This window comes from Kitasatospora sp. P5_F3 (assembly GCF_054049135.1).
The window spans coordinates 169739-223669 of record NZ_JBFUMY010000011.1; the positions used below are offsets into that span (position 1 = coordinate 169739).

Annotated in this window: 45 protein-coding genes and 1 pseudogene (1 of these 46 running past the window's edge); 21 read left to right on the forward strand and 25 right to left on the reverse strand. The window is 71.4% G+C overall.

The features are described from left to right. From ACXJMZ_RS10130 to ACXJMZ_RS10145, 4 genes are all read left to right on the forward strand, one after another. Window positions 1–477 carry the 3' portion of a hypothetical protein gene (locus ACXJMZ_RS10130; RefSeq protein WP_457029656.1) on the forward strand. 6 nt of this gene lie to the left of the window's left edge, so only the last 477 of its 483 coding nucleotides appear in the window; its start codon lies off the left edge, out of view; it ends in the stop codon at window positions 475–477. Then, window positions 474–2021 (forward strand): protein kinase domain-containing protein, encoded by a 1548-nt coding sequence (locus ACXJMZ_RS10135; protein WP_457029657.1) that lies wholly within the window; start codon window positions 474–476, stop codon window positions 2019–2021. The genes ACXJMZ_RS10130 and ACXJMZ_RS10135 overlap by 4 nt, the downstream gene beginning before the upstream one ends. A gap of 124 nt (window positions 2022–2145) precedes the next feature. Next, window positions 2146–2637: an ATP-binding protein gene (locus tag ACXJMZ_RS10140; RefSeq protein ID WP_457029658.1), complete on the forward strand. Its 492-nt coding sequence runs from the start codon at window positions 2146–2148 to the stop codon at window positions 2635–2637. A gap of 95 nt (window positions 2638–2732) precedes the next feature. Then, window positions 2733–5633 (forward strand): helix-turn-helix transcriptional regulator, encoded by a 2901-nt coding sequence (locus tag ACXJMZ_RS10145; protein WP_457029659.1) that lies wholly within the window; start codon window positions 2733–2735, stop codon window positions 5631–5633. Here ACXJMZ_RS10145 and ACXJMZ_RS10150 read toward each other — a convergent pair. The 4 genes from ACXJMZ_RS10150 to ACXJMZ_RS10165 form a co-directional block, all read right to left on the reverse strand. After that, a complete protein-coding gene (locus ACXJMZ_RS10150; protein WP_457029660.1) occupies window positions 5590–6192 on the reverse strand; it encodes a 2'-5' RNA ligase family protein in 603 nt (200 codons plus the stop codon). The genes ACXJMZ_RS10145 and ACXJMZ_RS10150 overlap by 44 nt on opposite strands. 43 nt (window positions 6193–6235) lie before the next feature. Next, complete coding sequence (locus tag ACXJMZ_RS10155; RefSeq protein ID WP_457029661.1) at window positions 6236–7060, reverse strand: hypothetical protein; 825 nt, start codon at window positions 7058–7060, stop codon at window positions 6236–6238. 82 nt (window positions 7061–7142) lie between these two features. Next, on the reverse strand, window positions 7143–7805 hold the full coding sequence (locus ACXJMZ_RS10160) for a hypothetical protein (protein WP_457029662.1): 663 nt from the start codon (window positions 7803–7805) through the stop codon (window positions 7143–7145). 122 nt (window positions 7806–7927) lie between these two features. Further along, window positions 7928–9517 carry an amidohydrolase family protein gene (locus tag ACXJMZ_RS10165; RefSeq protein WP_457029663.1) on the reverse strand — a complete coding sequence of 530 codons (1590 nt, stop codon included), beginning with the start codon at window positions 9515–9517 and terminating at the stop codon, window positions 7928–7930. Window positions 9518–9578: 61 nt separating this feature from the next. Here ACXJMZ_RS10165 and ACXJMZ_RS10170 point away from each other — a divergent pair, with 61 nt between their 5' ends. After that, a complete protein-coding gene (locus ACXJMZ_RS10170) occupies window positions 9579–10385 on the forward strand; it encodes a uracil-DNA glycosylase family protein (protein ID WP_457029664.1) in 807 nt (268 codons plus the stop codon). A 16-nt stretch (window positions 10386–10401) separates the two neighbouring features. Here the strand turns inward: ACXJMZ_RS10170 and ACXJMZ_RS10175 are convergent, their stop codons facing one another. Both ACXJMZ_RS10175 and ACXJMZ_RS10180 read right to left on the reverse strand, forming a co-directional pair. Then, window positions 10402–11460, reverse strand: a complete 1059-nt coding sequence (locus ACXJMZ_RS10175) for a M12 family metallopeptidase (protein WP_457029665.1) — start codon at window positions 11458–11460, stop codon at window positions 10402–10404. A 390-nt stretch (window positions 11461–11850) separates the two neighbouring features. Next, window positions 11851–13995 (reverse strand): SpoIIE family protein phosphatase, encoded by a 2145-nt coding sequence (locus ACXJMZ_RS10180; protein WP_457029666.1) that lies wholly within the window; start codon window positions 13993–13995, stop codon window positions 11851–11853. Between the two features lie 404 nt (window positions 13996–14399). Here ACXJMZ_RS10180 and ACXJMZ_RS10185 point away from each other — a divergent pair, with 404 nt between their 5' ends. The 5 genes from ACXJMZ_RS10185 to ACXJMZ_RS10205 all read left to right on the forward strand — a co-directional run bounded on the left by ACXJMZ_RS10185 (window position 14400) and on the right by ACXJMZ_RS10205 (window position 22136). After that, window positions 14400–15389, forward strand: a complete 990-nt coding sequence (locus ACXJMZ_RS10185) for a hypothetical protein (protein WP_457029667.1) — start codon at window positions 14400–14402, stop codon at window positions 15387–15389. Beyond that, the gene (locus ACXJMZ_RS10190; RefSeq protein WP_457029668.1) at window positions 15386–17476 is read left to right on the forward strand and encodes a vWA-MoxR associated conflict system protein; all 2091 of its coding nucleotides are present in this window, start codon (window positions 15386–15388) and stop codon (window positions 17474–17476) included. Before ACXJMZ_RS10185 ends, ACXJMZ_RS10190 begins: the two co-directional genes overlap by 4 nt. Beyond that, window positions 17476–18420 carry an AAA family ATPase gene (locus ACXJMZ_RS10195; RefSeq protein ID WP_457029669.1) on the forward strand — a complete coding sequence of 315 codons (945 nt, stop codon included), beginning with the start codon at window positions 17476–17478 and terminating at the stop codon, window positions 18418–18420. The genes ACXJMZ_RS10190 and ACXJMZ_RS10195 overlap by 1 nt, the downstream gene beginning before the upstream one ends. Then, window positions 18413–21472 (forward strand): SAV_2336 N-terminal domain-related protein, encoded by a 3060-nt coding sequence (locus tag ACXJMZ_RS10200; RefSeq protein ID WP_457029670.1) that lies wholly within the window; start codon window positions 18413–18415, stop codon window positions 21470–21472. Before ACXJMZ_RS10195 ends, ACXJMZ_RS10200 begins: the two co-directional genes overlap by 8 nt. 121 nt (window positions 21473–21593) lie before the next feature. Continuing rightward, window positions 21594–22136, forward strand: coding sequence for a thioredoxin family protein (locus ACXJMZ_RS10205; protein ID WP_457029671.1), 543 nt, complete (start codon window positions 21594–21596; stop codon window positions 22134–22136). A gap of 606 nt (window positions 22137–22742) precedes the next feature. Here ACXJMZ_RS10205 and ACXJMZ_RS10210 read toward each other — a convergent pair. The 3 genes and pseudogenes from ACXJMZ_RS10210 to ACXJMZ_RS10220 all read right to left on the reverse strand — a co-directional run bounded on the left by ACXJMZ_RS10210 (window position 22743) and on the right by ACXJMZ_RS10220 (window position 25492). Then, the gene (locus tag ACXJMZ_RS10210) at window positions 22743–24107 is read right to left on the reverse strand and encodes a glutamate decarboxylase (RefSeq protein ID WP_457029672.1); all 1365 of its coding nucleotides are present in this window, start codon (window positions 24105–24107) and stop codon (window positions 22743–22745) included. Window positions 24108–24387: 280 nt separating this feature from the next. After that, window positions 24388–24516 (reverse strand): annotated as a pseudogene (locus tag ACXJMZ_RS10215) (family 1 glycosylhydrolase); the annotation flags it as partial. Between the two features lie 205 nt (window positions 24517–24721). Next, a complete protein-coding gene (locus ACXJMZ_RS10220; RefSeq protein ID WP_457029673.1) occupies window positions 24722–25492 on the reverse strand; it encodes an ABC transporter substrate-binding protein in 771 nt (256 codons plus the stop codon). Between the two features lie 507 nt (window positions 25493–25999). On the opposite strand from ACXJMZ_RS10220, the gene ACXJMZ_RS10225 reads away from it, so the two are divergent. The 3 genes from ACXJMZ_RS10225 (at window position 26000) to ACXJMZ_RS10235 (ending at window position 27897) form a co-directional block, all read left to right on the forward strand. After that, a complete protein-coding gene (locus tag ACXJMZ_RS10225) occupies window positions 26000–26494 on the forward strand; it encodes a MarR family winged helix-turn-helix transcriptional regulator (RefSeq protein ID WP_457029674.1) in 495 nt (164 codons plus the stop codon). Window positions 26495–26668: 174 nt separating this feature from the next. After that, complete coding sequence (locus ACXJMZ_RS10230; protein ID WP_457029675.1) at window positions 26669–27475, forward strand: MBL fold metallo-hydrolase; 807 nt, start codon at window positions 26669–26671, stop codon at window positions 27473–27475. Further along, the gene (locus tag ACXJMZ_RS10235) at window positions 27466–27897 is read left to right on the forward strand and encodes a nuclear transport factor 2 family protein (protein WP_457029676.1); all 432 of its coding nucleotides are present in this window, start codon (window positions 27466–27468) and stop codon (window positions 27895–27897) included. Before ACXJMZ_RS10230 ends, ACXJMZ_RS10235 begins: the two co-directional genes overlap by 10 nt. A gap of 117 nt (window positions 27898–28014) precedes the next feature. On the opposite strand, the gene ACXJMZ_RS10240 is transcribed toward ACXJMZ_RS10235, so the two are convergent. From ACXJMZ_RS10240 to ACXJMZ_RS10250, 3 genes are all read right to left on the reverse strand, one after another. Then, window positions 28015–28626 (reverse strand): oxygenase MpaB family protein, encoded by a 612-nt coding sequence (locus ACXJMZ_RS10240; protein ID WP_457029677.1) that lies wholly within the window; start codon window positions 28624–28626, stop codon window positions 28015–28017. A 252-nt stretch (window positions 28627–28878) separates the two neighbouring features. Further along, complete coding sequence (locus ACXJMZ_RS10245; protein ID WP_457029678.1) at window positions 28879–30216, reverse strand: GH1 family beta-glucosidase; 1338 nt, start codon at window positions 30214–30216, stop codon at window positions 28879–28881. 216 nt (window positions 30217–30432) lie between these two features. Then, on the reverse strand, window positions 30433–31680 hold the full coding sequence (locus ACXJMZ_RS10250) for an IS256 family transposase (RefSeq protein ID WP_457029704.1): 1248 nt from the start codon (window positions 31678–31680) through the stop codon (window positions 30433–30435). A 153-nt stretch (window positions 31681–31833) separates the two neighbouring features. Between ACXJMZ_RS10250 and ACXJMZ_RS10255 the strand changes: the two genes are divergently transcribed. Continuing rightward, entirely contained in the window at window positions 31834–32397 is a 564-nt protein-coding gene (locus ACXJMZ_RS10255) for a hypothetical protein (protein WP_457029679.1), read from the forward strand. Between the two features lie 256 nt (window positions 32398–32653). Here ACXJMZ_RS10255 and hypE read toward each other — a convergent pair whose 3' ends face one another. From hypE to ACXJMZ_RS10300, 9 genes are all read right to left on the reverse strand, one after another. After that, complete coding sequence (gene hypE / locus ACXJMZ_RS10260; protein ID WP_457029705.1) at window positions 32654–33691, reverse strand: hydrogenase expression/formation protein HypE; 1038 nt, start codon at window positions 33689–33691, stop codon at window positions 32654–32656. Between the two features lie 37 nt (window positions 33692–33728). Next, window positions 33729–34853: a hydrogenase formation protein HypD gene (gene hypD, locus ACXJMZ_RS10265; RefSeq protein ID WP_457029680.1), complete on the reverse strand. Its 1125-nt coding sequence runs from the start codon at window positions 34851–34853 to the stop codon at window positions 33729–33731. Continuing rightward, window positions 34850–35161 carry a HypC/HybG/HupF family hydrogenase formation chaperone gene (locus ACXJMZ_RS10270; RefSeq protein ID WP_457029681.1) on the reverse strand — a complete coding sequence of 104 codons (312 nt, stop codon included), beginning with the start codon at window positions 35159–35161 and terminating at the stop codon, window positions 34850–34852. Before ACXJMZ_RS10270 ends, hypD begins: the two co-directional genes overlap by 4 nt. An 11-nt stretch (window positions 35162–35172) precedes the next feature. Next, window positions 35173–37518, reverse strand: a complete 2346-nt coding sequence (gene hypF / locus ACXJMZ_RS10275) for a carbamoyltransferase HypF (protein ID WP_457029706.1) — start codon at window positions 37516–37518, stop codon at window positions 35173–35175. 171 nt (window positions 37519–37689) lie between these two features. Next, complete coding sequence (locus ACXJMZ_RS10280) at window positions 37690–39069, reverse strand: Ni/Fe hydrogenase subunit alpha (RefSeq protein ID WP_457029682.1); 1380 nt, start codon at window positions 39067–39069, stop codon at window positions 37690–37692. Continuing rightward, window positions 39066–39854, reverse strand: a complete 789-nt coding sequence (locus tag ACXJMZ_RS10285; RefSeq protein ID WP_457029683.1) for an NADH-quinone oxidoreductase subunit B family protein — start codon at window positions 39852–39854, stop codon at window positions 39066–39068. Before ACXJMZ_RS10285 ends, ACXJMZ_RS10280 begins: the two co-directional genes overlap by 4 nt. A 1-nt stretch (window position 39855) precedes the next feature. Next, a complete protein-coding gene (locus tag ACXJMZ_RS10290; RefSeq protein WP_457029684.1) occupies window positions 39856–40677 on the reverse strand; it encodes an FAD/NAD(P)-binding protein in 822 nt (273 codons plus the stop codon). Further along, entirely contained in the window at window positions 40674–41135 is a 462-nt protein-coding gene (locus ACXJMZ_RS10295; RefSeq protein ID WP_457029685.1) for a cyclic nucleotide-binding domain-containing protein, read from the reverse strand. The genes ACXJMZ_RS10290 and ACXJMZ_RS10295 overlap by 4 nt, the downstream gene beginning before the upstream one ends. Further along, window positions 41132–42286 carry a 4Fe-4S dicluster domain-containing protein gene (locus ACXJMZ_RS10300; RefSeq protein WP_457029686.1) on the reverse strand — a complete coding sequence of 385 codons (1155 nt, stop codon included), beginning with the start codon at window positions 42284–42286 and terminating at the stop codon, window positions 41132–41134. Before ACXJMZ_RS10300 ends, ACXJMZ_RS10295 begins: the two co-directional genes overlap by 4 nt. A 173-nt stretch (window positions 42287–42459) precedes the next feature. On the opposite strand from ACXJMZ_RS10300, the gene ACXJMZ_RS10305 reads away from it, so the two are divergent. From ACXJMZ_RS10305 to ACXJMZ_RS10315, 3 genes are all read left to right on the forward strand, one after another. Further along, window positions 42460–42966, forward strand: a complete 507-nt coding sequence (locus ACXJMZ_RS10305) for a hydrogenase maturation protease (protein WP_457029687.1) — start codon at window positions 42460–42462, stop codon at window positions 42964–42966. Between the two features lie 104 nt (window positions 42967–43070). After that, window positions 43071–43346 (forward strand): dsRBD fold-containing protein, encoded by a 276-nt coding sequence (locus tag ACXJMZ_RS10310; protein WP_457029688.1) that lies wholly within the window; start codon window positions 43071–43073, stop codon window positions 43344–43346. 219 nt (window positions 43347–43565) lie between these two features. After that, window positions 43566–44423 carry a universal stress protein gene (locus ACXJMZ_RS10315; protein ID WP_457029689.1) on the forward strand — a complete coding sequence of 286 codons (858 nt, stop codon included), beginning with the start codon at window positions 43566–43568 and terminating at the stop codon, window positions 44421–44423. A 68-nt stretch (window positions 44424–44491) separates the two neighbouring features. Here ACXJMZ_RS10315 and ACXJMZ_RS10320 read toward each other — a convergent pair whose 3' ends face one another. Further along, window positions 44492–48115 carry a hydantoinase B/oxoprolinase family protein gene (locus ACXJMZ_RS10320; RefSeq protein ID WP_457029690.1) on the reverse strand — a complete coding sequence of 1208 codons (3624 nt, stop codon included), beginning with the start codon at window positions 48113–48115 and terminating at the stop codon, window positions 44492–44494. A gap of 136 nt (window positions 48116–48251) precedes the next feature. Here ACXJMZ_RS10320 and ACXJMZ_RS10325 point away from each other — a divergent pair, with 136 nt between their 5' ends. Beyond that, entirely contained in the window at window positions 48252–49412 is a 1161-nt protein-coding gene (locus tag ACXJMZ_RS10325) for an NAD(P) transhydrogenase subunit alpha (protein WP_457029691.1), read from the forward strand. Window positions 49413–49463: 51 nt separating this feature from the next. Here ACXJMZ_RS10325 and ACXJMZ_RS10330 read toward each other — a convergent pair whose 3' ends face one another. Next, window positions 49464–50105, reverse strand: coding sequence for a PhoU domain-containing protein (locus ACXJMZ_RS10330; protein WP_457029692.1), 642 nt, complete (start codon window positions 50103–50105; stop codon window positions 49464–49466). A gap of 547 nt (window positions 50106–50652) precedes the next feature. Beyond that, window positions 50653–51381: a helix-turn-helix domain-containing protein gene (locus tag ACXJMZ_RS10335; RefSeq protein ID WP_457029693.1), complete on the reverse strand. Its 729-nt coding sequence runs from the start codon at window positions 51379–51381 to the stop codon at window positions 50653–50655. Window positions 51382–51580: 199 nt separating this feature from the next. Between ACXJMZ_RS10335 and ACXJMZ_RS10340 the strand changes: the two genes are divergently transcribed. The 3 genes from ACXJMZ_RS10340 to ACXJMZ_RS10350 all read left to right on the forward strand — a co-directional run bounded on the left by ACXJMZ_RS10340 (window position 51581) and on the right by ACXJMZ_RS10350 (window position 53240). After that, on the forward strand, window positions 51581–52036 hold the full coding sequence (locus ACXJMZ_RS10340) for a histidine kinase (RefSeq protein WP_457029694.1): 456 nt from the start codon (window positions 51581–51583) through the stop codon (window positions 52034–52036). Window positions 52037–52038: 2 nt separating this feature from the next. Further along, window positions 52039–52323, forward strand: a complete 285-nt coding sequence (locus ACXJMZ_RS10345) for a sensor histidine kinase (protein ID WP_457029695.1) — start codon at window positions 52039–52041, stop codon at window positions 52321–52323. A gap of 176 nt (window positions 52324–52499) precedes the next feature. Beyond that, a complete protein-coding gene (locus ACXJMZ_RS10350; RefSeq protein ID WP_457029696.1) occupies window positions 52500–53240 on the forward strand; it encodes an MIP/aquaporin family protein in 741 nt (246 codons plus the stop codon). A 16-nt stretch (window positions 53241–53256) separates the two neighbouring features. Here the strand turns inward: ACXJMZ_RS10350 and ACXJMZ_RS10355 are convergent. Then, a partial coding sequence (locus ACXJMZ_RS10355) for a CBS domain-containing protein (protein WP_457029697.1) occupies window positions 53257–53931 on the reverse strand: 675 nt, incomplete at its 5' end.

Below are 53931 nucleotides of genomic sequence, written 5' to 3' on the forward strand. Positions count from 1 at the left end.
GGCCCCGTCCCGACACCGCCGGCGCGTCGACGTGCCGTCCGGGCGGGGATCATGCTGCTGCGGATCCTCCTCGCGGCCGTTCCGGTGCTGAGCCTGGGCTTCCTGTCCTGGATACCCATGCTGCTGCTGGCGCTCGTGCACCGCCGCCGCCGCGACTGGCTGCTGTTCACCGGGTCGGTGGCGGCATCCCTCGGCGGCATGGTGCTGGTCGGGCCCGAGGGCGGGGACGAGCTGCGGACCGCCGTCGGGATGGCGCTCCTGCTCGGGGGCGCTGTCGCCGTCTCGGCGTACTTCCTCGCCGTCGACCTGAGCCCGCGACAGGCACCCGGCGCGGCCCGACCGGCGGGCCTACCGCCCGTCCCGCCGGCACCGCCCGGCTACCCGCCCCTCGGTGTGCCGCGCCAGGACCGGATCGGGGAAGTCCGGGCCGGTCTCGACGAGTTGAGCGCCTACCTCCGGCAGCAGGACGGGTCGTGAGGGGCCGGCTCGTCGCCGGGCGCTACGAGCTGGCGACGCTCGTCGGGCAGGGCGGCATGGGCCAGGTGTGGGCGGCGCACGACCGCACCCTGGACCGGCAGGTGGCCGTCAAGCTGCTTCGGCCGGACCGGATTCCGGGTTCCGAGCAGTCCGCCGAGCTGCGGCGGCGATTCGCCCGGGAGTGCCGGATCACCGCCCAGGTCGACCACCCGGGGCTGGTCACCGTGCACGACGCCGCGAGCGACGGTGACGATCTCTGCCTGGTGATGCAGTACGTCCACGGTGCGGACCTGGCCGATCACCTGGCCGAGCAGGACCCCTACCCGTGGCAGTGGGCGGTCGCCGTGGTGGCGCAGCTCTGTCCGGTGCTGGCCGCCGTGCACGCGGTGCCGGCCGTGCACCGAGACCTCAAGCCGCGCAATGTCATGATCCGCCCAGACGGCACCCTGGTCGTGCTCGACCTCGGCCTCGCCGCCCTGCTGGACACCGACACCACCCGGCTCACCCTCACCGGCGCACCCATCGGCAGCCCCGCGTACATGGCACCCGAGCAGGCGATGGGCGATCAGGTCGGCCCGCGCACCGACCTCTACTCGCTCGGCGTGATCCTGCACGAACTGCTCAGCGGCACCGTCCCGTTCACCCGCTCCTCGCCCCTCGGGGTGCTGCACCAGCACCTCCACGAGCCGCCCCCGCCACTGCGCCGGACCCGGCCCGAACTGCCGGAGCCGCTGGAGACGCTGGTCCTGCGGCTGCTCGCCAAGGACCCGAAGGACCGGCCGGCCGACGCGGCAGAGGTCTACCGGGCACTGGAGCCCCTGCTGCCCGGGCCGGCCTCGTACCCCGTCGACGGCCCCGGTGCGCCGATGGATCCGACCCGGCCGTTCCGGCAGCCGTACGCGCCCTGGCACCACGCGCCGCCGCGCCCGCCGCTGCCACCCGCCCCGGTCCCGCATCCCGCACCGTCCGCGCCGAACCCGGGGACGGCCGCCATCGCCGCCGCCGTCGAGGAGGCCGGCCGACTGCTGGACACCGGCCGGATCACGCAGGCCGTCGAGGTGCTCGGCGCCGCACTGCCCACCGCCGTGGAGACCCACGGCCGGCACTCGCCGGTCGTCCTCATGCTGCGCAAGCAGTACGCGGCCACCCTGCTGGAGGCCGGCCGGTTCCAGGCCGCGCTCGCGGAGCTGCGGCTGCTGGCCGAGCAGTCCGCCACCGAGGCCGGTCCGGCCGCCCCGCAGACCCTGCGCTTCCGCGTCGAGGCCGCGCAGTGCCTGGAACACCTCGGCGACCACGCCACCGCGCTCGCCGAGTACCGCTCCCTGCTCCCCCACCTGGACCGGCTCGCCACCGCCGACCCGGCACTCGCCCTGGAGACCCGCCACCGGACGGCACACCTGCTCCTGCGGACCGGCGACCGCCCCGAGGCCCGCATGCTGCTGAGCCGGCTCCTCCCCGACGCCGAACACCGTCTCGGCCCCCACCATCCAATCGCCTCCGAAGCGCGCCGCGCTCTGGAGTGGCTGGACCGACCGACCGGCTGACCGGGGTACCTGGCGGGTCTTAGTTTGCGTACCCGTATCTATAGGGGCTCCGCATTGTTCCGGCCGGTCCCGGCGGTGAGTCTTACAGGAAGAAAGGCTCACCCCCACACCCCTGGAGCCTGAGATGCTCGCCACCGTCACCCCCACCGCCACCATCGCCCCCACCGCCGTCCTCGGCCACAGCAGAACATCCGCCTGCACGATGCCCACCGTCCCCACCTCGGTGCCCGCCCTGCGGCATTTCGCCCGGGCATCGGCGCGGCGCTGGGACGTCCCCGTGGACATCGTCGAGGCACTGGAGCTCGTCGTCACCGAACTGGTCACCAACGCGGTCCGGCACAGCGGCGGCCCGGACGTGACCCTGCTGCTCACCGTGGACACCGGCACACTCACCGTGCACGTCATGGACAACGGCCGCTGGCGGGCCCGAACGGCCACCCGCGGCGGCGACCCGTACGTCGTCGACGACCCGGCCTGCGGCGGCCGGGGCCTGCAACTGGTCGAAGAGTACGCCGACAGCTGCGCCCTGTGGCGTACGGTCGGCGGCACCCGGGTGGAGGTGGGGTTGTCCCTCGCCCGGGTACCGGCCGCGCGGGCGCCGGAACACCTGTACTGAGCCTCCTCGGGGCCGTCGGTTCCCGCCCGCTCCCACCGATCGCTTGCCGCAGCTCGGCGCCGGATCTAGCGTGGCCACGCAGGGAAGGTGATTGCGTGGCACGGCCGAGCAGCCAGGATCCGGTACCCGCAGGCGGGCGATTCACGTTCGTCGGCCGTCGGCGGGAGCTCGGCGTGCTGCTGGCCGCCGTCCGGAACCCGCCTGCCGTCGTGCTGATCGAGGGCGAGGCCGGAATCGGCAAGTCCCGTCTGGTGCGTGAAGCCACCGCCGCCCTGACCCCCGAGCGCCTCTGCGTGCTGACCGGCTACTGCCAGCCGCTGCGCGAACCGTTCCCCTACGCTCCGGTCTTCGACGCCCTCGCCAAGGCCGGCCCGTGGCTGCCCGCCACCGGTGTCCCACCGACGGCAGGCGCCCTCGCACCCCTGCTGCCCGACCTGGCCGACCGGCTGCCCCCTCCTCCGGCGCCGACCGACGATCCGCGGGCCGAACGCCACCAACTCGTCCGGGCCGTGCACTCGCTGCTGGGCGCGCTCGGCCCTGCGGTACTCGTCATCGAGGACATGCACTGGGTCGACGACGCCACCCGCGAACTCCTCCTGCTGATCGCCCGCGACCTGCCGGACCAGCTCAGCCTGGTGCTCACCTACCGCCCCGAGGATCTTCCGCCCCGCACCCCCGTCCTCGGCTCCGCGTACCGCCACCCGCCCGGTAGCAGCGGAACGGTGATCACCCTCGCTCCGCTCACCGAGGCCGACGTCGCGGAACTCGCCACGGCCGCCCTCGGCGCCCAGGCCACCCCCGTCCTCGCCCGAGCCGTGTACGGCCGCTGCGAGGGCCTGCCCCTGGTCGCCGAGGAGGACCTGATCAGTCTCGGCGACCAGGTCCGGCGCGGCAGCAGCGCGGACGCCGTCGCGGCCCTCGAACAGGCTCAGGTCCCCCGCGGGCTGCGCGAGGCGGTGACCGAGCGCCTGGCCGGACTGTCCCCATCCGGTGCGGCGGTCGTCGACGCCGCCGCCGTCCTCGCCGTCCCCGCCGACGAGCCGCTGCTCACCGCCGTCGCCGGACTGGATCCCGAGCAGGGCGCACTGGGCCTCACCGAGGCTCTGCAGCTCTCCGTGCTCCGCGAGGACGAAGACGGCCGGTACTGCTTCCGGCACGTCCTCGCCCAGCAGGTCGCCTACCGGAACGTGCCCGGGCCCCACCGCACCCGCCTGCACCGGCGGGCCGTCGAGGAACTGGAGCGGCACTCCCCGCGCCCGCTGGTCCAGATCGCCCACCACACGCTCGCCCTCGGCGACCGGGAGGCCTGGTTCGGCCGCGCCGAAGCCGCCGCCGACCAGGCCATCGCCCTCGGCGACACCGGCACCGCCGCCGCGTTGCTGCGCCAGATCCTCGAACAGCCGCAGCTCGGGGACGACCTCCGCTCCCGCGCCGCCCTGGCACTCGCCCGGATCGCGGTCGACAGCGTCGACCACGTGGCCACCATCGCGCTGCTGCGGCGGCTCATCGCCGATCCGCAGCAGTCGGAGTCGACCCGTGGCGACATACGGCTGGCCCTCGGCCTGCTCATGATCAACCACGGCGGCAACCGCCTCGGCTACCAGGAGGTCCGCCGCTCCGTCGAGGAGCTGGCCACCCGCCCGGACCGGGCCGCCCGGGCGATGATCGCCCTGGCGATGAACGAACGTGACGGCGCCTCCGACCAGGCCCGGGACTGGATGGACCGGGCCGAGCAGACCGTACGCGGCACCGCCGACGACGCCATCCACGCCGCCGTGGACGCCACCCGCCTCAGCCTGCTGGCCCGGCAGGGGGACCCTGCCGTCTGGCCACGGCTCGATCTGCTGCCCCGCTCCGCCGCCGACCCCGAGGTGCTGCGGCAGACCGCCCGCGCCCTCTACAACGTCGGCGAGATCGCCATCGAACTCGGCCACGACCGCCGCGCCCACGCCCTGCTCACCGAGAGCCGCGACCTGGCCCGCCGGTCGGGCACCTCCCATCTGGAGTGCTACAGCCGGATCGCCCTCCTGCGCCTCGACGGCCTGGCCGGCCACTGGGACGACCTGGAGGAGGACTTCGCCGCCCTGGACATCGCCCACCCCGACATCGCCATGTCCGCCACCGAACAGGCGCTGATGCTCGGTCAGTTGGCCACTGCGAAGGGCCAACGGGCCCGCGCCGTCGAACAGTTCACCCTGGCCACCGAGTACGGGAAGCGCGAGACGCAGGTCACCGCCGCGCTCCGGGCCGCGGCCGGACTCGCCGCCCTCCGGCTCGCCCAGGGAACTCCCGAGGACGCCCGCGCCGTCACCGGCCCCGCCGCGGCCATGGTGCGACGTGCCTCCGCCTGGGCGCGGGCGACCGGGGTGGTCCCGGTCGCGATCGAAGCGGCACTCGCCTGCGGCGATCACCGGTTCGCCGAACAGCTCGCCGACGATGCCGAACAGGGCCTGCGCACCWTCGACGCACCCGCCGCCGACGCCGAAGTCAGCTTCGGCCGGGGCCTGCTCAACTCCGCCGCCGAACCCGCCACGGCCGCCGAGCACTTCGCGCAGGCCCGGCACCGGTGGCAGGAGATCGGCCGCCCGTACGAGGCCGCCCGCGCCGCCGAACACTCCGGCCGGGTACTCGCCGCCTCCCGGCCCGACGCCTCGACCGCACACCTGACCGAGGCCCTCGACACCTTCACCCGGCTCGGCGCCACGGCCGACGCCGCCCGCTGCCGGCACACCCTCAGCCAGCTCGGCCTGGTCCAACTGCCCACCCGGGGCCGCCGCGGCTACGGCGACCGGCTCTCGCCCCGCGAACGCCAGGTCGCCGAACTCCTGGCCCARGGCGCCACCAACCAGGACATCGCCGAGACGCTGTTCCTCTCTCCTCGCACCGTCGAACAGCACGTCGCCCACGTCCTCAAGAAACTGGACACCACCCGCAAGACCGTCCGCGAGGCCCTCAGCAGTCGGGCGGCCACCGCACCTCGCCCGACCCGAGAGTGATGACGGCTCGTAACCGCATCGGCCCGTCTCCCCGGCGCGACAGGACGACGGCCTCCGCGACCCGGGCCGGCATGCTGCCCAGTCCGGCGGCCAACTCGGGAGCGAGCCTGCGCGGATGCCTGGTCCGGCCCAGCGAGAGGTGTGGGGTGAAGCCGCCGGCCCGGCCCTGGCAGCGGGGGAAACGCTCCTGCAGTGCGTCGTGAAGTCTCAGCCAGGGCGCAAGGTCGGCCGCTGCCGGGTCGAGCCACAGCGTGGCGTCCTGGCGGTGCCGGAAACTGCGGACCCCGCTGAGCCGGGCGGTGAACGGCTCGACCTCGGCCACCGCCTCGGCCAGCAGCGGAACCGCTCGGCCGAAGTCCGTCTCCGCTACGAAGCCGAAGAGCAGGTTCACATGCGGTGGCCAGCGGCGGATCTGCCGGTCGTGCACCGCGCGGATGCGCTGGATCGCGGGCCACAGCTCCGCCGGCGGGATCCACGCCACCGCCGTACGGGGTGTCGGCGGGCTGCCTGGAACGCCCGGCAGTTCGATACCGCCGCCGGGTGCGATGTCCGTGTCCACCTCACCATCGTGACACCGGGGGTGACGGCGGGCGGAGGGAGCCTCAGCCGCAGTGGGTCCAGCCACTGGTCCAGGTGGAGCTCTGGTAGGAACCGCCCCACTGCACACAGGTGTTGGCGGCGCGCTTCGTGATCGGGCCCGCGTAGTAGGTGTAGCTGCCCGGGTTGCTCCCCGAGCCGCCGTCCTTGACCGCGAGGGTCGCGTTCATCGGAACCGGGCCGCTCGGGTCGTTCGCGATCGTGGTGACGCAGTTGTCGCCGGTGGCGCTCTTGTACAGCAGGTACACGGTGGCGCCGCCGAGGCTGTGCGAGTCGACGACGTTGAATCCGCTGCCGCACACCTGGACCGGGGTGTACGACTTGCCGGAGGGCGGAGGCGACGTCTGCGCATTCCCCGGGGTGGGCGTGGCGCCGGGCTGGGAGGCGGGCGGCCGTGCCGCCGACGACGTGCCGACCGGCGACGGTGCCTTCGTCGCGGGGGCAGCCGAGCGGGAGGCACCGGCAGAAGCACCGACGGAGGCTGTCGGGGCATCGGCGGAGACCGAGACACCGGCAGAAGCCGAGGCTCCGACGGAGGCTGACTCCTCGGCAGAGGAGGAAGGGCTGTCATCGTGGTGGGCGGAGGCGCTGCTGTCGACTGCGGCCGTGCTGCGCGCGGGATCGCGTCCCGAGTCGCCGGGGAGCACCATGACGATCATGCCGCCGATGGCTGCGGTCGCCGCTACACCGGCCGCCGCGGCCCGGATGTGCTTGCGGCGCCGCATCTGCTCACCGTGACGCTCCGCCAGGGCTGCCCAGTCGGGTTCCTGTGCCCTGGTGACCAGCGGTTCGTCACTCCGGGCCGGCCCGTATCCCCAGTTCTCCGTCATGGCCCGAGATAATAGAACACCCGTCAGTTCTCCCTGTGGCCGGGCCGATTGGAAGTGGCCCCCGGCGTCTCAGTGCGTGAGTTCACTGCAGGATGTTGATCGCACGGGCGATCACCAGGGCAGCCACGATGAGGGAGGCCATGGCCTCCACCATCATCAGCAGCTTGGCCCATGTCCTGATCGCGGAGACGTCGGTGGGGCTGAACGCGGTGGCGGTCCAGAAGGCCAGCGACAGGTAGTCGGCGAAGCTCGGCACCCAGTCGGCCGGCGCGTAGGCCGTCTGCTGCATCTCGGGGAACACGAACGCCGGGCTCGGGTGGGGCCGGTGGGCGCGAGCGGCGGCACCGCCGCGGTCCAGATCCCAGTACCACAGCGCGAAGGCGATCACGTTCGTGGCCCAGGTCACTCCCCCGGTGGCCAGCAGGCCGGTGGCGTTGTTGGCGAACAGCTTGTTGTTGGTCAGGATGTCGACCACCAGGTGGACACCCGCATACAGGTTCGCCGCAGTGATGAAGCCGATCATGACGTCAGTGACCACCCTGAGCCACGTCCTCTGCCGATCGATCCGCCCCGGGTCACCGGTGATCAAAGCCGCCAGCAGGACGAACATGACCACCGGCACCACCCAGGCGGGGTCCACCCGGTACGCCGCCGGCAGCGCCACATGGAGCATCGCCGCCGTGGCGATCGCCACCGCCACCGGCCACCAGCGTTCGCCGCGCGCGGCGGCCTGATCGAGTGTCAACGGGGGCGAACCGGCCGATCCAGAGCTTGAACCCATGCCTCATTGTGACCGGACCGGCAGTATGGACATCGGACTCCGCACCGGTGTCCGGCCCTCTTTCACTCACCGGGACCGGCCCCCGCTCAGGCGGGCTCCAGGAGTTCGGTGAGGGCGGCCCGCAGGCTCGGGGGGAGGTTGCCCTCGGCGGCGAGGGTGGTGCGGTAGGGCTTGTCGTGGGTGGCGGTGAGGGCATCGAGGGTGAGCGGGACGAGGTCGGCGGGTGCGGCGGCCGGGGCGGCCAGCGAGGGGCCGGTGGCGGCGGAGCGGGCCGGGAGGCGGGGGCGGAGCTCTGCGCCGGTGGGCTGGAGCTCGTCCAGGGCCAGGTACCAGCGGGGTGGCTCGTCGGGGCGGGCGGGGGCGAACGGGGCGAGGCCGCGTTCGGCGCGGGCGGGCAGCGTGGCCAGGGCGGCGGTGAGCCGCTCGGTGGCCTGAGGCAGTGTCAGGCCGGCCACCAGTGGATCGGCGTGGGCGTCCAGCAGGTTGACGAGCCGTCCGTCCGGGGCGCCAGGACCGGGGTCGGAGGGTGCGGCGTCACCGGCGAGCTTGCGCATCAGTCGGGTGGTGCCGTACCGCGGCACACCGTTCACGGCCACCAGCCGGATGTCGGTGTCGGCGGCGAGCAGCAGCCCCCGGTACGGGTCGGGGTCGGTGGTGGCGACGGCCAGCAGGTCGGCCCGCAGGCCGGGCCGCAGGGCGCCGAGGGCGCCGTCCCACCGCAGGATCCGGGCCGCGTCCCTGGTCGCCATGGCCACCAGCTCGCGGTCGGTGAAGGTGCCGGCGGCGGCCAGCCGGGCGGTCTTGAGTTCGCCCAGCAGGCCCTTGCTGCCGGAGATCGACCAGTCCGAGCCCAGGGCGACGGCCACGCCCGCGGCCCGCGCGGCGGCGACGTCGGCGGTGCGGCCGTAGAGCAGCAAATTGGAGAGCGGGGACCAGACCATCGCGCCGCCGTGCTCGGCCAGTACGTCGAAGTCGGCCCGGGTGAGGGCGGCGCAGTGGATACCGACCAGGTTCTCGGTGACGGCCCACTTGCCGGGCTCGAACTCCAGGGCCCGGAAGTGCTCCCGGGCGCGCTCGTCGGTGCCTTCGGCCAGGTGGAGCAGCAGTCGTTGGGAGCGGCTGAGCCGGTCGAGGAAGCGCCGGGCGTCGGCCGCGTCGATGTCGGCGATCCGGGAGGTGGCGGCGGGCAGCGCCGGGTCCTCGGGCTGCTCGACGTTGCGCAGCACGCCGCGGTACATCCGGCGGGCGCCCGCGTTGCTGAACAGGGCGATGCCCTGGCTGGTGGTGGTGCCGTTGATCAGCGCCTTGGCCTCGACGTAGCGGGCCACGGCGGGCATCAGTGCCGCGTCCCGGCCGAGCACCGTCATCGGACCGGTGACCAGTTGCCGGTAGGTGCCGGTGCCGCCCCACTGGTCCCGGTTGGTGAAGGCCCTGGGGACCTGCCAGAGCTGCAGCACGTCGTACGCCAGGTGGTTGTGCAGTTCGATCAGCCCGGGATAGACGCTGCCGCCGGTGGCGGTACGGGGGGTGAGTTCATGCCCCGGTGGCGGCGGGTCGGCGGCCGGGCGGACGTCTTCGATGACACCATCGCCGACGTACAGGACGCCGTCCTCGATCACGGTGTCGTGCGGGTCYATGGTGACGATGCGGCCCTGCAGGGCGTACCGGGATGTCATGGCACGTCCTCCTTCGGGAAGTTGCGGGAACTGGCGGAGACAGACCGAGCGGGAGTTTGCGATGCACGAGTTCGATCCGGGTGTGTTCCGGGAGCCGTACCTCTCCCTGGCGCGGGACTTCCCGGGCCAGGACGTCTATCCGACCGACGACTTCCGTACGGAGTGGGGGCCGGTCTTCCACCGCGGGCGGCTGGACGGGACGGCTCGGGTGCTGGTGATCGGCCAGGACCCGGCGCAGCACGAGGCGATCGTCCGGCGGATCCTGGTCGGCACGGCCGGCCGCCGGGTCCAGGGCTTCCTGGCCAGGCTGGGCATCGACCGCAGCTACGTCATGGTCAACACCTTCCTCTACAGCGTCTTCGGACAGCAGGGCGGCCAGGCGCACGCCGAGGACCCCGACATCGCCCGGTACCGGAACTCCTGGCTGGACGCGCTGGTGACGGACAACCAGGTGGAGGCGGTGATCGCCCTCGGCAGCCTGGCCGGCACCGCCTTCCGGCTGTGGCGGGAGGCGACCCCGGTCGGAGCGGCCTTCGACGGCACCTTCCACCGGATCATCCACCCGACCTTCCCGGAGAGCTCCGGTGACCACGCTGCGGGGATGGCCCGCCTGACGGCCAGTTGGAACGAGGGCCTGGAGGCTCTCCACCCGGCCATCGCCCACCCTGACCAGGCGCGGCAGTTGGTGCCCTACGGCCCTGAGCTGACCGCGGGCGATCTGGTGCCCGTCCCGGCGGCCGACTTTCCGCTCGGGCTGCCGGACTGGATGCGCTCGGAACAGCCGTGGGCCGTCCGGGCGGGTGCCACCGCTGCCGAGAAGCGGGCGACGGTGGTGGTCACCATCCCGCCCGACCTGCGGCCGTTCTGAGCGCACCGGCACCGGGTCACCAGTACATGATCGTGGTCTCGCCGGAGCCGTAGTTGGAGTAGAGCCGGGCCCGCAACACGTAGCGGCGGCCCTTGAACAGCCTGACGGACAGTCGGCTGTTCTCGTCGGCACCGCTGTCGTCCTCACCGGTCAGGTACCGCAGCTCGTCGTCCTGGTGCTCGAAGAGCACCAGCAGTACGTCGCTCTGGCCGAAGGTGCCGAGTTCGTACTTGCGGGTCTCGGCCGGGGTGATCTCGAAGTCCGCCTGCTCGCCGGTGGCCAGCGTCAGCGGGACGGACCGGCCGGGTTCCAGCTTCACCGGGACGGCCGAGATCGGCGGGTACCAGTGCAGCGCCTGGTCCTTGTCGATCGCGGACAGCGACAGCGGGCCCTCGATCCCCTCCCGGCCGTACTTCTCGGGCTCCTTGATCAGGCCGGGCTCGAAGGGGTACTCCATGATCGAGTCCGGGTCCCAGGTGGAGCCGGTGACCTCCTGCTTGGAGAGCTTGCGCAGCACGTTGTGGAAGGTCTCCTCGCGGGTCCAGCTGTTCGGCGGCTGGCCGAGCGAGGAGTAGACCGCCTCCTCGTCCCAGACGATGCCCGCGTACGGGTTCTGGTGCTCGTGCGGCAGGCCCAGGGTGTGGCCGGTCTCGTGCCGGGCGGTGGCGCGGCCCCACGGGGTGGTGAGGTCCCAGCCGAAGTTCATGGTGGGCTCGCGGACGCCGATGGTCAGCACGTCCCGGCCGATGTACGACCAGGAGCCGTCGTCGGCGAAGGCGATCCGGATCTCGGCCTCGGAGGCGTCGTCCACCTCCTTGAAGTCCAGACCGATGCCCAGACCCTTCCAGTCGTGGAACGCGGCCCGGACCTCGTCCAGCTGCTCCGGGCCCTGGCCGCCGCCGGTCCGGTCGAGGAAGTGATAGTGCAGGACGGTGCCGTTGACCCACTTGGTACGGATCTGGAGTATCGCCCGCACCCGGTTCGGCCCGAGTCCCGGCCGGAGGTCGGGCTTGGTGGCGGGCTGGAGGGTGCAGTACTGCGGGGTGCCGCTCGCGGGCGCCTGGGTGTCCACCATGACGGGGCCTCCGATCTGCCAACCACCGGATGGTGACCGGAGGTTGGGCAAGGACATGGTGGCTGTCGGGCCGGTTGGGGGACTTCACCCATCGTCTCGCCGGGGCACCCCGGCCACAACTTGACGCCCACCGCAAGCCGGGTGCTCCGAACGGGTCGGGCGACGTGCACCAGCCCGAACCGCTGGTGGTAGCCCTCGGGCCGTCGAACACCCTGTCATCGTGGACGCAACCATCTGCCACCCAGTCGGCTCCCAGGCGCACCAGACCCGAGGGGCCGCCACTGACACGCCGCAGGAAAAGCCGGCTACCAAATCACGGAGACTGTCGGCCCGGTACCCCGACCGACTCTCCGATGCCGCTGCACATGGGACTGCACCCCTTGACCCCGGTCACCGCGTCGGCGCACCGTCGGGTAGTGGCGTCGCCCGCAGGAGGAACGTCGCGATGTCGTCGGCGCGTTGGGCGGACTGCTGGGCTCCGGCCACGAGATCGGTCGCCGCCGTTTCCAGGTCAGGGACCGCATGGTCGAGCTGCCGGGCGAGGGTGGCGATCGCCTCGTCGAGGTCCACCCCGGGCGACTCCACCAGACCGTCGGTGTACAGCAGCATCAGCGCGCCGATGTCGAACGCCACCTCGGTGATCGGGTAGACAGCGGTGGTGTCGACGCCCAGCGGCAGGCCGGGCGGGATGTCCAGGACCCTGGTGGTCGACCGGCCGGGCGGGCGCAGCAACGGCGGCGGGTGTCCGGCGTTGACCAGGAAGGCACGGTGCGCGGCAAGGTCCAGGTGCGCGTACAGGCACGTCGTGAAGAGATCCGGATCGAGGTCGCACAGCAGCCGGTTCGCCCGGATGAGGACCTGGTCGGGGGCGGCGCCCGCGGTGGCGTGGACGGCAGTGCGGACCTGGCCCATCAGGGCGGCGGCCGGGACGTTGTGGCCCTGGACGTCGCCGATCACGGCGGCTGCGGTGGTCGGGCCGAGCCGGATGAGGTCGTAGAAGTCCCCCCCGATGTCCATGCCCCGGGTTGCAGGCAGGTAGCGGGCGGCGACCCGAAGGCCGTCGATCGTCGGCAGGGCGTGGGGAAGCAGGACCTGCTGGAGACCGTGGGCGAGCCGGTTCTTCGTGTCGTACAGGTGCGCGCGATCCAGGGCCTGAGCGATCAGTCCGGCCAATGAGGTCAGGACGGTGCGCTCGTCGCCCGCGAAGCGGTGCGGCTCGTCGTAGGCGAGCAGGCAGCAGCCCACCGGGCGGCCGGAGGTAACCAGCGGCAGCACGGCCCACGCCTTCTTGCCGGTGACCTGCGGAACCTCCGGGAAGGCGCGGGCCAGCGCCTCGGGGTCGTCGAAGAACCCTGGCACCCCTGCGGTGAGGGCCCGCGTCATCGGGGCGGTGCGCTCGTCCAGGGGGATCTCGTGGAAGCGTGCCATCTCCTCTGCGCTGTACCCCCGGTAGCCGGTCACCTGCAGGCGGCCGTCCTCGGCGCTCATCATGGCGAGCCCCTGGGCGTCGAAGGCCGGCAGGATCTGTTCGGCCACCAGGGCGATCACGTCGTCGACCGTGACGGCCTCGGTGAGGGCCGCCGCCAGGTGCATGATCTGGTACAGCTGGCCGGCGCGGGACACCGGAGTCGGCCGGTGAGGGCCGGGGGCGGGGGAGGTCACGGGGCCGGCGCTGGCCGGGGTGATGCGCACGCTGATCCCGTTGCCGTCCGTGTAGAGCCGGAAATCCAGCCACTGGTCCGGTGGCCGCATCGCAGTGAACGCCACCGGCTGCCGGCTGATGACCGCCGCCCGGTACCGGTCCTCGTATTCGGGGTCGTCCAGCCAGGGCAGGGCCTGCCATGGGATCGCGCCCAGCAGCTGCTCCTGCTCGGCTCCGAGCAGGGCACATGCCGTCTCGGTGAGGAAGGTGATCCGCCCGTTGAGATCGAGTGAGCAGCTGCCGCCCGGGAGCCGTTCCGCGAACGCGGTCGCGGCTGCCTCGGGCAGCTTGGCGGCTGCCAGCCGACGGGGCAGGACGTGGGGCCGGAGGGGTGCCGTGATGGGCTGCTGGGCGGATTCGGCACCGGCCAGCAGCTCGGCGAACCGGTCGCAACCGGCAACGATCAGATCCCGGTCGGCTGCGGCGAGGTGCGACGGGTGGGAGCCGGGCCACAGCAACAGCAACGCGCCCCACTGCCGCCCCTCACTGCAGATGGGGGCGGCCGCCAACGCGAAGTGGTAGGGCATCGCGACGGCGATACGCGGGTACAGGCGGGCGAAGTCCTCCTGGCTGCCGGACCACACCACCCTGCGGTCCCGCAGGGCGTCACTGCTGGGGGCCGGAGCTGTGAGCGCAACCCTGGTCCACGGCGCGATGAACTCGGCGGGCAGGCCCTGGACGACTGCCAGGTGCAGCACGCCTTCATCGGCCCGCAGGAGATACACGCCGCCCGAGGACGCGCCGCACTGCTCCACCGTCGCGGTCAGCACTTCGTCCAGCCGCTCGTCCCACCCGGCCGCCTCACCGGCGGCCGGCACGAGGTTCTCCCGCACGCCGTATCGCTCTCCGCCGCTGGTTCGACGGCCCAAACCGCAGCGCGTTCCGGACAACGCCCATACCAGTGACGCTACGCCCGCTGCGGTCGCCGGGCACACGGACCACCCCGGTGCCCCGGGGTGGTCCGGAGCCAGGCAATCGCCGGTCAGGTCGCCCACCGCTGAGGTGGGGCCCTCCGGACCGGCCGCACCAGGGTGTGGAGCCGGGGGCCGAGCAGACCCGAGCTGAGCTTGCCGCGGCGCGCAGCTGCGAACGCTGGCTTCAGGCCTCGACGAGCCGCAGACCGAGCCTGCGGACCGCGCAGCCACCGCCGGGCCGTCAGGGCTTCCTGACTTCCCCTCACAACCCGCCCTGTCCCTTGTAGAGTTGAGGCAGAAGAGCCTGCGAGGTGGGGGAGCACGTGAAGGGTCCCGTCAAGCCGCGTCTGGTGTTCGTGCACGGGATCGGGGGGTCTCGCGACCCCCGGGCGGAGTGCGACGCCTGGCTGAGGGCACTGGCCGACGGAGCCCGGAGGGCGGGCCACTCGGGCGTGATATCCGCTCTGGTCAAGGACTGGGCGGCGGAGAGCCGCTTCGCGTACTACGGCGACCTCTTCGGCCGGGAGCAGTCCCAGGGGGGTGGCACGGCGGACCAGCTGGGGCCGGACGAGACGGAGATCGTCGTCGGGTTCCTGAACGAGATCATCGAAACGCAGCTGTCCCGGACCGAGCCTGGGCACGACGACCGTCTGACGGGCCTTCACGAGCAGCTGATGCGATTCCGCACCAGCGGCGAGCGGGAGCGTCAGGGTTCCGGTGAGCAGGTCCGTCGGCTGTCCTTCCTGTTCACCTCTGTGTTGAGCCTGCCGGGGCTGCGGCAGACCGCCCAGTGGGCGAGCGGGAAGCAGCTCCTCTCCCATGTCTCCCAGGCCGGCCGCTACTTGAGCCGGAATCCGGCGGGTGGTGCGAATCGTGGTCTCGACCAGGTGATCCGGGAGAGGGTGCTGTCGGCCCTCGAACCGGATCGGCCGACAGTGGTCGTCGCGCACTCGCTCGGCACCGTCGTGGCGCTCGAAGCCCTGCAGGAATTCGCGGGGCCCGTACCGCTGTTCGTCACCCTCGGCTCTCCGCTGGCAACCCCGGCTGTGGTGCTTCCGCGCTTGCGGCCCCAGCCACCTGCCACCCCGAGCGGGGTCGGGCGCTGGCTGGACTTCTGGGACCGCGACGACATCGTGGTGCCGAAGCGCCGGCTGGCGGACTGCGTCGGTGCCAATGCCGCCGGCGCCCGTCCGCAGAGCAGGCGGGTGGACTCGGACGGTCTCTGGGTGCACACCGCCACCAAGTACCTGCGACAGTCGGCCGTGGCGGGCCCGATCGTCGAGGAGATCGGCCTGCTCACGGGAGCCGCGTGAACGCGGCGACTCCCCCCGCCCGGCCGAGACACGCGCTGGTCATCGCCGGGCCGGGCCGGGAGATGCCGGTGCTGAGCGGGCTGGACCGGGCCGCCCGCAACCTCCATGCCACGCTGACCGCACCGGCCTGGGGAGCGTGCGAATCGTCGCTGGACCCTCGGTTCAACGAGCTGATGCTGTCCGGCCGGGCCACGCAGGCGGAGGTGGAGTCCGGGGTACGCGAGGCGGCTCGGGCCGCAGGCGCTGCGGGCGCTTGCCTGGTGCTGGCCTTCCTCGGGCACGGCTTCGTCTCCGCCGGCAACTCGACCCTCTACTTCATGGCTGCGAACACCGGGGAGGACGAGATCTCCAGCGGGGTGGATGTCGGGAGCCTCCTTGTCCAGGCGATCGAGCAGCACGGCGTGGATGGCTTGATCGGCCTGGTGGACACCTGCCACGCGGGAGCCGCGGCGCCCAACACCAAGGATCTGGTGGCAGGCATCCGCGAAGGCCAGAGCAGGCTGGGGCTCCTGATGGCGTCGGGGTGTCAGCAGGCGGCCTACGACCTGTCGTTCAGCACAGCCCTCACCCAGCTCATGCGCCGGGGACTGCCGAACGGTGAGGCCGTTCTCGATCTGGTCGCCCTCAAGAAGGGGTTGCGCCGCAAGGTCCGTGATCAGGACACCCGCTATATGAGCCTCGACGGTGACAACGCCGCCGAGGAGGAACTCTGGCTGGGTCACAACCCGAGGTGTGGCGGCTCCTCGCCGAGCCACGAGCTCGGAACGGTGGGGCGGCGGGAGCTCGAAGGCGCGTTGGTCGGCTGGCGCCTGCCGGCCCGGTGGCCCGGAGCGACCCGGCACGGGCTCCGCGAGCTTCGGGACGCGGCCGGGGCCGAGGCCCCGGACAACCCGGCAGCGCAGTACGTCTGGGAGGTGGCGGACGGCCTCCTCACCGTGCTGGAGACCGTCGAGTTGATCGACCTCTGGGTCGGCCGGCAGCTGACCACCCGGGCACTTCGGCGGGCCGCGCGAGTCCTCCGGACGCCCTCCGGACGACCGGGGCAGCTGCCCCCGTCCACGGGCCGGGCCCTGCTGCGGGACCTGCTGGAGCACGCCGTCCTGCTGGCGCCGTCGCTGGAGGAGAGCCCGACGGTTCCGCTGTGCCGACTGCTGATTGCGATCGGCGAGGAGACGGGCGCGGATCCCGACGCCAAGCCGGTCGCCGACTGGGCGGCCGCGCTGGAGATCGCCATCGACCTCAACGACGCCAGGGAGCAGGCCCGCGAGGCCCGCCGGGCGAAGCGGCTGCGGCTGGTGGTCAGCCTGCACTCCGCATTGACGCAGTGGCCCGAGACGGTGGACGTCTGGCTGCTGGACGACGTCGCCTCCCCGCCGCTGCACGAGGAGTTCCGCTGCCGGCCCGACCAGGGCGGTGCCGAACGCGCGGTGGCCGACGCCGTCCGCTGGGCCACCCCCCTCGCGCGTGAACGCGGCGTCCGTCTGCGGTCGGTGGACGTGGTGCTGCCCACCCATCTGCTGGCCACCTGGCAACCCGAGCGGGTCAAGGCCGGGCGGTACCTCCTCGGCGCGCGGCACGACGTGGTCGTCCGCTGGTCGGACCGCCTGCAGGTGCCGGGTCACCTTGCCGGGATCAACGACGAGGCCCGGCAGAAGCTGACGGACATGCAGAGCGGACTCCCGGCGGCCCCGGTCGACTGGCTGGGCAAGGACACCACCCAGCAACCAACGCTGTTGCAGGAGCAGTTGAGCTGCAACGCCTACTCCAGGGCGATCGGTCTCGACCATCGACCGGCCACCCTGGTCGAGCTGCTGGAGCTGCTGCTCTCGTACTCCCCGATCGTGCTCTGGCCGGTCTCGGAGAGTTTTCCCGAGCAGCACCGGGACCGCCTCGGCGCGCACTGGGAGAACCTCCCGGCCGGACTCCTCGCCGCCTACCGCCGACGCTGGGGGGCGCAGCTCGGGCTCGGTGCCGAAACCGACCCCGACCCCCTGGCCGATCTCCGGACCGTCTGGCACGACCTGCCCTTTCTCGACTTCTGCGAGWGGTTCGACCAGCAGAGCCTTTCCACCCACTGGAGTTACTGATGCCCTGGAACACCTTCTACGTCGGCGACGGTGTCCCGCGTGACGTCACGCTGGCCGAGCCGCCGCCGTGGCGCACCTTTCCGCGTCAGCCACTCGAACGGGAGTTCCGGCCGCCTGCGGAGCTCGTCGAGGCGGTGAACGCGGCCCTGTACCTCCGTCGGCCGCTGCTCGTCACCGGCCCGGCCGGGTGGGGCAAATCCACGCTGATCGAGCAGGTCGCCGCAGAGCTGAAACTGGGCCCGGTCCTGCGCTGGCACCTCACCTCGCGAAGCACCCTCGGCGACGCACTCTGCCGGTACGACGCGCTGGGGCGCATCCACGCCCAGCGRCTGCACCGCGCGGACACCGACGGCACGGAACAGGAGGACGACATCGCCCCGTTCCTGCAGCTCGGCCCGCTGGGGACCGCGCTGCTCCCGTCCGACCGTCCCCGCGCGCTCCTCATCGACGAGATCGACAAGAGCGATCTCGACCTTCCCGGCGACCTCCTGGAGGTCCTCGAGCGCGGTGAGTTCGAGGTGCCGGAACTCGTCCGCCATCCCCGCCCGACCGTGGCGGTCAGGGAGTGGGGCGGCGACCGGGCCCACACCGTGGTGCGGGGGCGGGTGCAGTGTTCCCAGTTCCCCTTCATCGTCATGACCAGCAACGGCGAGCGGGACTTCCCCCCGCCCTTCCTGCGGCGGTGCATCCGCTACTCCATGCCTCGGCCGAACGACGAGACCCTCCGCGAGATCGTCGGTGCCCACCTGCGCTTCGACGTCCCCGACAGCGGCCCGGTCGACGAGCTGATCCGTTCCTTCGTCAGCCGGATCGACTGCGGTGAGGTCCTCGCCATCGACCAACTGCTCAACGCTGTCATGCTGTTGACCGATCCGGACGGTCCGGTAGAGAAGCAGCGCGACCGGCTCATGGCTCTCCTGACCCGCGATCTCTCCAGTGGCTGACCACTTGGGCCGGGTCGTCTCCGCGCTGCGGGGGCTCACCGGGGAGATCGACGCCGTCACGATCGCCGAGGCGCTGTGGCTCGCCTCGCACGGACCGGAGCGAGCCGGGTCCGCAGAGTCCGCGCCCGCTGACCGGACCTCGGCCCACACCGCCCCGCGCCGACCTTCGGCCCCAGCCGACCGGCCCGTCCGTCCGGACCACGACGAACCGTCGGCCACCCTGTACGCAGGCCCACCCGGCCCGCTGCCGGCCCGACCGGTCTCGGTTCCCCGGGCCCAGGCGCTGCCGCGCACCGTCGACATCGCGCGGGCCCTGCGCCCGTTCAAGCGCCCGTGGTCGGCGGGGACGGCCCGGAGCCTGGACATCGACGCGACGGTGGACGGTTACGCCCACAGTGGGGAGCTCCTGCCGGTCTTCCGTCCGACCCCGGAACGCTGGTTCGAGGTGGTCCTGGTCGTGGACCGGTCGCGATCGATGGCCGTCTGGCAGGACACCACCGCCGAACTGAGCACGACGCTCGGCGGCGTGGGCGCGTTCCGGCAGGTCCGCAACCTCTCCCTGTCGTTCGACGGCGCGAGCGTCGAACTCCGTGGCCCACGAGGGCAGTTGGCCGACCTGAGCCGGTCTCCCGCGAACAGCGCCAGACGACTCGTCCTGGTGGTGTCCGACTTCGCCGCTCCGGCTTGGCGCGAGACCGCGGCCTGGCAGCTCCTCAGTCGCTGGGCAAAGGCTGGTCCGCTTGCCCTGGTCGACCCACTACCGGCGAAGCTCTGGCGCCGCACCGGGCTCGACCTCCCCGCCGTCCGGGTCACGACGGCGGTGCCCGGCGTACGGAACAGCGCGTTGGCTTTCACGGTCCCGCTGCTGCTCAGAATGCATACGGTCAACGTGCCGAGCTGGCTGCCGATGCCGGTCCTGGCTCCGACACCACATGCCATCGGGCAGTGGGCGCAGGGCCTGATGCGCGGTCACCCCGGCGGCTTCGAGGCGGTGCTGGTGCCGGCTCAGGGACGGATACCCGCCGCCGACCGCCGCCCGGGGCCGAGCGTTCGTCCGGCCGATCCGGTGGCCGCCTTCCTGCACACCGCCTCACCGGACGCGGTACGCCTCGCGGTCCTCTGTGCCGCGTTCGGTCACGTCAGCCTTCCGCTGCTCCACCTCGTCAGGCACGTCATGGTGCCGACGGCCACCGTCGGCGACGTCGCCGAGCTTGTCGTCAGCGGGCTGGTCGACACCTCGGAGAGCGCCGGAGGACCGCCGGTCTTCTCCCTCCGGGACGACGCTCGTGCACGGCTCCGAAGCCGCCTCACCAGGAGCGAGCTCCGGCAGACCCACGAGGTGATCAGCCGTTACATCGCGACGCATGCGGGCGGCATGGGCGGCATGGGCACCTTTCCGGCCACCTGGTCCGACCCGGCCGATGTCGCCGCACTGCCGGACGACCTGCAACCCTTCGCGCTGGCGTCCGCGGAGACCCTCCGACTTCTGCGGGCCACAGCCCGGCCCGTCCGCTCATCGGCCGGCACCGCTGCTGCACGACCGGCAGAGAGCGGGACGGCAGCTGGGGCGGACAGAGCCCCGGAGCTCGGCGCATCCGCCCGGCCCACCTCGGCCGACCGCGCGGAGGGAACGCCGTACTGCATGACGGTCTGGACGGAAACCGAACATGCTTCCGTGGTCGCGCTCATCGACGAGGAACTCCGGGCCTTGCTGCAGGCCGACGGGTACAGACTGCATCCCCCGGCCGACCGGCCACTCGGCACTCGCCACCGTCTCGGCACCCGGGCCCTCCTCGACGAGGACGCCGGTCCGCTGCTGAGTGGGCCCGGTGTCTATACCCGTCGCCGCCTCCGGACGCCCGTGGCAAGCAGCACTCATCAGCTCACCATAACGGTCGCCACCCCGGACGGTCACGGGAGCTGGGTCCGCATCGAGGCCGATCACCTTCCGGCAAGAGGTGTCCCGAGAGTTGGCCCAGCGCCGATCCCCGGTCTGGTCCGGAGCCTGCTGCCACAGCTTGCGGCATTCGACGGACCGTCACCCGTTCGTGTACAACCTCGCATCGTCACACCCGGGCAAGTCGACCGGCTCATCGAGGAACTCTGCGACCACCGGCGCCACCTGCCGACGGTGGTCGCGACCGTACCGGCCGAAATCCCGGTCGAGGACTGGCTGGTAACTGTCGTCGAACCGCTGATGCGGCACCTGCCGGGCCTCGCGACGCTGTATCTCCTGGACTCCGAAGCGACCCCACTGTTCAACCTGGCCCTGGAGCACCACAAGGTGTACGGCGGCGCCGCCCGTACCTACCTCCCCGGCGTGCATCCGGGTTCCCGCTCGGACGGCGCGCGCCACCCGGTGTTGCCACGCCACCGAATCGAGGAGGATCTGCGCAGGGCCGCGGCCCTGATCGCTCGCGAGCCGCGCAGGCTCGCGGCCTTCCGACCGCTGCCCGGCGCTCTCGCCGCAGTACCGGTGCTGACTCTTGCACCGGAGAGCAGGTTGTCCCTGGTGGCTCCTGGCTCCGCGCGGCTGACCGATACCCCCACGGCGGGGAGGGGAAGTGCACCGGCCGGCTTCGCCGAGCTGATCGGCCGGCTCGACGAGTTCCCACTGCTGCAGTTCACCGGCGAGGAGAAGGAGACACTCGCTCTCGACGGCGTCCGGACCAACGACAGCTGGGTGATGGACACTTGGACGGGTCTGCAGGCCCTCCAGGAGTACGCGGCAGCAGCCGTCTGCGGTGAGGCGGGTGGTGACTTCAAGCACTGGTGTGAGAACACCCCGCCCGGCTGTCACCGGTTCCCGCCCCGGAAGGCCGTCCGGGGGGAATCCCGCACAGTGACCGGCCATGCCAAGTGGAGACGACAGCGGATGCTCCCGGTGCCGGAACACGTGGACGTCTCCCGGCGAGCGTTCATGGGAGCGCACCTGCGCATCGGCGGCGGGACCGCAGGCCCACGGGTCTATTACCTCGACGACTGCTCCGGCAGCGGCCGGATCTACATCGGCTACATCGGCCTGCACCTCACAAATACCCGCACCGACTGAGCAGGCCCGATCTCCTGACATCGACCACTGTCCCGGCCATCCGGGAGTCACCAGTCAAAGTGGGCGACCATGGAGGTACACGCACAATGCCGTCGCGGCCGATCGGAGGGAAGTGAGCCAGATGGCAGCCATCTCCACCATGGTTCCGCTCGGGACCCCCGCGCCCGATTTCTCGCTGCCCACGATCGACGGCCGGGTCGTGGCACGGGACGACTTCGCCGCCGCACCGGCCCTGCTCGTGGCCTTCCTGTGCAACCACTGCCCTTATGTCAGGCATGTCGAGCACGCCTTCGGCCGGCTGGTCGGCGAGTTCCCGGACCTGGCAGTCGTCGGGATCTGCAGCAACAGCCCGGCCGTCGCGCCCACCGACGACGCCGACGGGTTGCGTGCCCAGGTGGCGCGGACGCGCTGGACCTTTCCCTATCTCGTCGACATCGACCAGTCCGTCGGCCGGGAGTACCACGCCGCCTGCACACCGGACTTCTTCCTCTACGGCGCCCGCAGGGAGCTCGCCTACCGAGGCGCGATGGACGAGTCCACACCCGGCAACCGGGAACCGGTCACCGGCGAGCTGCTGCGTCAGGCCATCGGTCTGGTGCTGGCCGGCAAGCCCGTCCCCGAACCCCACCGGGCGAGCATGGGCTGCTCCATCAAATGGGCCTGACCAGCGGGCGTACGTCAAGGTGAACCACGGTGGGACAGCCGGTCCGGTGGCTGAGCCGCGCTCGGCGGTGGGAACCTGGTACCTGGACCGCCCGCACTCGGCGGCCCTCACCCCGTCGTTGCTGGGGAGCACGCGATGCCGACGAGCGCCGAGCCGTTCGGCGGCGCGCGCCGCCTCGGCATGGACGGGGCCCCGCATCGGTGCGGGAGAGAGCGCCGTACGCCAGATCCACCGCCTGGACCCAGGGCCAGTCACTGCCTGACCTGCTGGACCTTGTGCCGGCCGCCCGAGCTCGGTACAACGCGACGGCATCACGCCGGAACTCGTCCGAGTACTTCGACGGACGTCCCACCTGGTCTTCCCTTCTTGGACCTAAAGCTCACAGCGCCGTCTCCTCCTTCCCCACTGACGGCATCAACACGCGAACCAGGCGAATCACCAGGCAATTACACGGCCGAGACAGGTTCCGCCGACTCAGTCACCACAACCTCCCCCAGTGATCACCACCAGTACTACCGCCAACTACGGGCCAGAGCCTGCAATTTGACATTCCCGATCCCGGGGAGCCGCTCTGTCGCCCGGCCTGAGGGGTGCCCGCTGCGACTGTCAGTAGCCGGTGCCGCGCTTGATCTGGGCCCGTTCGACGTCGTGGGTCGCCCCCTTGTGGTCCAAGGTGGCACACGCATCGGCGATGTCCTGGGTGAGGCGGTCGATCTGGTCGCGACTCAGGGTCTCCTTGACCAGGGCCCGCAGGATCTTCACCCGCTCCGCGTTGGGCGGGAGCGTGTACGCCGGCACCATCCAGCCGCGCTCGGCCGAGAGCTGCCAGGCGATGTCGGACTCGTCGTAGGCATGCTTGCCGGCGAGGCGGAAAGCGACCAGCGGCAGCTGCTCGAGATCGCTGCCGATCACTTCGAAGCGGCCGCTGTTACGCAGGTTGTCCGCCAACGCGTGGGCGTTCGTTTGCATCGTCTCCATGACGTAGGTGTAGCCCTGGCGGCCCAGCCGCACGAAGTTGTAGTACTGCGCCAGCACCATCGACGCGCCGGTCGAGAAGTTCAGCGTGAACGTCGCATCGGTCTTGCCCAGGTAGTTCTCGTAGAACACGAGGTCCTTGGCCAGGTCCGACTCCTCGCGAAAGACCAACCAACCGATGCCGGGGTAGACCAGACCGTACTTGTGTCCCGAGACGTTGATCGATCGGACCTGCTCGAGCCGGAAGTCCCATTTCGAGTCCGGGTAGAGGAAGGGCCACACGAAGCCGCCGCTGGCGCCGTCGACGTGGATCGGGATGTCCAGGTCCCGCTTCTTGCGGATCTCCCGCAGCAGCTTGTCGATCCCGACGACGTCGTCCTTGTGGCCGGTGAACGTGGTGCCGACGACGGCGACGACGCCGATCGTGTTCTCGTCGAGGTGGGGCTCCACGTCCTCCGGGCCGATCGTGTACTTGCCCTCGGCAAGCGGCACGATCCGCGGCTCGACGTCGAAGTAGCGGCAGAACTTCTCCCACACGACATGAACGTCACCGCCGAAAACCAGGTTGGGCCGGTCGACCGACAGGTTGGCCGCCTTGCGCCGCTCCCGCCACTTCCACTTCAGCGACAGCGCGCCGAGCATGATCGCCTCGGACGAACCTTGGGTCCGGCACCCGGCGGTCTTGCCCGGCGCGTGGAAGAGATCGGCGAGCATCCGCACACAGCGCTGCTCGATCTCGGCGGAGATGGGGTACTCGGCGTGATCGATGAAGTTCCGGTGGAGGTTCTCGGCGATGATCCGCTGCGCCTCCGGCTCCATCCACGTGGTGACGAACGTGGCGAGGTTGCGCTGCGGGTCGCCCTCCATGGCGAGGTCCTCATCCACCAGTCGCATAGCGTCCGTCGCGGTCATGCCCTCCTCGGGAAAGGTCTCCGAGGGAGCGGGAACGGTCAGGAAACGGTTACCGAACAGGGCCCCGACGTCACTCTTGCTCATGTCGACGACTCAACCAGTTCCGGCCCGGGCGCCATGCTCAGGACTCGTGAACCGGGTTCGAAAAACACCCGAGCGGCCTATCTTCCCGAGCGATCGACTCAGGTCGCCGATCCCGCAGCGGCACGAAGAGACGTACCGAACCGCTGGCGGCGGCCTCCGCAACTGTCGAACACCCTGTCTCCACGCCCCGACTGCACTGCGCAGCATCCAGGAACTCCGTTCCACGGTGCCTATCGACCTGGGTCGATCTTGACAAGTACTACGGGCATCGCATGCCCAACTACACGGCCCAGTAGGCCCGATGGGCGGCGATCAGGTCGCGGTACCAGGCGTAGGAGGCCTTCCGGATACGGCGCTGAGTGCCGAAGTCGACGTGGACGAGGCCAAAGCGCTGACTGAACCCCTCAGCCCGTCGAACACCCTGTCATCGTATGCACGGCCTCGGCTGGCAGCCCGCACACCAGCACGCCCGGGCCGTGCTGGCACAGGGCTGGCTTCCCGTAGTCCGGTGACGGGGCTTCTGGACCCGGTGGCCAACGGAAGGAGCCATCGGTCACCGGGCCGGTGCAGGCCAGCGAGGACGTAGGTGGCAGCTCTTCCCGGAGGGGCGGGTCTCAGGAGTGGCGAGTCGGGTGGAGGCCAAGCCAGCCAGGCGTCGGCTCCCCGGTCACCTCGCCCAGGTAGAGCACAAGGGTCTGGCGCCAGCGCTCCACCTCGGCGCGGTCCTCCATGAAAGCCGCGAACTCCTGCAGGTGAGCGTTGTCGTACTCCCAGATCGGCTCGCCGGCCGGGACGGCGTCGGTGCGCACTCCCCAGCCGTTGAAGCCAGCACTCTGACGCTCGGGCGAGAGCATCCAGTTGAGATAGAGCTTGGCCGCGGCCGGGTGCGGCGCGTGCCGGAAGATGGCCGCGCGCTGACCCCAAGCCAGGAAGGGGTGATCGCCGGTGGGCATTGCCCAGGTGCTGCCCTGCCCGCCAGTGGCCGCCCCACCGACACCCACCTGCTCACGGCCGGAGTCGGCCGTCTCGCCCGGCGTGTTCGTGCCGCGATGGAACGTGATCTGCTGGGCCGCCAGCGCTTCGAGCCAGCCCCAGCCATAGGTGTCGACGTACTTCTTGAACAGGAACAGCGAGGCGTCGTCGTCCCCGGGATGTGAGGAGGCGATCTGCCCCTTCCACTTCGGATCGACGAGGTTCTCGGGTGTCGCTGGGCCGCCACCGGGGCCGTACATGTAGCTGAAGGCGAAGACGTTGACCGCCACCCAGAACCCGTCCGGGTCCTTGAACATCTCGTGGACCTTGCCGAACCCCGCGGGCTTGTACTCCATCAGCACGCCCAGCCGCTTCCACTTTGGGAAGTCGAACGTCGTCTGCAGCTGGGTCACGTCCGGGATCGGGGTGCCGGTTGCCAGCTGCCGGTCGATGCGGACGTCGTGGTACTTGGCTGTAGTCCACAATCATGTGCAGGGTGATGTCGGGGAAGGCGCCGTTGAACGCGGCCAGGGTGCCGTCCCGCTGGTCGGGGTTGTCACCGCCCGCATGGACGGTCAGTACCCCGCCCTCGGCGCGTGCCTCGGTGTACAACTCGTCGAGGGACTCGCACTCCTCCGCTCCGTTCGGGCGCGGTGGGTTCGCGTGCGCTGCCGAGCGAGCCAATGCGGTCCCTCAGCGGCAGCATGGTGGCCCGGCGCGCTGGGCGCACGCCGAGGAGAGACGGCCCCGAAGCGGCGCGGCCTCGCTCCGACATACGGGCGCTTGCCGTGTCCCGGCCCGGCGGCCGACCTGGCCGGCAGCCGACCTGCCCTGCAGCACAGGCCCTGCGGACCCACCGGGCATGGGGACACGGCATGATCGGTGGATCGATGCCCGGAACGGTGGAGGAGCGTGGGGCTGTGGGAGAGCAAGCGGGGATCTCGTCGGCCAAGGAGGCCGCGAACAACGAGCTCGTGCTGGCCTTCGGCCGGTTGCAGGGCGCGGCGAACCGGCTCGGCTACATCCTGGGCCGGGCGCTGGAGGAGGAGTGCGGGATCACGCACCTGACGTTCGAGGTGCTGCTGATCCTGGGACGGGCGGGAGAGCCGGGGCTGTCCATGCGGGCCATCGGCCAGGAGCAGGTGCTCACCACGGGCGGAGTGACCCGGCTGGTTGACCGGATGGAGGCGGCCGGGCTGGTGGATCGGGCCGAGGACCCGGGTGACCGGCGCGGGCGGCTGGTACGGCTCACCCGACTGGGCGAGGAGACCGCCGCGCGCGCCGCCCGGGTGCATGTCGAGAACATCCGGCGCTACTTCCTGGAACCCCTGCCCGAGGCGGACCGGGAGCGGTTCGCGGAGGACCTGCGCATCCTGAGCCACGCGGCGCGCGACACGCTGCCGCGTCTGCCGTGAGCTGCGACCCGGCGACGGGTCTGATGTACTGACCGCGAATACCGAGACGTGGCCCAGGTCACACGGGCATGGAAATATCTGACTAGTCAGTTACTGTTTCGTCAGGTAAGTCGCTCGCACTGGGCGTCGCTGCACCTTTCGTTCTCTCGCGATTCCGTACTCGAAGGAGCACCCGTGAGCACCTTGGACTTCACCGTTCTCGACCTGGACTTCCCCGTCGGGAGCAAGAACAAGACCGCCACCCTGGTCACCGGCGAGCGCGAGGCGCTGCTGGTGGACGCCGGCTTCACCCGGGCCGACGGCCACCGCCTGGCGGCCGCCGTGCTGGACTCCGGTAAGGAGCTGACCACCGTCTTCGTCAGCCACGCCGACCCGGACTTCTACTTCGGCGCGGAGGTCCTCGCCGACGCCTTCCCGAACGCGCGGTTCGTCGCCACCCCGATCGTCATCGAGCACATCCAGCATTCCTACGCAGGCAAGCTCAAGGCCTGGGAGGCCCTGGGCCCGAACCTGCCCACCCGCCTGGTCGAACTGACCCCGCTGACCGGGGATCTCACCCTGGAAGGCCACCGCTTCCAGCTCAAGGGCGGCCCGGCCGAACTGCCCGACCGCCACTACCTGTGGCAGGCCGAGCAGCGCGCGCTCCTCGGCGGCGTGCTGCTGTTCCAGCGCGAGCACGTCTGGGTCGCCGACACCGCCACCCCCCAGCAGCGCGCCGCCTGGATCGCCCTGCTGGACGAGATGGCCGCCCTCGACCCTCAGCTTGTCGCCCCCGGCCACCGCCTGCCCGGCACGGCGGCCGACGCCACCGCCATCGCCGGCACCCGCGAGTACCTCACCACCTTCGAGAAGGAGCTCGCGAACGCCGCCGACGGCGCCGCACTGACCGACGCGCTCGTCAAGCGCTACCCCGACCACGGCATGCTGATCGCCGCCCAGATCGGCGCCAAGGTCGCCAAGGGTGAGATGAAGTGGGGCTGACCATGACGCACGAGAGCACCGACTTCGCCACCTCCACCGCCCCGGCCGACGTGGTCCGACGCCAGTACCTCGCGTCGGCTGCGGGTGACCTGGAAGCCCTGCGGGCCACCCTCGCCCCCGACGTGGAGTGGACCGAGATGGCTGGCTTCCCCCTCGCCGGCACCTACCGCACCCCCGAGGGCGTGACCGCAGGCGTTATGGAGCGCCTCGGCAAGGAATGGGACGACTGGACCGCTCACGACGACACCTACGTCGTCGACGGCGAGAACGTAGTCGTCCTGGCTCGCTACACCGCCGTCAACAAGGCCACTGGCAAGTCCGTCGACGTCCGCGTCACCCACGCCTTCGTCGTCCGCGGCGGCCGCATCGTGCGCTTCGAGCAGTTCGTCGACACCGCCAAGGTCCGCGAAGCGATGAGCTGAACAGCCAAGGCGGCGACGGGCGCCGCACGAACCGACCTGCGCTGGTTTGGCGTTCCCGTCGTGCGTCGATGACGGGAACGCCACCGTGAGCGAGGTAACGGCGTACCACGGCGCCCCTCACGCGGCGCGCCAAGCGGACGTCAGAGCCCTGGCCGAGTCGATGCCGTGCCGATCGTGCGGCGGTATGCGGTAGCGGGTTTGCACTGGCCTGCGGCAGTGGAGGCGGTCGAATGGACCGGAAGGCGGATCCTCCCGGAGCTTTGGAACGGGCTTGAGGCAGAGATCATCAACGCCGGCGGTTGCGCCCAGCCGTTCGGCGACGCGCGCCGCTTCGGCGTAGTAACTGTCGCACCCGGCGGCAGTCAGCGGGGTGGAGGCGAACGTCTGATAGCCGGTCAGAAAGCAGTGCACCTCGGCCGTGTGCACCCAGGTGAGCAGCTCCGGATCGTCGGCGCGGTAAAGACGGCCGTCCGGGGCGATGCCGTGGATCCGCCGGTGGATCTTCCGGACACTCGCTATCGCCCGCTCGGCCGCCTCCGTCGAGCCACCCGCCAGACCACGCTGGCCGGACCGAACAGGCCGGAGTCCCCGGCCGGCGGTCGTAGCGCGCTCCAAGTGCAGATCCCGCCCGTGCACGGTGGCGTTGATCTCGGCCAGCAGCCGCGCGCACAGCGCGGCGAGCGGCGCGCACCGCCCGGTCACACCGGTTCCCGGCCCAACCATGCCCATACCTCATCGCCCCCGGGCACCACAGTACGGACGGGCCCCGCAGCGGTGCGGGAGGAGCGCAGCTGTTCGTCCGAGTTCAGGAGTTGCCCGGCGAGAGCCTCCCGCTCCTCCGGGTCAGGCAACTCGTGGTGATCGTTTGGTGCGGCCGAAATCTCCGTCTACCGTCTTGCCACGACAGAGAACCAGAAGCGGACCCAGTCACGGGGCCAGCGATGTTGACCTACGTCGTCTCGTCCCCGGACACGGCCCGACCTACCTTCCATGCCGCGCCCGGTGAGCTGCGATCAGGTCGCGGTACCAGGCGTAGGACGCCTTCGGAGTACGGCGCTGAGTCTCGAAGTCGACGTGGACCAGGCCGAATCTCTGATGGAACCCCTCCGCCCACTCGAAGTTGTCCAGCAGCGACCAGGTGTAGTAACCACGTACGTCGACCCCCTCCGCGACCGCCGCCTCGACCGCGCGCAGGTGGCCGGCCAGGTAGGCGATCCGCTCCTGGTCGTCCAGCTCCTCGCCGTACGAGCAGCCGTTCTCGGTGATGGTGATGGGCGGCAGCGCCGCGCCGTAGCGGGCCTGCAACCCGGTGAGCAGCTCGCGCAGGCCGTCGGGGACGACCGGCCAGCCGAATGCGGTGCGGGGGACGCCCTCGATCGGGGCTTCGGTGAACGGGAGGCCGGGGTCGGTGGGGGCGGCGATGCGGGTGGGGTTGTAGTAGTTGACGCCGAGTCCGTCGAGTCCGGGGCCGGCGATGAGCTTGAGGTCGCCGTCGCGCACCGCGCCGCCGAGGTCCTCGCCGACACCGAACGCCGACAGGTCCGGGTAGCGCCCGAGCAGCAGCGGGTCGGTGAACAGGCGGTTGTGCAGGGCGTCGTAGGCGTCGGCGGCCGCCACATCGGCGGGGTCGTCGGTGGCCGGGCGGACCGGGGTAAGGTTGTTGGCGATCAGCACCTCCTTGCCGTGCTCGCGCAGCACTGCAGCCGCCAGCCCGTGGCCCAGCAGTTGGTGGTGGGCGGCCGGCAGGGCGTCGAGCATCAGCGCGTGGCCGGGGGCGTGGATGCCCAGGGCGTAGCCGTAGACCATGTGCACGAAAGGCTCGTTGAGCGTGATCCAGGCGGGCACGCGGTCGCCGAGCCGGCCCACGACCGCCGCCGTGTACTCGGCGAACCGGTACGCGGTGTCGCGGTCGAGCCAGCCGCCCGTCTCCTCCAGCGCCTGCGGGAGGTCCCAGTGGAACAGGGTCGGCAGCGGGGTGATCCCGGCCTCCAGCAGCGCGTCCACCAGCCGGTCGTAGAACGCGAGCCCCTCCTGGTTGACCGGTCCTGCGCCGGTCGGCTGGATGCGCGGCCAGGCGATCGAGAACCGGTAGCCGTCCAGACCGAGGCCGCGCATCAGGGCGACGTCCTCCGGATAGCGGTGGTAGTGGTCGCAGGCGACCGCCCCGGTGTGCCCGTCCCGGACGGCGCCGGGGCGGGCGGCGAAGACGTCCCAGACGGACGGGCCGCGTCCGCCCTCCTCGACGGCGCCCTCGATCTGGTACGCGGCGGTCGAGACTCCCCAGCGGAAGCTCGCGGGAAGGTCGAGTCGGTTCGGCACAGCCTGACTCCTTGCTCACACCAGCACGGAACATGAGGACAGCTCATGTTAGTCGGCCGCCACCGAAACACCAGACACAGCAGCGCAGTTCCCATCGGGAACTTCTCCGGAGCTAGCAGATCAGCCGACCGGCCAACGGTGGGACTGACACATGTCCACGAAGCCAGGCGGGGGAGTGTCAGCTTCTTTGTGTGTGGTCGCTGACCGTTGCTGTTTTCATTGTGCTGCTGTGACGCGCTCGCCGTAGAACGTGGCGAGGCTGTTGATCGCTTCCTTCCAGTCCCGGGTGCGGCCGGTGACGTTGGGCCGTCCGGGCTGGGGGTTGCGGATCATCAAGTACATGACCTTCAGGGCCGCTTGCTCGTCCGGGAAGTGCCCTCGCCGTCTGGTGGCCTGGCGGAAGCGGGAGTTGAGGGACTCGATCATGTTGGTGGTGTAGACGACCCTGCGATCCTCGGGCGGGAAGCGCAGGAACGTCACGAAGTGCTCCCAGCCCCTCGTCCACACCCCGACCATCGCCGGATACCGGGCGCCCCACTCGGTCTCGAACTCGCGGAACCGACTCTCGGCAGCCTCCTGTGTCGGGGCGGTGTAGACCTCCCGGAGCTCCTTGGCGATGGCACCCCAGTGCTTCTTCGAGGCGTATTTCAGGCTGGCGCGGACCATGTGGACCGCGCACAACTGGACGTCGGCCTGCGGCCAGATGTCGTTGACCGATTCCGGCAGGCCCTTCAGCCCGTCGCAGCACGCCACCAGGACGTCCTGGACGCCGCGGTTTCGCAGTTCGGTGAGCCAGGTCATCCAGGTCTTCGCGCCCTCACCGCCGGTGCCGACCCACATGCCCAGCACGTCCCGCTCGCCCTCCAGGTTGATGCCCACCGCGACGTAGACCGGCCGGTTGGCGACCGCCGTGTCCCGGATCTTCACCACGATCGCGTCGATCAGCACCACGGCGTAGACGCGATCCAGCGGGCGGGTCTGCCAGGCGGCGAGCTCCCCGGCGACCTTGTCGGTGACCCGGGAGATCAGATCCCGGGACACCTCCACGTCGTAGATCTCCGCGAGGTGCGCCTGGATCTCGCCGGTGGTCAGGCCCTTGGCATAGAGCGAGACCACGGCCTCGTCGAAGCCCTCCACCCGGCGGGAGTACTTGGGCACGATTCTCGGCTCGAAGCTTCCGGCCCGGTCGCGGGGAACCGCCAGGTCCACCGGGCCGACCTCGGTCAGCACCCGCTTGGGGCTGGTTCCGTTGCGCATGTTGCCCGAACCCGCGCCGGCCGGATCGCCCTTCTCATAGCCCAGGTGGTCGGTCATCTCGGCCTCCAGAGCGGCCTGCAGCACCTGCCGGGTCACCCCGGCCAGCAGCCCGCCCTCACCCACCAGGGACACACCTTCAGCCTGGGCCCGCTCCAGCAGTTCACGGCCCAACCGGACATCCAGGCCCTCTACCGGAGCCGGCTCCATGTTCCCCGGGCCCCGCGGGCCCGTCTGCTCTGCCTTCGGCATCGCTGATCCTCTCCGGCCAGGACACCCTTCGTCCCAGCCTTGCCGGATCACCGACCACACACAAACTTTCGTACAGTCCCACCACCTGGAGTGTGCCAGTGGATCGAGAACGTGCGGCTTTACGACGGCGCCCGCGCCCTGATCCTCTCCGGCCGGTGGAAAGAGGCCCACTCACACCTGCTCAAGGGCGACGGAATCGCCCGGCGCCTCTACGGCGGACGCCAGGTCGTCGTGATCGCGCTATCCACCAGCGGCGACACCGAAGGCGCCCTGCGGCTGCAGCGCCGCACCCCGCACGAGCAGCCCTGGGAGTACGCGGTCGCCGGAGCCCTCACCGTGCTGTGCCAGCTGATCGACGGCACACCGGCACCGGGAGAGGCAGCTGTGATGCTCGACCGGTACCGCCAACTGGCGCGCTCCGCCGAGCTGCTGGTGTTCGACACCCGGCTCGGCCTCGCCATTACTGACCTCGCCGCCGCCATCGGCGAGGAGGACCTGGCGGCGGACGCCGCCCGGACCGTCGCCGAACGAACTCTCCCAGAGCCCGGATGGCTACACCGCCCGCGAAGTCCTCGCCCACCCCACCGTGTGCGAGCGCCTCGCCACCGGGGACCGGTTCCGGCTCGCCGCAGTGGTCGAGACGGCCGGTCTCGGCCGCCCCGACCTGAGCAGTGAGGACCGAGGCCGGATCGCCACCGCTCTCATCCGCAGCCGACAGGTCATCACCCGCCATCTGCCCCGCACCACGTAATCCCCCCCGGCGCCGAGCTGCTGGTCGAAGGCACCTGCGGCCACGGCGGGCTCACCAGTGCCATGGTGGGTTCGGTGAGCCGACAGTGCGTGCAGCAAGCGCTCTGCAGTTCGTCGTGGTCGGCCCCACCGGCGGCTGACCACGCGGTGACGGACTGCCGGACGGGTCGGCGGTGCCCGCTCAGCAGATCCGGGGCAGCTGTTCCCCGATCGGCAGGTCGACCACCCGCGTGCCGCCGAGCCCGGTGCGGGCCACCACCATGCCGGGGTGCGCCTCCACCGCCTCGCCGATCACCACGGCGTCCCTGCCCAGGGGGTGCGAGCGCATCGCCTGCAGCACCGCGTCGGCGCTCGCGCGCGGAACGAACGCGACCAGCTTGCCCTCGTTGGCGACGTACATGGGGTCCAGTCCCAGTACCGCGCAGGCATTGGCCACCGCCGGCGGGACCGGGACGCGGCGCTCCTGGATGACCACGCCCACACCCGCCGCCGCCGCGATCTCGTTGAGGGCCGCGGCCAGACCTCCCCGGGTGGGATCGCGTAGTACGTGCAGGTCCGGCGCAACGGCGAGCATGGCCTCGACGAGGCTGCCCAGGGCCGCGCAGTCGCTCTCCAGCTCCGCCCCGAACTCCAGGCCCTCGCGCACACTCATGATCGCCATGCCGTGGACGCCGATCGCACCGCTGACGATCACCACGTCGCCGGGGACGACCCGCTGCGGGCGCAGGTCGACACCTGCCGGGATGAGGCCGATGCCCGCCGTGTTGAGGTAGATACCGTCGCCGTGTCCGGCTTCGACGACCTTGGTGTCGCCGGTTGCGACCTCGACGCCTGCGGCCCGCGCGGCCGCGCCGAGGGCCTCGGCGACGCGGGCGACCACCGACATCTCGACGCCCTCCTCCAGGATGAACCCGCAGGAGAGGTAGGCGGCCCGCGCCCCGCTCATGGCGAGGTCGTTGACGGTGCCGTTGACGGCGAGATCACCGATGCTCCCGCCGGGGAAGAACAGCGGCCGCACCACGAAGGAGTCGGTGGAGAACGCAAGACGCGCGCCGCCCAGCGAGACCACTGCGGAATCGCCCAGCTGCGATAGCACCTCTCCGCCGAACGCGGGCGCGAACACGTGGTTGACCAGTTCGGCGGACATCGCGCCGCCACCGCCGTGGCCCATCACCACCCTGGGCTGGTCACGCAGCGGGGCCGGGCACGTCCAGGCCATCAGGTCCGGGACCGGACGGGCCGTTGCTTCGGTGGTCTCAGGCAACTGGGCTCGCCTCCGGGCGGGAAGGAATGATGTCGAGCCGCCGGTAGAGGTGGTAGGCGGCACACGCTCCCTCGCTGGAGACCATGGTGGCGCCCAGCGGGTTACGGGGGGTGCAGGTGGTGCCGAAGGCTTCGCACTCGTGTGGTTTCAGCAGTCCCTGGAGGACCTCGCCGCTGCGGCAGGCGGCGGGCTCCACGGTCTCGATTCCGGACACCGAGAAGCGCTGCTCAGCGTCGAACTCGCGGTATCGGTCGGATAGTTGCCATCCACTGTCGGGGATGACGCCGATGCCGCGCCAAGCCCGGTCGGTGACCTCGAAGACGTCTTCGAGCATGGCCAGGGCGGCGGGATTGCCTTCGGTCCGCACCGCGCGCGGGTAGGCGTTCTCCACGGTGTGCTCACCGCGTTCCAACTGCCGGACGGCCCGCCGGACGCCCTCCAGGATGTCCAGCGGCTCGAAACCGGTGACCACGATGGGCACTTGGAACCGCTCGGCCAGAGCCGGGTACTCCCCCACACCCATCACGCTGCACACGTGTCCGGCCGCGAGGAACGCCTGAACCCGGCAGTTCGGCGAGCGCATGATGGCCTCGATCGCCGGGGGCACCCGCACATGCGACACCAGGAGACTGAAGTTGGGGATGCCGAGCCTTCGTGCCTGGTACACCGTCATTGCGTTCGGCGGGGCGGTGGTCTCGAAGCCGATGCCGAAGAACACCACCTGCCGCTGCGGGTTCTGCTGGGCGATCCGCAGGGCGTCGAGCGGCGAGTAGACCACCCGGACGTCACCGCCCTCGCTCCGCACCCGGAAGAGGTCTCGGCCGGTGCCGGGGACGCGGAGCATGTCACCGAAGGAGCAGAAGATCACTTCGGGACGGGAGGCGATCTCCAGCGCCTTGTCGATCACCTCCAGCGGGGTGACGCAGACCGGACAGCCCGGTCCGTGAATCAACTCCAGCTGATTGGGGAGGAGTTGATCGATGCCGTGCCGGATGATGGTGTGGGTCTGCCCGCCGCAGACCTCCATCAGCGCCCACGGCCTGGTCACGGTGGCGTGGATGTCGTCAAGCAGGCGACGGGCCAGCTCGGGGTCCTGGAACTCGTCGAGGTACTTCACTGCTGGGCCTCCTGTGCTGTTCCACCGCTGCCGGCCTGCGGGAATCCGCCCGCCTGTTCCCACGGGTCGCCGAACTCCTCCCGCAGCAGGCCGAGGCTCGCGAAGAGTGCGAGGGTCTGCCTGGCCGACTCCTCGTCCAGTCGCTGCAGGGCGAATCCCACGTGGACGATGGCGTATTCGCCGACCTGAAGGTCAGGGAGGTACTCCAGGCACACCTCCTTGACCACACCACCGAAGTCGACGGTGGCCATCCGGGTACCGTCGCGCTCCTCGATGTCCAGGACTCTGCCGGGCACCGCCAGGCACATGGCGCTCCTCCTCAGCGTTGGCGTTGTGGGTGCTCGGTCCGGGTACGGGCGGCGACCATGAGCTGGCCGAGTGCCAGCCCCCCGTCGTTCGGGGGAATCTGACGGTGCCGCAGGACGGTGAATCCGTCGGCCCGCAGTGTGCTGGCGCAGGCCGATGAGAGCAGGGAGTTGGCGAACACTCCGCCGGTGAGGGCGACGGTGTCCAGGCCGTACCGCTCGCGCGCGAGCCGGCAGGCCCGCCGGACGAGGCCGGCCACCGACGCGTGGAAACGGGCCGCGACGACCCCCGGCGGGACTCCCGCCCGCACGTCCGCGACGGCGGCCGCCAGTACCGGCGCCGGGTCGGCTGCCAGGGTGGGCCCCGTCCCGCCGAGGAGGAATGCGTACGCCCCGGTCTGCTCGGTCGCGGTCAGCGCGGCGGCCTCGAGCTCGATCGCGGCCTGCGCCTCGTAACCGGCGAGGTGGCAGACCCCCACCAGCGAGGAGACCGCGTCGAACAGACGCCCCATGCTGGAGGTGGGGACACAGTTGAGGCCGAGCTCCAGCTGACGGGCCAGCAGCCGCCTCTCCTGAGGCGGGCAGGCCACGGTGCAGGCGAGGTCCTCGGCCCAGTCGATGCCCGCCGCCCGCAGGTGGGCCAGCGCCATCCGGTACGGACGCCGTACGGTCGCGTCACCGCCCGGCAGCTGCACCTCGGCCAGGTGGCCGAATCGGTGGTAGCCGTCGTAGTCAGCCAGCAGGAACTCTCCGCCCCAGACCGCCCCGTCGTCCCCGTAGCCGGTGCCGTCGAACGCGACGCCGATCACCCGGTGCGAGCCGTCCAGGCCGTGTTCGGCCATCGCAGCTGCGATGTGGGCGTGATGGTGCTGTACACGCAGCAGCGGTCGGCCGTCGGCATGGCGCTGCGCCCACTGCGCGGAGCGGTACCGGGGATGCCGGTCGGCGGCCAGAAGCTCGGGCCTGACCCCGGTGATCGCCTCCAGCTGCCGCTCGGCGCTGCCGAACGCCTGCTGGGTCGCGAGGTCGTCCATGTCCCCGATGTGGGCGGACAGCCAAGCTCGCCGTCCTTCGGCGAGGCCGAACGTGTTCTTCAGGTCTCCGCCGACGGCGAGCGCGGCCCGTACCGGCAGTGGCAGTGCGACCGGCAGGGGTACGTAGCCCCGCGAGCGACGCAGCGTCAGCTGCTCGCCTTCGCAGACACGCACCACCGAGTCGTCGCACGGCACCTGGATCGGGCGGTCGTGCGTGAGCCAGGCGTCGGCCAGGCTGGCAAGCCGGTCGAGCGCCTCTGCGTCGTCCGTGACGATCGGCTCGCCGGACAGGTTCCCGCTGGTCATGACGAGCAGTCGGGGCCCCGGTGGGTCTCCGGGCAGCCCGAGCAGCAGGTGGTGCAGCGGGGTGTAGGGGAGCATGACGCCGAGGTCGGGACTGCGCGGTGCGACGGCCTCCAGCGCGTCGGCGCCCGGGCGGCGGCGCAGCAGCACGATGGGCCGGACACGACCGGTGAGCAGGGTCCGTTCCTCGGGGCTCAGGTGGACCAGTTGCTCGACGTCGGCGATGTCACGGGCCATCAGCGCGAACGGCTTGTCCCCGCGGCCCTTTCGGTGGCGCAGCCGGGCGACGGCATCGACGTCGGTCGCGTCGCACGCGAGGTGGTAGCCGCCGAGGCCCTTGACCGCGAGGATCGAGCCGTCCGCAAGGAGGCGGCGGGCCTCGGCCACAGGGTCCACCGCGGAGTCGGGCCGGGGGGACCGGCCGGGCTCCGGCTGCGCCACGAGCAGGCGCAGTCGCGGTCCGCAGGAGGGGCAGGCGATCGGCTGGGCGTGGAAGCGGCGGTCGGCCGGGTCCGCGTACTCGCGGGAGCAGTCGGGGCACATCGGGAAGCAGGCCATGGTCGTGTGGGCTCGGTCGTAGGGCAGGCCGGTGACGATGGTGAAACGCGGTCCGCAGTGCGTGCAGGTGATGAACGGGTGGCGATGGCGGCGGTCGGCAGGATCGGCCAGTTCGGCGAGGCAGTCGGCGCAGGTGGCCATGTCCGGGGAGACCAGCGTGCGGTTCCGGGCCTCCTGACGGGAGGTCAGGATGGTGAAGCCGCCGGCACCGACGGCTGGGACCTGCCGATGGTCGATGGACTCCACCACCGCCAGCGGTGGTGCCTCGGCGGCGATCCGGTCGCAGAACAGGCCGACGGCGGAAGGCTCGCCCTCGACCTCCGCGACGACGCCCTCACCGGTGTTGGTGACATGTCCGGCCAGGCCGAGTCCGGTGGCCATGGTGTACAGGAACGGCCTGAACCCAACCCCCTGCACGACTCCCCGAACAGTGACCCGGCGGCGCTCCGTCGCGGCGAGCGGCATCTGCAAGGCGCCCTCCCAACGGCCCGGCGGTACGTGACCGGGGTCGGCCCGGCCTGGAGCGATTGTCGTCCGCACCGGGACCGTCCACGCGCGGGCCCGGCCGCGGTGTCACCCGGAAGTGGGTGCCCCGTGAGCCCGTTCAGCGGTGCCCGCGCCCTTTCTGAGGGGTGCTCAGCAATCCTTTCCGGTCCGCTCGACGGTGAGGTCCAGGAAGTGCGCCGAGCACGAGATGCATGGGTCGTGGTTGCGGATCGCCCGTTCGCACAGGGCGGTCAGCTCGGCGTCGGTGGGGTCACCGTGCCGCAGGCGTTCCTGCACGATGCGGCGCAGGTCCTCCTCGATCGCGCCCTGGTTCTGCGCGGTCGGCGGGACGAGCACGGCATTGGTGACGGTCCCCTGCGCGTCGAGGGTGTAGCGGTGGTGGAGCAGGCCGCGCGGCGCCKCGGKGGCGCCGTGGCCGGTGCCGGCTCGCGGGGGTACGTCGACGTAGGGGCGGGGCGCGGGTTCGTAGGCCCCGATGATGCGCAGTGCCTCGTCGACCGCGTACAGCACCTCGACCGCCCGCACGATGATGCTGCGGAACGGGTTGCGGCAGACCGTGCCCTGGCGGGGGTCGCCGAGTCCGGCGTCCTGCGCGGCCTGGAGGGCGATCGTGGACAGCCAGCGGCCACTGACGGCATACCGGGCGAGCGAGCCGGTCAGGTGGCGGCGGCCGTCCAACAGTGAGTGCAGGGCGGTGGAGTGGGGCACCTGGCTCTCCACTACGTGCTCCCCGAACGTGTGGACCGCGAAGGTGCGGGTGGGCAGTGCGCGGTCGGATTCGGGCGGCAGTCCGGCGGTGCTCGGCGCGGGCATCACGGTCGGGGTGCCGGACTCGATGGCGTAGCTGCCGGGTTGGGACAGGGCGAGCAGGTCGTGGTCGCACCCGGCGTCGGGGAACTCGAAGCCCGCCACCCAGCGCACCGTCTGTGCTGCGTCGTTGAGGGCCCGGTGCAACCGCTCGGCCAGCGGCCGCAGTTCGGCCTTGGTCGGGATGCGGTGGAAGCCGCCGAGGCGGACGTTGACCGGGTGGATCGCCCGGCCGCCGAGCAGCTCCATGATCGCGTTGCCGGCCTGCTTGAGCCGAAGACCGCGTTCAACGTCGGCTCGCCGGGTGCGGGCCAGCTCGATGGCGCTGTCGCAGCCGAGGAAGTCGGGTGCGTGGAGCAGATGGATGTGCAGCGTCTGGCTCTCGATCCACTCACCGCAGTACAACAACCGGCGCAGAGCGGCCAGTTGACCGTCCACGACGACGCCGCAGGCGTCCTCGATCGCGCGGCAGGCGCTGAGCTGGTAGGCGACCGGGCAGATCCCGCACACCCGGGAGGTGATGTCGGGCGGCTCGGTGTAGGCACGTCCGCGCAGGAACGCCTCGAAGAAGCGCGGGGGTTCGTAGATCGCCAGCCGGGCCTCGGTGACCTCGCCGCCGCGCGTGTGCAGGTACAGCGCCCCCTCGCCCTCGACCCGGGCTAGTGATCCGACGTGCAGCACCCTGGAGCCGCGGTGGGTCACTGTTCCAGCTCCTTCCGGGAGGCCGCGTCGAACTCGGGGGCGGCGGTGTTGAAGGTACGCAGCACCCGCACCACGTCGAGGGTGTCCATCCCGTCGCGGCGCAGCAGGGGGATGAACGAGGGGAAGTTGGTGGAGTCGGAGGGGCCGAAGCAGCCGTAGCAGCCGCGTCCGTACGCGGGGCAGAGCGCGCCGCACCCGGCGTGGGTGACGGGACCGAGGCACGGCGTGCCGTGTGCCACCGTCACGCAGACCGTGCCGCGCTGCTTGCACTCGAAACACACGCTGTGTGCGGGCACGTCCGGCTTGCGCCCGGCCAGGTAGGCGGTGATGACCTCCACCAGCTGACCGCGGTCGATGGGGCAGCCGCGCAGTTCGAAGTCGACGGGAACGTGGGCGCTGATCGGCGTGGAGGTGGCGAGCGTCTCGATGTAGTCCGGCCTGGCGTAGACGACCGCCTGGAACTCGGCGACGTCCGCGTAGTTCCGCAGCGCCTGGACGCCGCCGGCGGTCGCGCACGCCCCGATGGTCACCAGGCGCCGGGAGACGTCGCGGATGTGCCGGATGCGGTCCGCGTCCTGCTGGGTGGTCACCGAGCCTTCGACCAGCGAGAGGTCGTACGGGCCGGGCGCGCTCGCGCCGGAGGCCTCCAGGAAGTGGGAGATCTCCAACTTCTCGGCAATGCCGAGGAGTTCGTCTTCGCAGTCCAGCAGGGTGAGTTGGCAGCCGTCGCAGGAGGCGAACTTCCATACGGCAAGTTTCGGGCGGCGTCCGGCATCGGTCGGCATGTCACAACTCCCGGACCATGAGGAGGGGTTGGGCGCGTGTCCAGCTGACGACGGGACCGTCGCGGCACAGCAGGAGCGGGCCGAGCTGGCAGTGCCCGCAGTGCCCGGTCCCGCAGTGCATCGTTCGTTCCAGCGAGACCCTGATCCGACCCGGGTCGACGCCCCGGAGCACCAGATCGGCGGCGGTGGCCCGGATCATCGGCTCGGGACCGCAGATGAACGCCGCCGCCGCCCGGGGATCGAAGGCGGCCCGGTCGAGCAGGGTCGTGACCACCCCGACCTCGCCCTGCCACCGTGCGTCGGGGCGGTCCACGGTGACCAGGACCCTCGCGGCCGCCTGCCAGGCGTGCGCCTCCTCGCCGTAGAGCAGCCCGTGGGGCTCGCGCGCTCCGACCAGGACGTTCAGCCGGCCGTACCGCTCGGGCGCGGTGAGTGCCTCACGTACGAGCGGGCGCAGCGGCGCCAGGCCGATGCCGCCGGCCACGACCAGCAGGTCGAGCCCGGCTGCTCCGGGCAGCTCCCAGCCGGTGCCGAACGGGCCGCGCACCCCGACCGTCCCGCCGGGCCGAATACCGTGCAGCGCGCCGGAGGTCGCTCCGACCGCGCGGACGGTGTGCGTCAGCCGGTGCCCGTCGATCCCGGAGAGCGACAGCGGGATGTCACCGACGCCGAAGGCGTACACCATCGCGAACTGCCCTGGCACGAAAGGCGGCAGAGCTGAGCGGACCGGCTCCAGGACGATCGTCGTGGTGTCGGGTGTCTCGCTCTCGCGTTCCACCACCCGGTACGGCACGGGAGGCGCGGCCGTTGCGGAGGCCGTCATCCCGCCTCACCGCCGTCCACGGCCCCGTACAGGTCGAGCAGGCGGGTGCGGGTGGACTTCAGCCGCCGTGCGATCACCTGCGCGACGCAGTTGGTCAGTGCCAGGCCGAAGGCGGGATCCTCCTCGCACGCGGTGCGCACGCGCCTCGCGTCGAACTCGGACGCCGGCACGGTGCCCCGGGTCTGCGCGCCGAGGTGCCAGCGGTACGGCTCGAACAGCCAGGACCAGCCGAGCAGGTCACCTTCGCCGAGCGTCTCCACGACGGCCGCGCGTCGGCCCGGGACGTGAATGTCGAGCGCGACGAGCCCGGACCGGATGATCCAGAACCGGTCGGCGACGCCGCCCTCCTCGAAGATGCGGGTGCCGCCGGGGAAGGAGACGTCGTGGGCGAACCCGACCAGCCGGTCACGGTGTTCGGGCGAGAGAGCGCCGAGGAAGCCGTGACGCAGGACGGTCACCGCGGGTCCTCCCCATGCTCCTGCTGCCCACGCTCCAGGTTCAGCGCGTGGGCCTCCTCGGTGATGTCGATGCCGACCGGGCACCACACGATGCAGCGCCCGCAGCCGACACAGCCCGAACTGCCGAACTGGTCGAACCAGGTGCCGAGCTTGTGGGTGGCCCACTGCCGGTAGCGGCTGCGCGAGGAGTCGCGGACCGGGCCCGCCTGCAGGTGCGAGAAGTCCAGGTCGAAGCAGGACTCCCAGCGCCGCCACCGCTCGGCGTGGTCGCCCGTCAGGTCCGTGACGTCCTCGGCGGTGGTGCAGAAGCAGGTCGGGCAGACCATGGTGCAGTTGCCGCAGGTCAGGCATCGCGCCGCCACGTCGTCCCAGCGCTCCGCCGTGAGCGTCTCACGCATGAGCACCTGCAGGTCCACCAGCGGCATGCTGCGGCCCATCCGGTCCGCCGCCTCGGCGACCCGCTCACGGGCCGCCGTGCGGGTGGCACTGTCGGCGGAGCGGCGCGGCAGCTCGGCCAGGACCGACTCCCCCTGCTCACTGCCGGCCCGCACCAGGAACCGGTGACCGTCGGCGTCGAGCACCTCGGTCAGCGCCAGGTCGTAGCCGGGGCCCACGGCCGGCCCGGTTCCCATCGACACGCAGAAGCAGGTGGCCCCCGGCTCGGTGCACTCCACCGCCACCAGGAAGGCCCGCTCCCGGCGCCCTCGGTACCCCGCATCGGTGTGCGTTCCGCCGGTCAGCACCCGGTCCTGGATCGCGATGGCCCGCAGGTCGCACGGGCGCACGCCGAGGAACGCGTACGACGCCGGCGGTGTCCGGTCCTCGGTCACCGCCAACTCGCCGTCCGGACCCCGGTCCGCAGTCCACTGGCGCTCGCGCGGCGGATGCAGGAAGGTCTTCCAGGACTGCGGGCCCGCACTGTGTGCGAACGCGGCGCCGTCCTCGCGGGCGCACAGCCGGTAGACGCCGGCCTCCAGTTCGACCCCCCAGCCGTAGGGGAGCTCGTCGCCCCTCGAGAGCTCGGCCAGCACGATCGCCCCGTCGCGGACCGTCGGCCCCACCACCGTGCGACCACGACCGGCGAGGACCGTGATCAGCGCGTCCAGACCGTCCTTGTCGAGCACTGCGGCGGCGCCGCCGTCGTCCGCCATCGCCCGACCTCCCGGCTCGCTGATGCTGTCCCGGCCAGTATGTGCGCGGGCCCGCGGTCGGGCATGGGCCGCGACCGGCTCCGGTGCTCCAGGTGGCCCTGTCCTTGCCCCGTACGGACCCCGTAGCGGCCCGGCACGACTGCCGGGTGCACCAGGTGGGAAGGGCGAAGCACATGAACGTCGCCACCCGGATCGCCGTCATCGGTGTCGGAAACGAGTACCGGCACGACGACGGCGTGGGCTGGGCCGTGGTCAACCTGCTGGCGGACCGGGCCGAGGAACGGCCACTGCCGAGCGGGACCGCCCTGTTGGTGTGCGACGGCGACCCCGCCCGGCTGATCACCCTGTGGGAAGGCGTCGACCTCGCTGTCGTGGTGGACGCCGCACACTCCCATCCGGGGCGGCCCGGCCGAGTACATCGCCTGGAGCTGAACGGCGGCCGGCTGTCCCGGCCGGTCGCCGCGACAAGCTCCCACGGGCTCGGACTCGGCGAGGCTGTCGAACTCGCCCGCGAGCTGGACCGCCTGCCGGGACACCTGGTCGTCTACGCGGTCGAAGGAGCCGACATCAGCCTGGGTACCGGCCTCTCCGCCGCGGTCGCAGCCGTCGTCGAACCGCTCGCCGACCGGATCGAGGATGAGCTCAGGGCGCACCGCGATCGGGTCGGCCCTGGTCCCTGATCCGCATGCGGGGCCAGACTTGAGGTCCGTACGGTTCGTATCGATCAACAAGACCTCGGACCGCACCGCGCCCTGGCCGAACCGCTGGAAGGACGGCTTCCGACATGACCACGCAAACTGGACAGGCCCGCACCGGGCGGTGGGCCCTTCGCCTTGACCTCTTCGAGGAGGGTGACCTCACCAAGGTGCACGCCGTCCTCGATACCGGAGACAACACCCTGGAGAGCCGCACCACAGCCCAGCGCAGTCCGCACGACGCGCCCGTACCGGAGATCGGCGACGAGTTCGCCGCCGGACGCGCCCTCGTCGACCTCGGACACCAACTCCTCCGTGCGGGGACGACCGACGCGGCCGCGAACGACACTCCCTTGCACGGCTGACTGGCCTGCTCAGCGGAGGTGGCAGGCGGGGACGACGGTGCCAAGGCGGCGGCCCGTGACGGTGTCCGGGCGGATGGTCGCCCCATCGCAGCCAGGAGCAGAACGAACTAGCGTCAGTTGCACGGCGGTTCGCGACGGGCCCGGCTCACGAAATCATGCAGGCCCGCCACTTCCAGCAGCTCACCTCACGCAGATGCCCGGAGTTCGGAGGAGCAGGCCATGAGATACCCCGTCATCGTGGGAATCGACGGTACGGACGCCAGCCACGACGCCGTCGACTGGGCCTCGGACGAGGCCGGTCTGCGTCGTGTCCCTCTGCACGTCCTGCACGCCTGGCTCGGCGAGACGCTGACCGCGCCGCCCGGGCAGGAGATCAGGCTCACCCGGGATGCCGGTGAGGAGGTCCTCGAAGCGGCGCGCGAACAGGCCAGGATGCACCATCCGGACCTCACGGTCACCACCCAACTGGCGGACGACTACGCCCGCGACGCCCTGCTCGCCGTGTCGGAGGAGGCGGACCTGCTCGTACTCGGGGCGCGCGGCTCGGGCGGATTCTCGCGTCTGCTGGTCGGCTCGACGAGCCTGTACGTCTCCGCTCACGCCCTGTGCCCGGTCGTCGTGGTTCATCCCCCCGACATCCGTTCGACGGTCGGCGGCGTGCTGGTGGGCGTGGACGGCGAAACCTACAGCGACGGCGTACTCACCTTCGCCTTCGAGGCCGCCGACAGGCGGCACCTGCCGCTGCACGCCGTCCATGCCTGGAGCTATCCCCTGGTCAGCGGGCCGGGTCAGGCATTCCCGGCGGTGTACGAGGAGGAGCACATCGCCGCCGAGCGGGAACGGCTACTGGTCGAGGCACTTGCGGGCAAGCGCGAACAGTACCCCGCTGTCGAGGTGACCGAAGTCGCCGTGCGCTCCGGCGCGGCACAGCTGCTCGTGACTCTCTCCGAAGGCAGTCAACTGGTCGTGATCGGGCGCCACGGCGCGGTACGCGGGCCCATGCGGCGGCTCGGCTCGGTGAGCCAGGCCGTCGTACAGCACGCGCACTGCCCGGTCGCCGTGGTCCCGGTGGGATGAGGCGGACGCACGCCCGGACTGACGACGCGGGGCGCGGTCGGGAAACACGGGAAGCGAGCCGGGCGCCTTCAGCCGGTACCGTAACCTCCCCCGCCGGGGGTCTCGATCACCAGTACGTCCCCTGCCTCGAGGTCGGCCCGGTCGCAGCCGTCCAGGCGCAGGACACTGCCGTCGGTGCGCTGCACCCGGTTGGCTCCGAGCGCGCCGGGCGATCCGCCGGCCAGGCCGTAGGGCGCAACCCGCCGGTGGCCTGACAGCAGGCTCACCGTCATCGGCTCCCGGAACCGGATACGGCGGACCGCCCCGTCGCCTCCGTGCCACCGCCCCGCCCCGCCGCTGCCGTGCCGAACGGCGAACTCCTCCAGCAGGACCGGGAGGCGCCATTCGAGCACCTCGGGGTCGGTCAGCCGGGAGTTGGTCATGTGCGTCTGCACCACGCTTGCTCCGTCGAATCCGTCGCCCGCTCCCGAGCCGGAGGCGACCGTCTCGTAGTACTGGTGCCGCGCATTGCCGAAGCTGACGTTGTTCATCGTGCCGGAGCCCTCGGCCTGGACGCCCAGCGCCGCGTAGAGCGCGCCGGTGATGGCCTGCGAGGTCTCGACATTCCCGGCGACCACGGCGGCCGGATAGACGGGGGCGAGCATCGAGCCCGCCGGGATGACGATGCGGAGCGGGCGCAGACAGCCGTCGTTGAGCGGGATGTCGTCGGCGACGAGCGTGCGGAAGACGTAGAGCACGGCGGCGGTCACCACGGAGGACGGCGCGTTGAGATTGGTGTCGAGCTGCGGCGAGGTTCCGGTGAAGTCCACCGTCGCACTGCGCTGTTCACGGTCGACGGAGATCCGTACCGCGATCACCGCACCGGAGTCCGTCTCGTAGCGGTAGGCGCCGTCGTCGAGGGAGCCGATGACGCGGCGGACCGCCTCCTCGGCGTTGTCCTGCACGTGCCGCATGTAGGCCTGCACGACGTCCAGGCCGAAGTGGTCGATCATCTTGGCGACCTCGTCGACTCCCTTCCGGTTGGCGGCGATCTGCGCCCTCAGGTCGGCGAGGTTGGTCGCCGGGTCGCGGGAGGGATAGGGCGCCTCGGTGAGCAGCCGCAGCGTCTCGGCCTCGCGGAGCCTGCCGTTCTCGACCAGCAGCCAGGTGTCGAAGAGGACGCCTTCCTCGTGGATCTCCCGGCTGTCGGCCGGCATGGAGCCCGGGGTGAGCCCGCCGATCTCGGCGTGGTGACCGCGGGAGGCGACGAAGAAGAGGATCCGCCGGTCGTCCGTGTCGAACACGGGGGTCACCACGGTGATGTCGGGCAGGTGGGTGCCGCCGTGGTAGGGGTCGTTGACCGCGTAGGCGTCGCCGGGCTTCAGGCGGTCGGCCCGACGGCGGATCACCTCCTTGACGGTGGTGCCCATCGATCCCAGGTGTACCGGGATGTGCGGGGCGTTGGCGATGAGGTTGCCGTCCGGGTCGAAGAGCGCGCACGAGAAGTCCAGCCGCTCCTTGATGTTGACCGACTGCGCCGTGGACTCCAGCCGTGCGCCCATCTGTTGGGCGATGGCCATGAAGAGGTTGTTGAAGATCTCCAGCAGCACGGGGTCGGCCTCGATCCCGACGCCGGCCTCGGTGCGTGCGGTCACCCGCTCCGCCAGCAGGTGACCGCTCGGCGTCATGGCCGCCTGCCACCCCTCGTCCACCACCGTGGTCGCGCCGGACTCGGCGATGATCGCCGGGCCCGTCACGGTGTCGCCGGGCCGCATCGCCGTCCGCTCCAGCAGCGGGGCCTCGCGCCAGGCCCCGCTGGTGTAGAGCCGCACGGTGGCTGTGGTGTCGGCCGGGTCGGCCACCGGCGCCCCGAGGTGGCCCAGGTCGGGCTGCTGGGTGAGTCCGGTCGCCTCCACCGAGAGGGCCTCGATGATGATCGGACGGTCCATCAGGAACGAGTAGGTGGCGCGGTGACTCGCCTCGAAGGCGGCGGCCATGGCGTCCGGCTCCGCCAGTTCGACCGCGACGGTGGTGTCGGTACCGTCGTAGCGCAACTGCGCACGGCGGACCACCCGAATCCGCTCGGGTGGTGTCCCTTCGTCGAGCAGCTCCGCACGCGCCGCCGATTCGAGGTCGTCGGCGACGACCTCGACCCGCTGCATCGAGGCCGGTTCGAGCGGACTCTCCACGGACTGCTCGCGCATGACCGTGGTGTCGGCGAGGCCGATGCCGAGCGCGGAGAGCACCCCGGCCATGGGAGGCACGAGTACGCTGCGGATGCCCAGCGAGTCGGCCACCGCGCAGGCGTGCTGGCCGCCCGCGCCGCCGAACGTGGTCAGCACGTACCGGGTGACGTCACGGCCCTGCTGCACGGAGATCCGCTTGACGGCGTTGGCGATGTTCACCACCGCGATCCGGAGGTAGCCCTCGGCGACCTGCTCGGGCGGGCGCCGGTCACCGGTGCGCGCACGGATCTCGGCGGCGAGCTCGGCGAACCGCCGACGCACCAGGTCACCGTCGAGTGGCTGGTCCCCGCCCGGGCCGAACACCTGTGGGAAGTGTGCGGGCTGGATGCGGCCGAGCATCACGTTGGCGTCGGTGACGGTCAACGGGCCGCCGGCGCGGTAGGACGCCGGGCCCGGGTCGGCGCCCGCCGAGTCGGGGCCGACCCGCAGTCGGCTGCCGTCGAAGTGCAGCACGGAGCCGCCGCCGGCTGCGACGGTGTGGATGGCCAGCATCGGTGCGCGCAGCCGTACTCCGGTCACCTGACTGGTGGACACCCGCTCGTACTCTCCGGCGAAGTGCGACACGTCGGTGGAGGTGCCACCCATGTCGAAGCCGATGACCTGCTCGAAGCCGGCGAGCTGCGACATCCGCACCATGCCGACGATGCCGCCGGCCGGGCCGGAGAGGATCGCGTCCTTGCCACGGAAGTGGCCCGCCTCAGCGAGGCCGCCGTTGGACTGCATGAACATCAGGCGCACGCCCCGCAGTTCTTCGGCGACCTGTTTGACGTAACGGCGCAGCACCGGGGAGAGGTAGGCGTCGACCACGGCGGTGTCGCCGCGCGGCACCAGCTTCATCAGCGGGCTGGCCTCGCTCGAGAGCGACACCTGCGGGAAGCCGATCTCCTCGGCGAGGCGGCCGATGGCCTGTTCGTGGTCGGGATGGAGGTAGCTGTGCAGGCAGACCACCGCCACGGAGCGGATGCCGTCCTCGTGGACGCGCCGCAGGTCCTCGCGGAGCCGGTCGAGATCCGGCGGGCGCAGCACCGTGCCGTCCGCCGTGATCCGCTCGTCGACCTCGATCACCCGCTCGTAGAGCGGTTCGGGCAGGATGATCCGGCGGTCGAAGATGCGTGGCCGGTTCTGGTAGCCGATGCGTAGGGCGTCGCCGAAACCGCGGGTGATCACCAGGGCGGTCCGCTCGCCTTTGCGTTCCAGCAGGGCGTTGGTGGCCACCGTCGTGCCCATCCGCACCACGTCGATCCGGGCCTCCGCCAGAGGCCGGTCCGCGGGCAGGCCGAGCAGCGCGCGGATCCCCGCCACTGCGGGATCACGGGTGGGGCCACCGCTCCCGGCCGAGGCTCCAGGGGCACGAGGGGTGTGCGACAGCAGCTTGTGCGTCGTCAACCGGCCGTCCGGGCCCAGGGCGACGATGTCGGTGAAGGTGCCGCCACGGTCGACCCAGAACTGCCAGCCCTTGTGTTCCACGCCCGGCTCCCTCCGCTGCCCGGCGCGATGGCCGTTTCCGCAGCGTGTCGTGGTCGAGTATCCGACCAGGCGATCAGGCATCGCAAACGCGACATACTGGGACGTGTCTGCTTCCTCCGGATGGAGGTGAGGGGTCATGGCAGCCACCACGGTCGGCGTCTACCGGGAGACTGCGCCGGGTGAACGGCGGGTCGCGCTCGTCCCCGACCTCGTCAGCACCGTCAGAGCCCTCGGTCTGGACGTCATGGTGGAGCGCGGAGCCGGCGTGGCGGCCTGGTTCCCCGACGACGACTACGCCAGGGCCGGCGCGGACCTCGTCCCGCGCGGCGAGTTGTTCCGCCGTGCGGACGTCCTCGTCGGGGTCCATCCGCCCGATGCCCCCGCCCCCTTCCGGGGCGGGCAGGCACTGGTGGCCCTCCTGCGGCCGACCCTGAACCCCTTTCTGATCCGCCACTGGGCGGACGACGGGGTCACCGCGATCAGCCTCGACCTGGTCCCGCACGCGCTGAGCGGTGCGTACCCGGTGGACGCCGAAGCGTCGCAGGCCAGGATCGCCGGTTACCGGGCAGTGCTGCTCGCGGCCGGTCTCCTGAGCCGGTGCCTGCCACCGTGGGGCTCGGCGGCGGCGGTCTTCGAACCCGTACGGGTACTGGTCGTCGGCGCCGGAGCCGCCGGCCTGCAGGCGATCGACACAGCCCGCCGCCTCGGTGCGGTCGTCCACGCCCACGACCTACGTCGCCATCCGCGGGAGGAGATCACCGTCCTGGGTGGCACCTTCCTCGATCTCCCCGGTCTCTGGCCGGCTGCCGGCGACGCGGAATTCGCCCGGACCCTCGACACCGAGCAGGCCACGCTGCGCCGGGGCCTGACTGCGGTGCTCCCTCTCTTCGACATCGTCATCACGGCCGTCGAGCGCCCCGGCCGACCCGCGCCGACCCTGATCACCACCCGGGCGATCCGGGCCATGCGCCCCGGCTCGGTCGTGGTGGACGTGACGGCCGGCCCACTGGGCGGGAACGTCGAGGCCGCCGAGCCGGACACCACGACCCTGATCGGTGACCAGATCACGGTGATCGGCGCGGGCAACCTGCCGGCACAGGTCCCGACCACCGCGTCGACCGCCTACGCGCACAACGTCGCCGCGCTGCTCGAGCACCTCACGCACAGGGGATCCCTGGCGATTGACCCCGCCGATCCCCTGCAGGCCGCGATCGTGGTGACCCATGACGGCAGCGTCCTCCACGGCCCCACCTGGCAGCTGATCCTCGACGCGATCGCCGTGGCCGGTCTGCCCTGAACCGACCGGACCACGTTCGGGACGATCGGGGCAGCGGGCCCGGCGGTCGGTTCAGCCGGTCGTCCGGGAGTCGGTGAAGAGGGCCGTGTGGCGGGCGATGGACACGGCGTGGCTCGCACATCGCTCGTAGCAACAGCTCAGCAAGGTCGCATCGGCGATGTCACCGGGCTCGCCCTGGTCACCTTCGGAGAGCAGTTGCTGATACAGCAACCGCTGACGCTGGGCGATCTCCTGCACTCCTCCGAGAAGGTCGGCGACGGCCTCAGATTCCGTGGACTCCAGCGCCTCACCCGCCTTGTCGACCATGGTCAGGGCGAGACCGGCCATCCCCCGCAACGGGAGCCGCAACCGGGCCGGCAAAGGCTGCTTCGACTGCCGTGCCCAGGCCAGCTCGACCAGCTGTCGGGCAAGCGCCGCCAGGCATTCCACGCCGGTGCCGACGTGGACGCCGACGACGATCGCGCGCAGGTCCGCCGCCGGCGAACCGTCCGGCAGCACGGCCGAAGCGTCGACCTCGATCTGCTCGCGGAGCTCGTACAGCGCTTTCTCTGCGGTCGTCGCGCTGTCAGCGGCCGTGTCGGCTGTGTCGAGCAAGGCAGCAGTGGCTCCGCCCAACGCCTCGCGCACGAGCCGGATCATCCCGGCCAGGTCTCCAACCAGCCGACCGGACCGGTACTGCCCGGTCTCAGACATCCGCCAACTCCTGTTCCAGGACATCAGCCCTTCACCGACCCGTGCCCGCCCGGTGGGGCCTCTGCCGACCGTGCGGCCGCCTGAGCGGGCTCCGTGTCACACACTTCCCTTAAAGTCTCCCACCGCTCCTGCGGACGGCAATGTGCAAGGTGTCGAACGGTCCGGACCAGCGAACCTGCAAGATGGGCTGTCGGCTCTCGCCAACCCTCCCGCTTTCCGCCCTCACCCCCCCCCCCGCAGAGTGAGCCGCACAGGACGAGCACGACACCCCGGCACCACCGGTACTCGGTCGCGAGGCGGACCACCCGCCACGGCTCACCGGTACTCGCACACTCAGCAGTACTTCCACCGTCTCGCAGTGGATGATGCGGCACAACCCACCCCCCGGCCCCACGACCCGCTGCTCCCGCTCGGCGGTCGGTGCGGCATGGTCGACGATCCACGCGGGGGTGGTGGAGGTGCGCGGCGGGTTGCGCCGACATCAACGTGCGCAACCTCGCTCGGTGGCGCCAGGCCGGGTGTCGACGGCTCGGCCACGGCCCAGATGTCAGCGCAGGTGAGCGTCCGGGCCGACGGTGCCGATGCGACGGCCGGTGATGGCGTCCGGCCGGACACGTACCCACAGCGGGCGGCGTCCGCCGGCCCACGGTTCAGGCCCGTGGTCGGCCGCGATCCGCCGGACCGTTTCCGGGTCGTCGATGTGCTCGGCGGTGCCGGTGATGAGCACGCTCCATCCCGTGCTCAGGTGGTCGTCGACGCGGTCGACTTGGAAGGAGACCCCCGTGCCCGGCGCGGGGGCGGCGGCGCCGTCGGGGTCGGTACGGTAGACGATGGTTCGCGCGTCGACGGCGTAGTTGACCGGGAGGACCGTCGGGCCCGGCTCGGTCGGCAGGGCGATGCGGCCGACCCCTCGGGTGCCGAGCCGGTCCCAGCATTCGCGGGTTGTGAGGTGGACGAGTGCGGGCCGCGCTCGTGGCGGGCTCTGCCCGGGCGGCGGGTCGCTGCGGCCTTCGAGCAGCTCCTCGTAGGTGAGGTCGAGTGCGGCGGCGATGCGCAGGATCCCGCCCCGGTCGAAGTCGGGTCCTGCCTTCATCAGGTGCTGAAGGTAGGACGGGGCCATGCCGACCCGGGTGGCGAGCTCTTCCTCGGTGAGTTCGAGTTGCCCCTGCCGTTCGGCGATGCGTCTGGCTACGGCGGCCGGGTCAGGTAGAGGTACGGCGGGTGCGGCGGGTGCGGCGGGTGCGGCGGGTGCGGCGCGGTCGGCTGGGCGGTTCATGGTGGTTCCTCCTCCCCCGGCTTGGGCGGCGGCTCCAGCGCTTCTCCTCCCAGTGTTCGCCGGCAGACGGCGATCGGCATGGCGCCGAGCGAGCCCTTCCGTGGTCCGACCGGCCCTGGCTGCTCCCGTCGGCCACGCGGGGCTGCGGCCCCGGTGCCTAATCTGGGCAGTGGTATCCGACGAAATGCGGAGGGAACCCGTGGGCGGCGCAGCGAGAGTGGGCCCGCTGCCGCGGCTGCGCCTCGACGACCTGCTGGCCGAGCTCCAGGCGCGCCTGGACGCCGCCCGTGGCACCCGGGACCGGGAGCTGGCGGAGCGGCGCCGCGATTCCGAGCAGGTCGCCCTCTTGCAGGAGCGTGACCGGGTCACCCGCGACCTGCACGACCCCGCCATCCAGCGGCTGTTTCCCAGCGGGACGACCCTCCAGGGTGCGACCCGGTTCATCGAGCACCCGGAGGCCACCGACCGGGTGCTGCGTGCGATCGACGACCTCGACGAGACGGCCAGGACCATCCGCGCCACCATCTTCGGCCTGCGGGCCCGCGAGACGGGCCCCGCCGCAACCGGCCTACGGGCCCGAGCCGTCGAGGAGGTCGAACGGGCAGCCGGTCTCGGCTTCGCGCCGGGCCTACGGATGACGGGCCTGATCGAGTGACGATGCCACCGCAGGTCGCGGACGAGGTGCTCGCCGTCCTGCGGGAGGCGTTGTCCAACGCCGCCCGGCACGGGAGTCCGTCCGCCGTGGAGGTGTCGCTCGTGGCCGGCTCCGAACTGGTCCTCACGGTCACGGACGACGGAATCGGCCTCCCGGCGGACGGGCGTCGCAGCGGGTTCGCCAATCTCGCCGAGCACGCGGCGATGCTCGGCGGCGGCTTCGACGCGCACGCCCTACCCCATGGCGGCACGCAGCTGATCTGGAGGGTGCCGCTGCCTGCCGTATGAGGCTGGCGGGTCTCAGTCTGCTTCGATTCTGCGTGCGTACGGCGTTCACCGCACAGGGCCGGGCCGGGGAGCACCTGCGCCCGGATGTCCCGGCGATCGGGGCCCAATGGGCCCTGCCCGCCCGGCCGTCGCCGGTGGCACGATGAGGTACCGGCCCGTGAAAGTGGGAGATGGCCATGCTGCGGCAGTCCGAGTGGCGGCGGCCGGCCGCCGAGGGAGTGGGCACGTTCTTCCTCGTCCTGGTGGCCGCAGGGGCAGGTGTTGTCGATGCCGTCACCGGTGGAGGCGTGGGACCGTCGGCCCGGGCCGTCGCGCCGGGCCTCATGGTGCTCGCCCTGATCTATACGCTCGGCGAAACATCCGGCGCCCACCTCAATCCCGCAGTGACGTTGGCGTTCGCCGCCCGGGGCCACTTCCCGTGGCGGCGCGTCCCGGCATACCTGGTGGCGCAGCTCGCCGGGGCGCTCGCAGCGACCGGCCTGCTACGGGCACTGTTCGGCAGGAGCGGACAGGTGGGCGCCAGTCGACTGGGGCCGGGCGTGGGATGGGGCACGGGGCTCGTGTTGGAGGTGGTGCTGACCTTCGGTCTGATGACGGTCATCCTCGGCACGTCCTCCGGGGCCCGGAACATCGGCCACAACGCGGCGATCGCCATCGGCGGGTACATCGCGCTGGCCGGGTTGTGGGCGGGGCCCGCGTCCGGTGCCTCGATGAACCCGGCCCGGAGTCTGGCACCGGTGGTGGCCGGTGGTCACGGCGGACCGCTGTGGATCTACCTGGTCGGGCCGCTGGTGGGGGCCGCCCTCGCGGTGCCGCTCGCCGGGATCCTGCGCGGCCCACCGAGCGCGGTGGCCACCCGCGCGGCACAGGGCACGAGCGGTGACGGCCCGCCCCGGCCGGGCAGCGGGGCCGCCTGACACCCGGCCCGACGCATCAGACCGGGGTCACGAGCCTGACCTCCGCGTCGACCACGCCCGGTACGGCACGCACCAAGCGCTCCAGCACCGGCAGGGCCGACGCGTCGGGCATAGTCCCGGTCAGGGTGATCCGTCCTTCCTCAGCGCGAACGTCGACAGCGGAGGCCTGTGCGGGCTTCAACACTGCGAGGAGTTCGAACCGGACCTGATCGGCGAGGTCCTCGTCGGTGCGCAGATGGACCTTGAGCAGGTCGCTGCGGCTGACGATGCCGATCAGGCAGTCCTCGGCGTCGACCACCGGAAGGCGCTTGAAGTGGCCACGGGCCATGGCCCTGGCGGCCTCGGCGGTGGGACTCTCGGAGTGGACGGTAACGGCTGGCACGGACATCATGCCGCTGGCCCTCAGGCCTTCGGTGCGGCCCTTCTCGCGGTCCTCGGCGGCCAGCAGGTCCGCCTCGGAGACCACCCCGACCACTCGACCGTCCCCGGCCAGCACCGGGACGGCGCTGACCTTCCAGCGCTGGAGGGTCTCCAGGATCTCTTCGAAGGTCGCGTCGCGGCCGACCGCGACAACCGCATGGGTCATCACCTTGCCGACGGTGTTCCATTGAGTGGTCATGATGTGCTCCGGAGCGGGTGGATCGGTGGGGTTTCGGGGACCGGCCCGGTCTCGTGGAGCGCGCTCCACGAG

What these genes read in the sequence shown, in the direction of transcription:
- ACXJMZ_RS10250 (WP_457029704.1), bottom strand. Translation starts at nt 31,680, where the DNA reads ATGGAGCCGGCTCCGGTAGAGGGCCTGGATGTCCGGTTGGGCCGTGAA.
- ACXJMZ_RS10270 (WP_457029681.1), bottom strand. Translation starts at nt 35,161, where the DNA reads ATGTGCCTGGCGGTGCCCGGCAGAGTCCTGGACATCGAGGAGCGCGAC.
- ACXJMZ_RS10140 (WP_457029658.1), top strand. Translation starts at nt 2,146, where the DNA reads ATGCTCGCCACCGTCACCCCCACCGCCACCATCGCCCCCACCGCCGTC.
- ACXJMZ_RS10155 (WP_457029661.1), bottom strand. Translation starts at nt 7,060, where the DNA reads ATGACGGAGAACTGGGGATACGGGCCGGCCCGGAGTGACGAACCGCTG.
- ACXJMZ_RS10290 (WP_457029684.1), bottom strand. Translation starts at nt 40,677, where the DNA reads ATGACGGCCTCCGCAACGGCCGCGCCTCCCGTGCCGTACCGGGTGGTG.
- ACXJMZ_RS10335 (WP_457029693.1), bottom strand. Translation starts at nt 51,381, where the DNA reads ATGAACCGCCCAGCCGACCGCGCCGCACCCGCCGCACCCGCCGCACCC.
- ACXJMZ_RS10315 (WP_457029689.1), top strand. Translation starts at nt 43,566, where the DNA reads ATGAGATACCCCGTCATCGTGGGAATCGACGGTACGGACGCCAGCCAC.
- hypE (WP_457029705.1), bottom strand. Translation starts at nt 33,691, where the DNA reads ATGGCCTGGACGTGCCCGGCCCCGCTGCGTGACCAGCCCAGGGTGGTG.
- hypF (WP_457029706.1), bottom strand. Translation starts at nt 37,518, where the DNA reads ATGCCGCTCGCCGCGACGGAGCGCCGCCGGGTCACTGTTCGGGGAGTC.
- ACXJMZ_RS10310 (WP_457029688.1), top strand. Translation starts at nt 43,071, where the DNA reads ATGACCACGCAAACTGGACAGGCCCGCACCGGGCGGTGGGCCCTTCGC.
- ACXJMZ_RS10300 (WP_457029686.1), bottom strand. Translation starts at nt 42,286, where the DNA reads ATGGCGGACGACGGCGGCGCCGCCGCAGTGCTCGACAAGGACGGTCTG.
- ACXJMZ_RS10285 (WP_457029683.1), bottom strand. Translation starts at nt 39,854, where the DNA reads ATGCCGACCGATGCCGGACGCCGCCCGAAACTTGCCGTATGGAAGTTC.
- ACXJMZ_RS10170 (WP_457029664.1), top strand. Translation starts at nt 9,579, where the DNA reads ATGCACGAGTTCGATCCGGGTGTGTTCCGGGAGCCGTACCTCTCCCTG.
- ACXJMZ_RS10330 (WP_457029692.1), bottom strand. Translation starts at nt 50,105, where the DNA reads ATGTCTGAGACCGGGCAGTACCGGTCCGGTCGGCTGGTTGGAGACCTG.
- ACXJMZ_RS10175 (WP_457029665.1), bottom strand. Translation starts at nt 11,460, where the DNA reads ATGGTGGACACCCAGGCGCCCGCGAGCGGCACCCCGCAGTACTGCACC.
- ACXJMZ_RS10240 (WP_457029677.1), bottom strand. Translation starts at nt 28,626, where the DNA reads ATGGGCATGGTTGGGCCGGGAACCGGTGTGACCGGGCGGTGCGCGCCG.
- ACXJMZ_RS10325 (WP_457029691.1), top strand. Translation starts at nt 48,252, where the DNA reads ATGGCAGCCACCACGGTCGGCGTCTACCGGGAGACTGCGCCGGGTGAA.
- ACXJMZ_RS10205 (WP_457029671.1), top strand. Translation starts at nt 21,594, where the DNA reads ATGGCAGCCATCTCCACCATGGTTCCGCTCGGGACCCCCGCGCCCGAT.
- ACXJMZ_RS10345 (WP_457029695.1), top strand. Translation starts at nt 52,039, where the DNA reads ATGCCACCGCAGGTCGCGGACGAGGTGCTCGCCGTCCTGCGGGAGGCG.
- ACXJMZ_RS10210 (WP_457029672.1), bottom strand. Translation starts at nt 24,107, where the DNA reads ATGAGCAAGAGTGACGTCGGGGCCCTGTTCGGTAACCGTTTCCTGACC.
- ACXJMZ_RS10305 (WP_457029687.1), top strand. Translation starts at nt 42,460, where the DNA reads ATGAACGTCGCCACCCGGATCGCCGTCATCGGTGTCGGAAACGAGTAC.
- ACXJMZ_RS10350 (WP_457029696.1), top strand. Translation starts at nt 52,500, where the DNA reads ATGCTGCGGCAGTCCGAGTGGCGGCGGCCGGCCGCCGAGGGAGTGGGC.